The organism is Pseudomonas sp. 44 R 15 (genome assembly GCF_900004965.1).
Classification (GTDB): Bacteria; Pseudomonadota; Gammaproteobacteria; order Pseudomonadales; family Pseudomonadaceae; genus Aquipseudomonas; species Aquipseudomonas orientalis_A.
Window position 1 is genome coordinate 1 of the sequence record NZ_CVTU01000016.1, and the last position, 55,511, is coordinate 55,511.

59 protein-coding genes, 4 tRNA genes and 1 rRNA gene (1 of these 64 running past the window's edge) are annotated in these 55,511 nt (G+C 57.8%); 57 read left to right on the forward strand and 7 right to left on the reverse strand.

Going from position 1 to position 55,511, the window contains the following annotated elements:
* The 50 genes from rrf to bfr form a co-directional block, all read left to right on the forward strand.
* Positions 1-87 (forward strand): 5S ribosomal RNA (rrf, locus tag BFP93_RS00830); the annotation flags it as partial.
* 158 nt (positions 88-245) lie between these two features.
* Positions 246-1,205 (forward strand): bifunctional biotin--[acetyl-CoA-carboxylase] ligase/biotin operon repressor BirA, encoded by a 960-nt coding sequence (gene birA / locus BFP93_RS00835; protein WP_065891600.1) that lies wholly within the window; start codon positions 246-248, stop codon positions 1,203-1,205.
* On the forward strand, positions 1,195-1,944 hold the full coding sequence (locus BFP93_RS00840; RefSeq protein WP_065891601.1) for a pantothenate kinase: 750 nt from the start codon (positions 1,195-1,197) through the stop codon (positions 1,942-1,944). Before birA ends, BFP93_RS00840 begins: the two co-directional genes overlap by 11 nt.
* Positions 1,945-1,951: 7 nt before the next feature.
* Positions 1,952-2,398, forward strand: coding sequence for a hypothetical protein (locus BFP93_RS00845; protein ID WP_065891602.1), 447 nt, complete (start codon positions 1,952-1,954; stop codon positions 2,396-2,398).
* 141 nt (positions 2,399-2,539) lie between these two features.
* Positions 2,540-2,624: transfer RNA gene (locus BFP93_RS00850), tRNA-Tyr, on the forward strand.
* Positions 2,625-2,647: 23 nt separating this feature from the next.
* Positions 2,648-2,721 (forward strand) — tRNA-Gly (locus tag BFP93_RS00855).
* A gap of 26 nt (positions 2,722-2,747) precedes the next feature.
* A tRNA-Thr gene (locus BFP93_RS00860) sits at positions 2,748-2,823 on the forward strand.
* A 162-nt stretch (positions 2,824-2,985) separates the two neighbouring features.
* Positions 2,986-3,061, forward strand: a tRNA-Trp gene (locus BFP93_RS00865).
* A gap of 45 nt (positions 3,062-3,106) precedes the next feature.
* Entirely contained in the window at positions 3,107-3,475 is a 369-nt protein-coding gene (gene secE, locus BFP93_RS00870) for a preprotein translocase subunit SecE (RefSeq protein ID WP_065891603.1), read from the forward strand.
* 9 nt (positions 3,476-3,484) lie between these two features.
* Positions 3,485-4,018, forward strand: coding sequence for a transcription termination/antitermination protein NusG (gene nusG / locus BFP93_RS00875; RefSeq protein ID WP_003176436.1), 534 nt, complete (start codon positions 3,485-3,487; stop codon positions 4,016-4,018).
* Between the two features lie 116 nt (positions 4,019-4,134).
* Positions 4,135-4,566 (forward strand): 50S ribosomal protein L11, encoded by a 432-nt coding sequence (gene rplK, locus BFP93_RS00880; protein WP_003210097.1) that lies wholly within the window; start codon positions 4,135-4,137, stop codon positions 4,564-4,566.
* Positions 4,566-5,261 (forward strand): 50S ribosomal protein L1, encoded by a 696-nt coding sequence (gene rplA, locus BFP93_RS00885; protein ID WP_003176434.1) that lies wholly within the window; start codon positions 4,566-4,568, stop codon positions 5,259-5,261. Before rplK ends, rplA begins: the two co-directional genes overlap by 1 nt.
* A gap of 199 nt (positions 5,262-5,460) precedes the next feature.
* Positions 5,461-5,961, forward strand: a complete 501-nt coding sequence (rplJ, locus tag BFP93_RS00890; protein ID WP_056861893.1) for a 50S ribosomal protein L10 — start codon at positions 5,461-5,463, stop codon at positions 5,959-5,961.
* A gap of 78 nt (positions 5,962-6,039) precedes the next feature.
* Complete coding sequence (rplL, locus tag BFP93_RS00895; RefSeq protein WP_003176432.1) at positions 6,040-6,405, forward strand: 50S ribosomal protein L7/L12; 366 nt, start codon at positions 6,040-6,042, stop codon at positions 6,403-6,405.
* Between the two features lie 219 nt (positions 6,406-6,624).
* Positions 6,625-10,698, forward strand: a complete 4,074-nt coding sequence (rpoB, locus tag BFP93_RS00900) for a DNA-directed RNA polymerase subunit beta (protein ID WP_057724824.1) — start codon at positions 6,625-6,627, stop codon at positions 10,696-10,698.
* A 64-nt stretch (positions 10,699-10,762) separates the two neighbouring features.
* Positions 10,763-14,962: a DNA-directed RNA polymerase subunit beta' gene (rpoC, locus tag BFP93_RS00905; RefSeq protein WP_065888415.1), complete on the forward strand. Its 4,200-nt coding sequence runs from the start codon at positions 10,763-10,765 to the stop codon at positions 14,960-14,962.
* A gap of 216 nt (positions 14,963-15,178) precedes the next feature.
* Positions 15,179-15,550, forward strand: a complete 372-nt coding sequence (gene rpsL, locus BFP93_RS00910; RefSeq protein ID WP_002555494.1) for a 30S ribosomal protein S12 — start codon at positions 15,179-15,181, stop codon at positions 15,548-15,550.
* A 118-nt stretch (positions 15,551-15,668) separates the two neighbouring features.
* Entirely contained in the window at positions 15,669-16,139 is a 471-nt protein-coding gene (rpsG, locus tag BFP93_RS00915) for a 30S ribosomal protein S7 (protein ID WP_002555493.1), read from the forward strand.
* A 30-nt stretch (positions 16,140-16,169) separates the two neighbouring features.
* Entirely contained in the window at positions 16,170-18,275 is a 2,106-nt protein-coding gene (gene fusA, locus BFP93_RS00920) for an elongation factor G (protein ID WP_015886136.1), read from the forward strand.
* A 30-nt stretch (positions 18,276-18,305) separates the two neighbouring features.
* Positions 18,306-19,499: an elongation factor Tu gene (gene tuf, locus BFP93_RS00925; RefSeq protein ID WP_003176426.1), complete on the forward strand. Its 1,194-nt coding sequence runs from the start codon at positions 18,306-18,308 to the stop codon at positions 19,497-19,499.
* Between the two features lie 159 nt (positions 19,500-19,658).
* Positions 19,659-19,970 carry a 30S ribosomal protein S10 gene (gene rpsJ / locus BFP93_RS00930; RefSeq protein ID WP_003186070.1) on the forward strand — a complete coding sequence of 104 codons (312 nt, stop codon included), beginning with the start codon at positions 19,659-19,661 and terminating at the stop codon, positions 19,968-19,970.
* Between the two features lie 81 nt (positions 19,971-20,051).
* A complete protein-coding gene (gene rplC, locus BFP93_RS00935; RefSeq protein WP_003194649.1) occupies positions 20,052-20,687 on the forward strand; it encodes a 50S ribosomal protein L3 in 636 nt (211 codons plus the stop codon).
* Positions 20,688-20,699: 12 nt separating this feature from the next.
* On the forward strand, positions 20,700-21,302 hold the full coding sequence (gene rplD, locus BFP93_RS00940) for a 50S ribosomal protein L4 (RefSeq protein WP_057014518.1): 603 nt from the start codon (positions 20,700-20,702) through the stop codon (positions 21,300-21,302).
* Positions 21,299-21,598: a 50S ribosomal protein L23 gene (rplW, locus tag BFP93_RS00945; RefSeq protein WP_002555488.1), complete on the forward strand. Its 300-nt coding sequence runs from the start codon at positions 21,299-21,301 to the stop codon at positions 21,596-21,598. Before rplD ends, rplW begins: the two co-directional genes overlap by 4 nt.
* A gap of 14 nt (positions 21,599-21,612) precedes the next feature.
* Positions 21,613-22,437 (forward strand): 50S ribosomal protein L2, encoded by an 825-nt coding sequence (gene rplB, locus BFP93_RS00950; RefSeq protein WP_003176423.1) that lies wholly within the window; start codon positions 21,613-21,615, stop codon positions 22,435-22,437.
* A gap of 16 nt (positions 22,438-22,453) precedes the next feature.
* The gene (rpsS, locus tag BFP93_RS00955; protein ID WP_002555486.1) at positions 22,454-22,729 is read left to right on the forward strand and encodes a 30S ribosomal protein S19; all 276 of its coding nucleotides are present in this window, start codon (positions 22,454-22,456) and stop codon (positions 22,727-22,729) included.
* 11 nt (positions 22,730-22,740) lie between these two features.
* The gene (gene rplV / locus BFP93_RS00960) at positions 22,741-23,073 is read left to right on the forward strand and encodes a 50S ribosomal protein L22 (RefSeq protein ID WP_003103908.1); all 333 of its coding nucleotides are present in this window, start codon (positions 22,741-22,743) and stop codon (positions 23,071-23,073) included.
* Between the two features lie 13 nt (positions 23,074-23,086).
* On the forward strand, positions 23,087-23,773 hold the full coding sequence (rpsC, locus tag BFP93_RS00965; RefSeq protein ID WP_003176422.1) for a 30S ribosomal protein S3: 687 nt from the start codon (positions 23,087-23,089) through the stop codon (positions 23,771-23,773).
* Positions 23,774-23,785: 12 nt separating this feature from the next.
* The gene (rplP, locus tag BFP93_RS00970; RefSeq protein ID WP_003232424.1) at positions 23,786-24,199 is read left to right on the forward strand and encodes a 50S ribosomal protein L16; all 414 of its coding nucleotides are present in this window, start codon (positions 23,786-23,788) and stop codon (positions 24,197-24,199) included.
* Positions 24,199-24,390: a 50S ribosomal protein L29 gene (gene rpmC, locus BFP93_RS00975; protein ID WP_002555481.1), complete on the forward strand. Its 192-nt coding sequence runs from the start codon at positions 24,199-24,201 to the stop codon at positions 24,388-24,390. Before rplP ends, rpmC begins: the two co-directional genes overlap by 1 nt.
* 2 nt (positions 24,391-24,392) lie before the next feature.
* Positions 24,393-24,659, forward strand: a complete 267-nt coding sequence (rpsQ, locus tag BFP93_RS00980) for a 30S ribosomal protein S17 (RefSeq protein ID WP_003176419.1) — start codon at positions 24,393-24,395, stop codon at positions 24,657-24,659.
* A gap of 23 nt (positions 24,660-24,682) precedes the next feature.
* Positions 24,683-25,051 carry a 50S ribosomal protein L14 gene (gene rplN, locus BFP93_RS00985; protein WP_002555479.1) on the forward strand — a complete coding sequence of 123 codons (369 nt, stop codon included), beginning with the start codon at positions 24,683-24,685 and terminating at the stop codon, positions 25,049-25,051.
* An 11-nt stretch (positions 25,052-25,062) separates the two neighbouring features.
* Positions 25,063-25,377: a 50S ribosomal protein L24 gene (gene rplX / locus BFP93_RS00990; protein WP_003176416.1), complete on the forward strand. Its 315-nt coding sequence runs from the start codon at positions 25,063-25,065 to the stop codon at positions 25,375-25,377.
* A gap of 20 nt (positions 25,378-25,397) precedes the next feature.
* Positions 25,398-25,937, forward strand: coding sequence for a 50S ribosomal protein L5 (gene rplE / locus BFP93_RS00995; protein ID WP_003176415.1), 540 nt, complete (start codon positions 25,398-25,400; stop codon positions 25,935-25,937).
* A gap of 13 nt (positions 25,938-25,950) precedes the next feature.
* Complete coding sequence (gene rpsN, locus BFP93_RS01000) at positions 25,951-26,256, forward strand: 30S ribosomal protein S14 (protein WP_003176414.1); 306 nt, start codon at positions 25,951-25,953, stop codon at positions 26,254-26,256.
* Positions 26,257-26,465: 209 nt separating this feature from the next.
* Complete coding sequence (gene rpsH, locus BFP93_RS01005; RefSeq protein ID WP_003176413.1) at positions 26,466-26,858, forward strand: 30S ribosomal protein S8; 393 nt, start codon at positions 26,466-26,468, stop codon at positions 26,856-26,858.
* A 12-nt stretch (positions 26,859-26,870) separates the two neighbouring features.
* Entirely contained in the window at positions 26,871-27,404 is a 534-nt protein-coding gene (rplF, locus tag BFP93_RS01010; RefSeq protein WP_003176412.1) for a 50S ribosomal protein L6, read from the forward strand.
* A 10-nt stretch (positions 27,405-27,414) separates the two neighbouring features.
* A complete protein-coding gene (gene rplR, locus BFP93_RS01015) occupies positions 27,415-27,765 on the forward strand; it encodes a 50S ribosomal protein L18 (RefSeq protein ID WP_017135964.1) in 351 nt (116 codons plus the stop codon).
* Between the two features lie 3 nt (positions 27,766-27,768).
* Positions 27,769-28,269: a 30S ribosomal protein S5 gene (rpsE, locus tag BFP93_RS01020; RefSeq protein WP_003176409.1), complete on the forward strand. Its 501-nt coding sequence runs from the start codon at positions 27,769-27,771 to the stop codon at positions 28,267-28,269.
* Positions 28,270-28,271: 2 nt separating this feature from the next.
* Positions 28,272-28,448: a 50S ribosomal protein L30 gene (rpmD, locus tag BFP93_RS01025; protein ID WP_003176408.1), complete on the forward strand. Its 177-nt coding sequence runs from the start codon at positions 28,272-28,274 to the stop codon at positions 28,446-28,448.
* A 3-nt stretch (positions 28,449-28,451) separates the two neighbouring features.
* On the forward strand, positions 28,452-28,889 hold the full coding sequence (rplO, locus tag BFP93_RS01030) for a 50S ribosomal protein L15 (RefSeq protein WP_003176407.1): 438 nt from the start codon (positions 28,452-28,454) through the stop codon (positions 28,887-28,889).
* Positions 28,890-30,218 carry a preprotein translocase subunit SecY gene (secY, locus tag BFP93_RS01035; RefSeq protein ID WP_003194637.1) on the forward strand — a complete coding sequence of 443 codons (1,329 nt, stop codon included), beginning with the start codon at positions 28,890-28,892 and terminating at the stop codon, positions 30,216-30,218. It abuts the gene before it with no gap.
* Between the two features lie 28 nt (positions 30,219-30,246).
* On the forward strand, positions 30,247-30,363 hold the full coding sequence (gene rpmJ / locus BFP93_RS26930) for a 50S ribosomal protein L36 (RefSeq protein WP_002555468.1): 117 nt from the start codon (positions 30,247-30,249) through the stop codon (positions 30,361-30,363).
* Between the two features lie 129 nt (positions 30,364-30,492).
* Entirely contained in the window at positions 30,493-30,849 is a 357-nt protein-coding gene (gene rpsM / locus BFP93_RS01040; protein ID WP_003210063.1) for a 30S ribosomal protein S13, read from the forward strand.
* A 30-nt stretch (positions 30,850-30,879) separates the two neighbouring features.
* Positions 30,880-31,269, forward strand: a complete 390-nt coding sequence (gene rpsK, locus BFP93_RS01045) for a 30S ribosomal protein S11 (protein WP_002555466.1) — start codon at positions 30,880-30,882, stop codon at positions 31,267-31,269.
* An 18-nt stretch (positions 31,270-31,287) separates the two neighbouring features.
* A complete protein-coding gene (gene rpsD, locus BFP93_RS01050; protein WP_003210056.1) occupies positions 31,288-31,908 on the forward strand; it encodes a 30S ribosomal protein S4 in 621 nt (206 codons plus the stop codon).
* A 22-nt stretch (positions 31,909-31,930) separates the two neighbouring features.
* Entirely contained in the window at positions 31,931-32,932 is a 1,002-nt protein-coding gene (rpoA, locus tag BFP93_RS01055) for a DNA-directed RNA polymerase subunit alpha (RefSeq protein ID WP_003176403.1), read from the forward strand.
* A gap of 41 nt (positions 32,933-32,973) precedes the next feature.
* Positions 32,974-33,360, forward strand: a complete 387-nt coding sequence (gene rplQ / locus BFP93_RS01060) for a 50S ribosomal protein L17 (protein WP_007918448.1) — start codon at positions 32,974-32,976, stop codon at positions 33,358-33,360.
* Between the two features lie 235 nt (positions 33,361-33,595).
* Positions 33,596-35,044, forward strand: coding sequence for a catalase (locus tag BFP93_RS01065; protein ID WP_065888413.1), 1,449 nt, complete (start codon positions 33,596-33,598; stop codon positions 35,042-35,044).
* A 155-nt stretch (positions 35,045-35,199) separates the two neighbouring features.
* Complete coding sequence (gene bfr / locus BFP93_RS01070) at positions 35,200-35,664, forward strand: bacterioferritin (RefSeq protein ID WP_003176400.1); 465 nt, start codon at positions 35,200-35,202, stop codon at positions 35,662-35,664.
* A 65-nt stretch (positions 35,665-35,729) separates the two neighbouring features.
* On the opposite strand, the gene uvrA is transcribed toward bfr, so the two are convergent.
* The gene (uvrA, locus tag BFP93_RS01075; RefSeq protein WP_065891604.1) at positions 35,730-38,564 is read right to left on the reverse strand and encodes an excinuclease ABC subunit UvrA; all 2,835 of its coding nucleotides are present in this window, start codon (positions 38,562-38,564) and stop codon (positions 35,730-35,732) included.
* Between the two features lie 178 nt (positions 38,565-38,742).
* Here uvrA and BFP93_RS01080 point away from each other — a divergent pair, with 178 nt between their 5' ends.
* The 3 genes from BFP93_RS01080 (at position 38,743) to tam (ending at position 41,517) form a co-directional block, all read left to right on the forward strand.
* On the forward strand, positions 38,743-40,137 hold the full coding sequence (locus BFP93_RS01080) for an MFS transporter (RefSeq protein WP_065891605.1): 1,395 nt from the start codon (positions 38,743-38,745) through the stop codon (positions 40,135-40,137).
* A 9-nt stretch (positions 40,138-40,146) separates the two neighbouring features.
* Complete coding sequence (locus BFP93_RS01085) at positions 40,147-40,662, forward strand: single-stranded DNA-binding protein (protein WP_003232445.1); 516 nt, start codon at positions 40,147-40,149, stop codon at positions 40,660-40,662.
* 93 nt (positions 40,663-40,755) lie between these two features.
* On the forward strand, positions 40,756-41,517 hold the full coding sequence (tam, locus tag BFP93_RS01090) for a trans-aconitate 2-methyltransferase (protein WP_065891606.1): 762 nt from the start codon (positions 40,756-40,758) through the stop codon (positions 41,515-41,517).
* 16 nt (positions 41,518-41,533) lie between these two features.
* On the opposite strand, the gene BFP93_RS01095 is transcribed toward tam, so the two are convergent.
* A complete protein-coding gene (locus tag BFP93_RS01095; protein WP_065891607.1) occupies positions 41,534-42,097 on the reverse strand; it encodes a cysteine hydrolase family protein in 564 nt (187 codons plus the stop codon).
* 249 nt (positions 42,098-42,346) lie between these two features.
* Here BFP93_RS01095 and BFP93_RS01100 point away from each other — a divergent pair, with 249 nt between their 5' ends.
* Together BFP93_RS01100 and BFP93_RS01105 are read left to right on the forward strand one after the other, a co-directional pair.
* Complete coding sequence (locus BFP93_RS01100) at positions 42,347-43,456, forward strand: DUF3182 family protein (protein ID WP_065891608.1); 1,110 nt, start codon at positions 42,347-42,349, stop codon at positions 43,454-43,456.
* Positions 43,446-44,201 carry an alpha/beta hydrolase family protein gene (locus tag BFP93_RS01105; protein WP_065891609.1) on the forward strand — a complete coding sequence of 252 codons (756 nt, stop codon included), beginning with the start codon at positions 43,446-43,448 and terminating at the stop codon, positions 44,199-44,201. The genes BFP93_RS01100 and BFP93_RS01105 overlap by 11 nt, the downstream gene beginning before the upstream one ends.
* Before the next feature lie 4 nt (positions 44,202-44,205).
* Here BFP93_RS01105 and BFP93_RS01110 read toward each other — a convergent pair whose 3' ends face one another.
* Genes BFP93_RS01110 through BFP93_RS01125 form a run of 4 tightly spaced genes read right to left on the reverse strand, consistent with a single transcriptional unit; the run spans position 44,206 to position 48,110 of the window.
* Complete coding sequence (locus BFP93_RS01110) at positions 44,206-45,162, reverse strand: lysylphosphatidylglycerol synthase domain-containing protein (protein WP_065888406.1); 957 nt, start codon at positions 45,160-45,162, stop codon at positions 44,206-44,208.
* The gene (gene clsB / locus BFP93_RS01115) at positions 45,152-46,414 is read right to left on the reverse strand and encodes a cardiolipin synthase ClsB (RefSeq protein ID WP_065891610.1); all 1,263 of its coding nucleotides are present in this window, start codon (positions 46,412-46,414) and stop codon (positions 45,152-45,154) included. Before clsB ends, BFP93_RS01110 begins: the two co-directional genes overlap by 11 nt.
* On the reverse strand, positions 46,411-47,187 hold the full coding sequence (locus BFP93_RS01120) for an endonuclease/exonuclease/phosphatase family protein (RefSeq protein ID WP_065891611.1): 777 nt from the start codon (positions 47,185-47,187) through the stop codon (positions 46,411-46,413). The genes clsB and BFP93_RS01120 overlap by 4 nt, the downstream gene beginning before the upstream one ends.
* A complete protein-coding gene (locus BFP93_RS01125) occupies positions 47,184-48,110 on the reverse strand; it encodes a DUF72 domain-containing protein (protein ID WP_065891612.1) in 927 nt (308 codons plus the stop codon). The genes BFP93_RS01120 and BFP93_RS01125 overlap by 4 nt, the downstream gene beginning before the upstream one ends.
* A 187-nt stretch (positions 48,111-48,297) precedes the next feature.
* Between BFP93_RS01125 and BFP93_RS01130 the strand changes: the two genes are divergently transcribed.
* Positions 48,298-50,379, forward strand: coding sequence for a mechanosensitive ion channel family protein (locus BFP93_RS01130; protein ID WP_065891613.1), 2,082 nt, complete (start codon positions 48,298-48,300; stop codon positions 50,377-50,379).
* 111 nt (positions 50,380-50,490) lie between these two features.
* On the opposite strand, the gene BFP93_RS01135 is transcribed toward BFP93_RS01130, so the two are convergent.
* Positions 50,491-54,738, reverse strand: coding sequence for a DEAD/DEAH box helicase (locus BFP93_RS01135; protein WP_065891614.1), 4,248 nt, complete (start codon positions 54,736-54,738; stop codon positions 50,491-50,493).
* 167 nt (positions 54,739-54,905) lie between these two features.
* Here BFP93_RS01135 and BFP93_RS01140 point away from each other — a divergent pair, with 167 nt between their 5' ends.
* Positions 54,906-55,511, forward strand: the 5' portion of a protein-coding gene (locus BFP93_RS01140; protein WP_083203146.1) for a sugar nucleotide-binding protein. It continues 279 nt past the right edge of the window; only the first 606 of its 885 coding nucleotides appear in the window; the start codon lies at positions 54,906-54,908; its stop codon lies beyond the right edge, outside the window.

Sequence of the window (55,511 nt, forward strand, 5' to 3'; positions counted from 1 at the left end):
TGATCCCATCCCGAACTCAGCAGTGAAACGATGCATCGCCGATGGTAGTGTGGGGTTTCCCCATGTGAGAGTAGGTCATCGTCAAGATTAAATTTCAGAACCCCAATTGCGAAAGCAGTTGGGGTTTTGTTTTGGGCGGTCGAAAATGATAAGAGCGCTCACCGCGGCCTGGGGAAGTGCGGCCTTTCTATGCAATGCCTCTTCGCATGGCTATCATGCGTGCCTCATTGTGAGGCGATACCTGCATGCTTACGCTGTTAGAACTTCTGAAAGATGGCCGATTCCATTCCGGAGAGGCGCTGGGTGCCGCCCTGGGCGTTAGTCGCAGTGCCGTGTGGAAGCAGCTTCAGCTTCTTGAGGCCGAATTGAATCTACCTATTCATAAGGTGCGTGGTAAGGGGTACCAGTTAGCGTCGCCATTGGTGTTTCTGAATGCTGAAGGGATTACGCGAAGTGCAGCGTCGTTGTCCTGGCCCATCCATATCTACGACTCGATTGATTCCACCAACGCAGAGGCGTTGCGCATGGTTGATGTCGCGCGGGCTGTGCCTTTCCTGGTATTAGCTGAGCAGCAAATGGCTGGGCGCGGTAGGCGCGGCCGAAAGTGGGTCAGCCCGTTCGCCCAAAACATCTATTACAGCCTGGTACTGCGTATTGAGGATGGCCTCCGGCAACTGGAAGGGCTAAGTCTTGTTGTTGGCTTGGCGGTCATTCAGGCTCTGCGAGAGTCGGGTGTTCAGGATGCCGTCTTGAAATGGCCCAATGACGTATTGGTCGGGCGCAAGAAAATCGCGGGGATATTGCTGGAGTTGGTTGGGGATCCGGCGGATATCTGTCACGTGGTAATCGGTATCGGGATCAACGTGAATATGCAGAGGGCTGCCGAGGTTGATCAGCAATGGACATCGGTGCAGCTCGAGACTGGATCTGCTGCTGACCGTAATGCTCTGGTGGCCCAGGTCAGCCTGCAACTGCAGCGCTACCTCGATCGACACAGGGTATCTGGCTTTGCGGCCCTCCAGGAGGAATGGGAGCAAAATCATGCGTGGCAAGGGCGCGCGGTATCACTTATCGCGGGTGTGAATCGTGTTGATGGAGTAGTGCTCGGTGTTGATCGTCAAGGAGCGTTGCGCCTGGACGTAGACGGTGTCGAAAAAACATACAGCGGTGGTGAGTTAAGCCTGAGGTTGCGTGATGATTCTTGAGCTCGACTGTGGGAATAGCTTTATCAAATGGCGAGTGCTGAATCTCGACAGGGTGAGCGCCTTTGCGGAGGGCGTGGTCGGTTCGAATGTGGCATTGATTGAGAGTTTGAATGCGGTGCCGGACATGGCACTGACGCGTTGTCGACTGGTGAGTGTTCGCGCCCTGGAGGAAACGGACAAGCTGGTCGAGACGTTGATTGACGCTTTTGGCATTACGGTCTCGTGTGCGACGTCCGCGGTGGAAATGGCGGGCGTTCGCAATGGCTATGAGGACTTTGAGCGGCTTGGCCTGGACCGTTGGCTGGCGATCCTTGGAGGGTACAAGCTAGCGTCCGGCCCCTGCCTGGTGTTGGATTTTGGCACGGCGGCGACTGCAGATTTCATTGATGCCGATGGCAAGCATTTGGGAGGCTTCATTTGTCCTGGCCTGCCGCTTATGCGCAACCAGTTGCGTACCCATACGCGCAAGATACGCTACGACGATGCGTCCGCTGAGCGCGCTCTGGAGCGCCTGTCGCCCGGGCGTACAACGGTCGAGGCGGTCGAGCGTGGCTGTACGCTGATGCTGAGAGGGTTTGTGCTCACCCAGATCGAGCTCGCCAGGAGTTATTGGGGAGATAGCTTCACGGTATTCCTGACTGGCGGAGATGCTGACCTGGTCTTTGACGCTGTGCCGCAGGCACGGCTTGTGCCGGATCTGGTATTTATTGGCCTGGCAATGGCGTGCCCTTTGCCCTGAGGTGCTTATGCGTTGGTTGTTTCTGCTTCTACTGATTCTTAATGTCTTCTATTACATATGGCATCAGCAAGAGGCGCCGTTGCGCGCCAAGGATGTCACTCCTCTGAGTCTTTATCGTGGCTCCCAGCAGGATATAAAACTGCTGAGTGAATCTTCCGATTCGGTGGCTCGCAGGGATCGTGCGAAATCGTCCGACACGCAAAATACCTGCTTGTACATTGGCGGGTTTGCCGATCAGCGCCAGGCGCAATCCTTGGAACAGCGCCTCACGAGCCTGGATATAAAGGTCAAGGTCCAATTGCTGAACATGCCTGAAGCAACCGGTTATTGGCTCCGAGTGTCCCCTGAAAGCAGGCGCCTGGCGGATGATCTGCCCTTTGAAAACCTTGCTAAGGAATTCAATGAGTTAAAACATAAAATAATGCTGTGCGAAGGCATTGCAACTCTCCAATAGTTTGCATAGAATGGCGCCCGCTTCGCAGTGAAGACCTTTAAGGCTTTTGATGCGAAGCAACGTCAACGCAGCTAACCTCATAATTTAAATGAGAAAATGCTTGACAGAAGGTCGGCGTGATGTAAAATGCCGGCTCGCTTAGGAGGGGTTCCCGAGCGGCCAAAGGGATCAGACTGTAAATCTGACGTCTACGACTTCGAAGGTTCGAATCCTTCCCCCTCCACCATTTTAGCGTGAGCTGCAAGCTCCGCGGGTATAGTTTAGTGGTAGAACCTCAGCCTTCCAAGCTGATGATGCGGGTTCGATTCCCGCTACCCGCTCCAAGTTTGCAGGTTGTGCAAGGTGTTTTGCTCTTGTAGCTCAGTTGGTAGAGCACACCCTTGGTAAGGGTGAGGTCAGCGGTTCAAATCCGCTCAAGAGCTCCATATAACAAGGCAGATATGAAAATATCTGCCTTTGTTTTAACAGCTGCCTCGGCTTGTATCGTGCTGTTTCTGGCGTTGGATGTCAGTGATTTCAAGTCTGTTGGGGTTGGTTGTTGTAAAGTCTTTTTCAGGCCTGCATAATGGTCGGCCTGATTTTGTTTTAGGTCAGTAGCTCAATTGGCAGAGCGACGGTCTCCAAAACCGTAGGTTGGGGGTTCGATTCCCTCCTGACCTGCCAGATTCACGTGGTGTGTCTGGCTTTCTTTTCACAGGATCTTCATAGATGACTCCTAAGGCTGAAGCTCAAAGCTCTCGTTTCGATCTGGTCAAGTGGCTCGCAGTAGTCGCCTTGGTGGTCGTAGGCGTTGTTGGCAATCAGTACTATTCTGCTTCGCCGATCCTGTACCGCGTTCTCGCTTTGCTCGCCCTTGCTGCTGTAGCCACCTTTGTAGGCCTGCAGACTGCCAAGGGCAAGTCCTTCGCGGTCCTGGTAAAGGAAGCTCGCACTGAAATTCGTAAAGTCGTTTGGCCGACTCGCCAAGAAACCACACAGACCACATTGATTGTCGTGGCTGTTGTTCTGGTTATGGCGTTGCTGTTGTGGGGGCTCGATTCCCTGCTCGGCTGGCTTGTTTCCTTGATTGTTGGCTAAGGGTGTCCCGTGGCTAAGCGTTGGTACGTTGTGCATGCTTACTCGGGTTACGAGAAGCATGTTATGCGCTCTTTGCTGGAGCGCGTAAAGCTGGCAGGCATGGAAGATGGCTTCGGCGAAATTCTGGTTCCCACTGAAGAAGTGGTTGAAATGCGGAATGGCCAGAAGCGCAAGAGTGAACGTAAGTTCTTTCCTGGCTACGTGCTGGTGCAGATGGACATGAACGAAGGTACTTGGCACTTGGTCAAGGACACTCCTCGCGTCATGGGCTTCATTGGCGGTACTGCCGACAAGCCTGCACCGATCACCGATAAAGAGGCGGAAGCAATTCTGCGTCGTGTTGCTGACGGTAGCGACAAGCCTAAGCCGAAGACATTGTTCGAGCCAGGCGAGGTTGTTCGTGTCACAGATGGTCCGTTTGCTGATTTCAACGGCACTGTCGAAGAAGTTAACTACGAAAAGAGCCGGATCCAAGTGGCGGTGCTCATTTTCGGTCGCTCTACTCCGGTAGAGTTGGAGTTCAGCCAGGTCGAGAAGGTCTAGCTGAGCAAGCATCCCAACCCCACAGCCTAGGCTGTGGGGTTTTGTCGTCACTGGGATAAACGCGCAAGTAACCGGGGAGCCTTTCGAGGCGCTTGAACCCGTAATTGGAGTGCCTCATGGCCAAGAAGATTACCGCTTACATCAAGCTGCAAGTGAAGGCCGCTCAGGCCAACCCTAGCCCACCCGTCGGTCCAGCTCTGGGTCAGCACGGCGTGAACATCATGGAATTCTGCAAGGCCTTCAACGCCCGTACTCAGGGTATTGAACCAGGTCTGCCGACTCCAGTGATCATCACTGTATACAGCGACCGTAGCTTCACTTTCGAAACCAAGTCGACTCCGGCTTCGGTTCTTCTGAAGAAAGCTGCTGGTCTGACTAGCGGTTCCGCTCGTCCGAACACCGTTAAGGTTGGCACCGTAACTCGTGCTCAGCTGGAAGAAATCGCGAAAACCAAAAACGCGGATCTGACTGCAGCTGATATGGATGCAGCCGTGCGTACCATCGCCGGTTCTGCTCGTAGCATGGGCCTTAACGTGGAGGGTGTGTAATGGCTAAGCTGACCAAGCGCCAAAAGGCTATCGCCGGCAAAATCGAAGCGGGCAAGTCCTACAACTTTGTAGACGCTGCTGCCCTGCTGACCGAGCTGTCGACTGTCAAGTTCAGCGAGTCCGTTGACGTTGCTGTGAACCTGGGTGTTGACCCACGTAAATCCGACCAGGTCGTTCGTAGCGCTACTGTGCTGCCACACGGTACTGGCAAGACTGTACGTGTTGCTGTCTTCACCCAAGGCCCGGCCGCCGAAGCTGCTCTGGCCGCTGGCGCCGATCGCGTTGGCATGGACGACCTGGCTGCCGAAATGAAAGGCGGCGACCTGAACTATGACGTTGTTATTGCTTCCCCGGATGCAATGCGCGTTGTAGGTCAGTTGGGTCAGATCCTGGGTCCACGCGGCCTGATGCCTAACCCTAAAGTCGGCACCGTAACGCCAGACGTAGCTACCGCGGTTAAAAACGCCAAGGCTGGTCAGGTTCGTTATCGCACCGACAAAAACGGCATCATTCACACCTCCGTTGGCAAAGTCGGCTTTGATGCCGTCAAGCTGAAGGAAAACGTTGAAGCCCTGATCGCTGATCTGAAGCGTATCAAGCCTGCTTCCTCGAAAGGTATCTACGTCAAGCGCGTTACCCTGAGCACCACTATGGGCCCAGGTCTGGTCATCGACCAAGGCTCGCTGGACGTATAAGACACAGGTTGGCGCGAGCGATTGCGTCAATTGAAAGATTGGGGTCCCTGCCTGGCGGGGGCTATCCAAGACCGTAGGCGACGCAAGTCTTAAACCAACAAGCCTACGCAGATGGTGCTCCCGGTTCCTTACCGAATCAGACACCAAAACGACATCAGGCCTAGGCCGGATGAAACGGTAACAAGCAGGAGTTAAACCCGTGGCAATTAATCTCGAAGACAAGAAGGCCATCGTCGCTGAAGTCAACGAGGCTGCCAAAGCTGCTCTGTCCGCTGTCGTGGCTGATGCCCGTGGTGTGACAGTAAGCGCTATGACCGGACTCCGTAAAGAGGCTCGTGAAGCTGGCGTGTACGTACGTGTTGTACGTAACACCCTGCTCAAGCGCGCTGTTGCTGACACTGAATACAGTGTTCTCAACGACGTGTTCACTGGCCCGACTCTGATCGCGTTCTCCAAGGACCATCCAGGCGCTGCTGCCCGTTTGTTCAAGGAATTCGCCAAGAGTCAGGATAAGTTCGAGATCAAGGCAGCTGCGTTCGAGGGCAAGTTCCTCGCAGCTAACCAAATCGACGTACTGGCAACACTGCCGACCCGTAACGAAGCTATTTCGCAGCTGATGAGCGTGATTCAAGGCGCTACCAGCAAGCTGGCTCGTACTCTGGCTGCAGTTCGCGAGCAAAAAGAAGCTGCCGCAGCCTAAGGCTGAGCAAATTCTTTCGCGTATTTTTGTTTATTTCGATGGCCGCGTAGGCCGTCCCCCAATTCAGGAAATACAGCAATGTCTATCTCCCAAGACGATATCCTCAACGCCGTAGCTGAAATGTCGGTTCTGCAGGTTGTTGAGCTGATCAAAGCTTTCGAAGAAAAATTCGGCGTTTCCGCTGCCGCTGCTTCCGCTGGCCCAGCTGTTGCTGCTGTCGCTGCTGAAGAGCAAACCGAATTCAACGTCATGCTGCTGGAAGCTGGCGAGAAGAAAGTAAACGTGATCAAGGCAGTACGTGAACTGACCGGTCTGGGCCTGAAAGAAGCCAAGGCTGTAGTTGACGGCGCTCCTGCCCAGGTTCTGGAAGCTGTGTCGAAAGACGCTGCTGACAAAGCCAAAGCTACTCTGGAAGAAGCAGGCGCTAAAGTCGAGCTGAAGTAAGCATCGACCTTGCGTCTCCAGCCCAAGCTTTAAGCTGAAGGCTGATGGCTGGTGGCTCTTGCCACCGGCCTTTTTCCGTTCTTGGCTGTCGACTCGGTCGCCGCCATTAACGCGCTGTAGCCACCCGATGCGGTGGTGCAAACCATGGGGTTTGCAAGATTTTCTGGCTGCTCCCGTCGGGAGGGCCAAACAAGCAGGTGACCAAGCTGGGGAACGCTGATGGCTTACTCATATACTGAGAAAAAACGTATCCGCAAGGACTTTAGCAAGTTGCCGGACGTCATGGATGTCCCGTACCTTCTGGCTATCCAGCTGGATTCGTATCGTGAATTCTTGCAGGCGGGAGCGACCAAAGATCAGTTCCGCGACGTGGGCCTGCATGCGGCCTTCAAATCCGTTTTCCCGATCATCAGCTACTCCGGCAATGCTGCGCTGGAGTACGTCGGTTATCGCCTGGGCGAACCGGCATTTGATGTCAAAGAATGCGTGTTGCGCGGTGTTACGTACGCCGTACCTTTGCGGGTAAAAGTCCGTCTGATCATCTTCGACAAAGAGTCGTCGAACAAAGCGATCAAGGACATCAAAGAGCAAGAAGTCTACATGGGTGAAATCCCCCTGATGACTGAGAACGGTACCTTCGTTATCAACGGTACCGAGCGCGTAATCGTTTCCCAGCTGCACCGTTCCCCGGGCGTGTTCTTTGACCACGACCGCGGCAAGACGCACAGCTCCGGTAAGCTCCTGTACTCCGCGCGGATCATTCCGTACCGCGGTTCGTGGTTGGACTTCGAGTTCGACCCGAAAGACTGCGTGTTCGTGCGTATCGACCGTCGTCGTAAGCTGCCGGCCTCGGTACTGCTGCGCGCGCTCGGCTATACCACTGAGCAAGTGCTGGACGCCTTCTACACCACCAACGTATTCAGCCTGAAGGATGAAACCCTCAAGCTGGAGCTGATCGCTTCGCGTCTGCGTGGTGAAATTGCCGTCCTGGACATCCAGGATGAAAAGGGCAAGGTCATTGTTGAAGCCGGCCGCCGTATCACCGCGCGCCACATCAACCAGATCGAAAAAGCCGGTCTCAAAGAGCTGGAAGTGCCGCTGGACTACGTCCTGGGTCGCACTACCGCCAAGGTCATCGTTCACCCGGCGACAGGCGAAATCCTGGCTGAGTGCAACACCGAGCTGAACACCGAGATCCTGGCCAAAATCGCCAAGGCTCAAGTCGTTCGTATCGAGACCCTGTACACCAACGACATCGACTGCGGTCCGTTCATCTCCGACACCCTGAAGATCGACTCCACCAGCAACCAATTGGAAGCGCTGGTCGAGATCTATCGCATGATGCGTCCTGGTGAGCCACCTACCAAAGATGCTGCCGAAACCCTGTTCAACAACCTGTTCTTCAGCCCTGAGCGTTATGACCTGTCTGCGGTCGGCCGGATGAAGTTCAACCGTCGTATCGGTCGTACCGAGATCGAAGGTTCGGGCGTGCTGTGCAAGGAAGACATCGTCGCGGTACTGAAGACCCTGGTCGACATCCGTAACGGTAAAGGTATCGTCGATGACATCGACCACCTGGGTAACCGTCGTGTTCGCTGCGTAGGCGAAATGGCCGAGAACCAGTTCCGCGTTGGCCTGGTACGTGTTGAGCGTGCGGTCAAAGAGCGTCTGTCGATGGCTGAAAGCGAAGGCCTGATGCCGCAAGACCTGATCAACGCCAAGCCAGTGGCTGCGGCGGTGAAAGAGTTCTTCGGTTCCAGCCAGCTCTCGCAGTTCATGGACCAGAACAACCCGCTCTCCGAGATCACCCACAAGCGCCGTGTTTCGGCACTGGGCCCGGGCGGTCTGACCCGTGAGCGCGCAGGCTTCGAAGTCCGTGACGTACACCCGACGCACTACGGTCGTGTCTGCCCGATCGAAACGCCGGAAGGTCCGAACATCGGTCTGATCAACTCCCTGGCCGCTTATGCGCGCACCAACCAGTACGGCTTCCTCGAGAGCCCGTACCGTGTGGTGAAAGAAGGCTTGGTCACCGACGAGATCGTGTTCCTGTCCGCCATCGAAGAAGCTGATCACGTGATCGCTCAGGCTTCGGCCACGATGAACGACAAAAAAGTCCTGATCGACGAGCTGGTAGCTGTTCGTCACTTGAACGAGTTCACCGTCAAGGCGCCGGAAGACGTCACCTTGATGGACGTATCGCCCAAGCAGGTAGTGTCGGTTGCAGCGTCGCTGATCCCGTTCCTGGAACACGATGACGCCAACCGTGCGTTGATGGGTTCCAACATGCAGCGTCAAGCTGTACCGACTCTGCGCGCCGACAAGCCGCTGGTAGGTACCGGCATGGAGCGTAACGTAGCCCGTGACTCCGGCGTTTGCGTCGTGGCTCGTCGTGGTGGCGTGATCGACTCCGTTGATGCCAGCCGTATCGTGGTTCGTGTTGCCGATGACGAAGTTGAAACCGGTGAAGCCGGTGTCGACATCTACAACCTGACCAAATACACCCGTTCGAACCAGAACACCTGCATCAACCAGCGTCCGCTGGTGCGTAAGGGTGACCGCGTTCAGCGTAGCGATATCATGGCCGATGGCCCGTCCACCGATATGGGTGAGCTGGCACTGGGTCAGAACATGCGCATCGCGTTCATGGCCTGGAACGGTTACAACTTCGAAGACTCCATCTGCCTGTCGGAACGCGTTGTTCAAGAAGATCGCTTTACCACGATCCACATCCAGGAACTGACCTGTGTGGCACGTGACACCAAGCTTGGGCCAGAGGAAATCACTGCAGACATCCCTAACGTGGGTGAAGCTGCACTGAACAAGCTGGACGAAGCCGGTATCGTTTACGTAGGTGCTGAAGTTGGCGCAGGCGACATCCTGGTCGGTAAGGTCACTCCGAAAGGCGAGACCCAACTGACTCCGGAGGAGAAGCTGCTGCGTGCCATCTTCGGTGAAAAAGCCAGCGACGTTAAAGACACCTCCCTGCGCGTACCTACCGGTACCAAGGGTACTGTCATCGACGTACAGGTCTTCACCCGCGACGGCGTTGAGCGTGATGCTCGTGCACTGTCCATCGAGAAGACCCAACTCGACGAGATCCGCAAGGATCTGAACGAAGAGTTCCGTATCGTTGAAGGCGCGACCTTCGAACGTCTGCGTTCCGCTCTGGTAGGCCACAAGGCTGAAGGCGGCGCAGGCCTGAAGAAAGGTCAGGACATCACCGACGAAATCCTCGACGGTCTTGAGCACGGCCAGTGGTTCAAGCTGCGCATGGCTGAAGATGCTCTGAACGAGCAGCTCGAGAAGGCTCAGGCCTACATCGTTGATCGCCGCCGTCTGCTGGACGACAAGTTCGAAGACAAGAAGCGCAAACTGCAGCAGGGCGATGACCTGGCTCCGGGCGTGCTGAAAATCGTCAAGGTTTACCTGGCAATCCGTCGCCGCATCCAGCCGGGCGACAAGATGGCCGGTCGTCACGGTAACAAAGGTGTGGTCTCCGTGATCATGCCGGTTGAAGACATGCCGCACGATGCCAATGGCACCCCGGTCGACGTCGTCCTCAACCCGTTGGGCGTACCTTCGCGTATGAACGTTGGTCAGATCCTCGAAACCCACCTGGGCCTCGCGGCCAAAGGTCTGGGCGAGAAGATCAACCGTATGATCGAAGAGCAGCGCAAGGTCGCTGACCTGCGTAAGTTCCTGCACGAGATCTACAACGAGATCGGCGGTCGCAACGAAGAGCTGGACACCTTCACCGACCAGGAAATCCTGGATCTGGCGAAGAACCTGCGCGGCGGCGTTCCAATGGCTACCCCGGTGTTCGACGGTGCCAAGGAAAGCGAAATCAAGGCCATGCTGAAACTGGCAGACCTGCCGGAAAGCGGCCAGATGCAGCTGTTCGATGGCCGTACCGGCAACAAGTTCGAGCGCCCGGTTACTGTTGGCTACATGTACATGCTGAAGCTGAACCACTTGGTAGACGACAAGATGCACGCTCGTTCTACCGGTTCGTACAGCCTGGTTACCCAGCAGCCGCTGGGTGGTAAGGCTCAGTTCGGTGGTCAGCGTTTCGGGGAGATGGAGGTCTGGGCACTGGAAGCATACGGTGCTGCATACACTCTGCAAGAAATGCTCACAGTGAAGTCGGACGATGTGAACGGTCGTACCAAGATGTACAAAAACATCGTGGACGGCGATCACCGTATGGAGCCGGGCATGCCCGAGTCTTTCAACGTGTTGATCAAAGAAATTCGTTCCCTCGGCATCGATATCGATCTGGAAACCGAATAACACGTGACGCGAATCGAGAGCGAGGCCGTTTGGCCCGCTCTCTGCTCCGCCAGGAGGAAAGGCCTTGAAAGACCTACTGAATTTGCTGAAAAACCAGGGTCAAGTCGAAGAGTTCGACGCCATCCGTATTGGGTTGGCATCGCCTGAGATGATCCGTTCGTGGTCGTTCGGTGAAGTTAAAAAGCCGGAAACCATCAACTACCGTACGTTCAAACCTGAGCGTGACGGCCTGTTCTGCGCCAAGATCTTTGGCCCGGTAAAGGATTACGAGTGCCTGTGCGGTAAGTACAAGCGCTTGAAGCACCGTGGCGTGATCTGCGAGAAGTGCGGCGTTGAAGTTGCACTGGCCAAGGTTCGTCGTGAGCGCATGGCGCACATCGAACTGGCTTCGCCGGTTGCCCACATCTGGTTCCTGAAATCGCTGCCGTCCCGTATCGGCTTGCTGATGGACATGACCCTGCGTGATATCGAACGCGTTCTCTACTTCGAGAGCTACGTCGTTATCGATCCAGGCATGACCACCCTTGAAAAAGGTCAGCTGCTGAACGATGAGCAGTACTTCGAAGCGCTGGAAGAGTTCGGTGACGATTTCGATGCCCGCATGGGTGCCGAAGCTGTCCGTGAACTGCTGCACGCTATCGACCTGGAGCACGAGATTGGCCGTCTGCGCGAAGAAATTCCGCAAACCAACTCCGAAACCAAGATCAAGAAGCTGTCCAAGCGTCTGAAGTTGATGGAAGCCTTCCAGGGTTCCGGCAACCTGCCAGAGTGGATGGTGCTGACCGTTCTGCCGGTTCTGCCGCCAGACCTGCGTCCGCTGGTACCGTTGGACGGTGGTCGTTTCGCGACGTCCGACCTCAACGACCTGTACCGCCGCGTGATCAACCGTAACAACCGCTTGAAGCGCCTGCTTGATCTGTCCGCTCCGGACATCATCGTGCGCAACGAAAAGCGTATGTTGCAGGAAGCCGTCGACGCCTTGCTCGACAACGGTCGTCGTGGCCGTGCTATCACCGGTTCCAACAAGCGTCCTCTGAAATCCCTGGCTGACATGATCAAGGGTAAGCAGGGTCGTTTCCGTCAGAACTTGCTCGGTAAGCGTGTTGACTACTCCGGTCGTTCGGTAATTACCGTAGGCCCGACCCTGCGTCTGCACCAGTGCGGTCTGCCCAAGAAGATGGCACTCGAGCTGTTCAAGCCGTTCATCTTCGGCAAGCTGGAAATGCGCGGTCTGGCGACCACCATCAAAGCGGCCAAGAAAATGGTCGAGCGCGAACTGCCAGAGGTTTGGGACGTTCTCGCTGAAGTGATTCGCGAACACCCGGTTCTCCTCAACCGTGCACCGACCCTCCACCGTCTGGGTATCCAGGCGTTTGAACCGGTACTGATCGAAGGTAAGGCTATCCAGCTGCACCCTCTGGTCTGTGCTGCGTACAACGCCGACTTCGACGGCGACCAAATGGCCGTGCACGTACCGCTGACACTGGAAGCCCAGTTGGAAGCGCGCGCGTTGATGATGTCGACCAACAACATTCTGTCGCCAGCCAACGGTGAGCCAATCATCGTTCCGTCGCAGGACGTTGTATTGGGTCTGTACTACATGACCCGTGAAGCGATCAACGCCAAGGGCGAAGGTCGCGTATTCGCTGACCTGCAGGAAGTTGACCGTGTGTTCCGTGCCGGCGAAGCCGCACTGCACGCCAAGGTTAAAGTGCGGATCCACGAAACCGTCAACGACCGTGATGGCGGCAGCGTGAGCAATGTCCGTATTGTCGACACTACTGTCGGCCGTGCGCTGTTGTATCAAGTTGTGCCAAAAGGTCTGTCGTACGACGTCGTCAACCTGCCGATGAAGAAAAAGGCGATCTCCAAGCTGATCAACCAGTGCTACCGCGTGGTTGGTTTGAAAGAGACCGTTATCTTCGCTGACCAGTTGATGTACACAGGTTTCGCTTACTCGACTATCTCCGGCGTTTCCATCGGCGTTAACGACTTCGTTATCCCGGATGAAAAAGCTCGCATCATCAGTGCCGCCACTGACGAAGTGAAAGAGATCGAGAGCCAGTACGCCTCCGGCCTGGTAACCCAGGGCGAGAAGTACAACAAAGTGATCGACCTTTGGTCCAAGGCCAACGACGAAGTGTCCAAGGCGATGATGGCCAACCTCTCGAAAGAGAAAGTCATCGACCGTCATGGCGTCGAAGTCGATCAAGAGTCTTTCAACTCGATGTACATGATGGCCGACTCGGGCGCACGGGGTTCTGCTGCGCAGATCCGTCAGCTCGCCGGTATGCGTGGCCTGATGGCCAAGCCGGATGGCTCCATCATCGAAACGCCGATTACCGCGAACTTCCGTGAAGGTTTGAGCGTACTTCAGTACTTCATCTCCACTCACGGTGCTCGTAAAGGTCTGGCGGATACCGCGTTGAAAACCGCTAACTCCGGTTACCTGACGCGCCGTCTGGTAGACGTTGCACAAGATCTGGTTGTAACCGAGATCGATTGCGGCACCGAGCACGGCCTGCTGATGACTCCGCACATTGAAGGCGGTGACGTTGTAGAGCCACTGGGTGAGCGCGTATTGGGTCGTGTGATTGCCCGTGACGTGTTCAAGCCAGGTACCGAGGAAGTTATCGTTCCTGCCGGCACCCTGGTAGACGAGAAGTGGGTCGAGTTCATCGAACTCAACAGCATCGACGAAGTGATCGTTCGCTCGCCGATCAGCTGCGAAACCCGCTACGGCATCTGCGCCAAGTGCTACGGCCGTGACTTGGCTCGTGGTCACCAGGTGAACATCGGTGAAGCGGTCGGCGTTATCGCTGCCCAGTCCATCGGTGAGCCGGGTACCCAGCTGACCATGCGTACGTTCCACATCGGTGGTGCGGCAAGCCGGACCTCCGCAGCCGACAGTGTTCAGGTGAAGAATGGCGGTACCGTCCGCCTGCATAACCTCAAGCACGTTGAGCGAGTGGATGGCCACCTGGTCGCTGTGTCCCGTTCCGGTGAGCTGGCAATCGCTGATGACTACGGTCGTGAGCGTGAGCGTTACAAGCTGCCGTACGGTGCTGTGATTTCGGTCAAGGAAGGTGACAAGGTCGACGCTGGCGCAATCGTGGCCAAGTGGGACCCGCACACCCACCCAATCGTTACCGAAATGAAAGGTACCGTGACCTACGTGGGCATGGAAGAAGGCATCACGATCAAGCGTCAGACTGACGAATTGACCGGTATGACCAACATTGAAGTACTCGACGCCAAAGACCGTCCAGCTGCCGGCAAAGACATCCGTCCTGCCGTGAAGATGGTCGACGACAACGGCAAGGATCTGTTGCTGCCAGGCACTGACGTAATCGCTCAGTACTTCCTGCCAGCCAACGCCCTGGTCGGTGTAGCGGATGGTGCGAAGATCGCGATCGGTGATGTTATCGCGCGTATCCCGCAAGAAACGTCGAAAACTCGCGACATCACCGGTGGTCTGCCGCGTGTTGCCGACTTGTTCGAAGCGCGTCGCCCGAAAGAAGCGTCGATTCTGGCTGAAGTCAGCGGCACCATCGCGTTCGGTAAAGAGACCAAGGGCAAGCGCCGTCTGGTCATTACCCCGAACGACGGTAGCGATCCGTACGAAGAGCTGATTCCGAAGTGGCGTCACCTGAACGTCTTCGAAGGCGAACAGGTAAACCGCGGCGAAGTTATCTCCGACGGCCCGAGCGATCCACACGACATCCTGCGTCTGCTGGGTGTGAGTGCGCTGGCCAAGTACATCGTTAACGAGATCCAGGACGTTTACCGCCTGCAAGGCGTGAAGATCAACGACAAGCATATCGAGACCATCCTGCGTCAGATGTTGCGTAAAGTTGAAATCGCTGAATCCGGCGATTCCAGTTTCATCAAGGGCGACCAGATGGAACTGACTCACGTACTGGTGGAAAACGAGCGCCTGGCGAACGACGAGAAATTCGTTTCCAAGTTCACTCGCGTGCTGCTGGGTATCACTAAGGCGTCGTTGTCCACTGAGTCGTTCATCTCGGCGGCCTCCTTCCAGGAGACCACTCGTGTACTGACCGAAGCAGCGGTAACCGGCAAGCGCGATTACCTGCGCGGCCTGAAAGAAAACGTAGTCGTGGGTCGTTTGATCCCGGCCGGTACCGGTTTGGCTTACCACAGCGAGCGCAAGCGCCGCCGTGATGCTGACAAGCCGTTGCGCGTGAGCGCCAGTGAAGTGGAAGCTGCACTGACCGAAGCGCTGAACTCAAGCGGTAACTGAGTTCTGCGATAGATGAGGCCGGGCCCTGACACCCCCATTCGTCGGATCGAGGCATATATGCCCCGATTCGACGAGAGGGGAGGTCGGGGCCTTGCCTTGACTGGGGACAAGATCCTCTTTAGACTCTTGTACCCCTAAATTTGGCGGGAATTCGTTCCTGCCATTTTGCTTTTCTTGCAAGACAATAGCGTCGCAAGACAACAGTGGAGCTAGTAGATGGCAACTATCAACCAGCTGGTACGTCAGCCGCGTAAGCGTATCGTCGAGAAATCCGACGTGCCTGCGCTGCAGAACTGCCCGCAACGTCGTGGCGTATGCACCCGTGTGTATACCACCACGCCGAAAAAACCTAACTCGGCACTGCGTAAAGTATGCCGTGTGCGCCTGACCAACGGTTTCGAGGTTTCCTCGTACATCGGCGGTGAAGGCCACAACCTGCAAGAGCACAGCGTGGTACTGATCCGCGGCGGTCGTGTAAAAGACTTGCCAGGTGTTCGTTACCACACCGTACGCGGCTCCTTGGATACTTCCGGCGTTAAAGGTCGTAACCAGGGTCGTTCGAAGTACGGTACCAAGAAGCCTAAGTAGTAGCGGCTTTTTGTAAAACTGAATCATCTTATTTTCTGAGTCGATAAGAGTAAGGTCGGAGGCGTCCCGAAAGGGCACCGATTCCGAGCGAACCTGAAGACCGTTTGAGGGCTTATCCATGCCAAGAAGACGCGTAGCAGCCAAGCGCGAAGTGCTTGACGATCCAAAATACGGAAGCCAAATTCTGGCCAAGTTCATGAACCACGTGATGGAAAGCGGCAAGAAAGCCGTTGCCGAGCGTATCGTTTATGGCGCGCTGGAAAAGGTTAAAGAACGCAAGAACAGCGACCCCCTGGAAATCTTCGAGAAAGCTCTCGACGCCATCGCTCCGCTGGTCGAAGTGAAGTCGCGCCGTGTAGGCGGTGCTACTTACCAGGTTCCGGTTGAAGTTCGTCCGTCCCGTCGTAACGCCCTGGCAATGCGCTGGTTGGTAGACTTCGCCCGTAAGCGCGGCGAGAAGTCTATGGCTCTGCGTTTGGCCGGCGAACTGTTGGACGCTGCTGAAGGTAAAGGTGCTGCTGTTAAGAAGCGTGAAGACGTGCACCGTATGGCTGAAGCCAACAAAGCTTTCTCGCACTACCGCTTCTAATTTTAGCTTCACTAATTTTGCGAGGGCTTTATGGCTCGTACTACTCCGATTAGCCGCTACCGTAACATCGGTATCGTCGCTCACGTGGATGCTGGTAAAACCACCACCACCGAGCGCGTACTGTTTTACACCGGCAAAAGTCACAAGATGGGCGAGGTGCATGATGGCGCCGCGACCACAGACTGGATGGTTCAGGAGCAGGAGCGTGGTATTACCATTACTTCTGCTGCCATTACCGCCTTCTGGAAGGGTTCCGAGAAGCAGTACAAAGATGAGCACCGCTTCAACGTAATCGATACCCCGGGCCACGTAGACTTCACCATTGAAGTTGAGCGTTCCCTGCGCGTACTCGACGGCGCTGTCGTTGTGTTCTGCGGTACCTCGGGTGTTGAGCCACAGTCGGAAACCGTATGGCGTCAAGCCAACAAATACGGCGTTCCACGTCTTGTTTACGTAAACAAGATGGACCGTGCCGGTGCGAACTTCCTGCGCGTGATCGGTCAGATCAAGCAGCGCTTGGGTCACACCCCGGTGCCAATCCAGTTGGCTATCGGTTCCGAAGATAATTTCCAGGGTCAGATCGATCTGTTGACCATGGAAGCTGTCTACTGGAACGATGCCGACAAAGGTATGGTTCCTGTTCGCAAGCCTATCCCTGCTGAACTGCAGGAACTGGCTGACGAATGGCGCAACAACATGGTTGAAGCTGCGGCCGAAGCCAACGAAGAGCTGATGAACAAGTACCTCGAAGGTGAAGAACTCACCAACGTGGAAATCAAGGCCGCTCTGCGTCAGCGTACTATCGCTGGCGAAATCGTCCTGGCTGTTTGCGGTTCCTCGTTCAAGAACAAGGGCGTTCCCCTGGTTCTCGATGCTGTGATCGACTACCTGCCGGCACCGGTTGATATTCCTGCCATCAAGGGTACTGACCCGGATGACGAGACTATCGAGCTGGAGCGTCATGCAGACGACGCAGAACCGTTCTCCGCTCTGGCATTTAAAATTGCCACCGACCCATTCGTGGGTACCTTGACCTTCGTCCGCGTTTACTCGGGCGTGTTGAACTCCGGCGACGGCGTGATCAACTCGGTTAAAGGCAAGAAAGAGCGCGTGGGTCGTATGGTGCAAATGCACGCAAACGCCCGTGAAGAGATCAAGGAAGTACGCGCTGGTGACATCGCGGCCTTGATCGGCATGAAGGACGTCACCACCGGTGAAACCTTGTGCAACGCTGACAAGCCAATCATCCTGGTTCGCATGGACTTCCCGGAGCCGGTTATTTCGGTTGCCGTTGAGCCAAAGACCAAGGATGACCAGGAAAAAATGGGTATCGCTCTGGGCAAGCTTGCTCAGGAAGATCCATCTTTCCGCGTCAAGACTGATGAAGAGACTGGTCAAACGATCATCTCCGGCATGGGCGAGCTGCACCTGGACATCCTGGTTGACCGGATGCGCCGTGAGTTCAACGTCGAAGCCAACATCGGTAAGCCTCAGGTTTCCTATCGTGAGCGCATCACGAAGAACTGTGAAATCGAAGGCAAATTCGTTCGTCAGTCCGGCGGTCGTGGTCAGTTCGGTCACTGCTGGATCCGTTTTGCTCCTGCTGACGAAGGTCAGGAAGGTCTGCAATTCGTGAACGAAGTAGTAGGTGGTGTTGTTCCTAAGGAATACATCCCTGCTATCCAGAAGGGTATCGAAGAGCAGATGAAGAACGGTGTTGTTGCCGGCTATCCGCTGATCGGCCTGAAAGCAACCGTTTTTGACGGTTCTTACCACGACGTCGACTCCAACGAGATGGCGTTTAAGGTGGCTGCCTCCATGGCAACCAAGCAACTGGCCCAGAAGGGCGGTGGTGAGTTGCTTGAGCCAATCATGGCGGTAGAAGTTGTTACACCTGAAGACTATATGGGTGATGTCATGGGCGACCTTAACCGTCGTCGCGGCATGATCTTGGGTATGGAAGACACGGTTTCCGGCAAAGTGATTCGCGCCGAGGTTCCGTTGGGTGAGATGTTCGGTTATGCGACCGACGTTCGCTCCATGTCCCAGGGTCGCGCAAGCTACTCTATGGAATTCAAAAAATACAACACAGCTCCGGCGCACATCGCTGAAACTGTATCCAAAAAACAAGGCTGATTCAGTCCTTTAGGCAAGGAGTTAATTGTCGTGGCTAAAGAAAAATTTGATCGTTCCCTACCGCACGTCAACGTTGGCACCATCGGTCACGTTGACCACGGTAAAACCACTCTGACTGCTGCTCTGACTCGCGTTTGCTCCGAAGTATTCGGTTCCGCAATCGTTGATTTCGATAAAATCGACAGCGCACCAGAAGAGAAAGCTCGTGGTATCACCATCAACACCGCGCACGTTGAATACAACTCGCTGATCCGTCACTACGCTCACGTTGACTGCCCAGGTCACGCTGACTATGTGAAGAACATGATCACCGGTGCTGCCCAGATGGACGGCGCAATCCTGGTTTGCTCGGCCGCTGATGGTCCGATGCCACAAACCCGTGAGCACATCCTGCTGTCCCGTCAGGTTGGCGTTCCGTACATCGTGGTTTACCTGAACAAGGCTGACCTGGTAGACGACGCTGAGCTGCTGGAACTGGTTGAGATGGAAGTGCGCGACCTGCTGAGCACTTACGACTTCCCAGGTGACGACACTCCGATCATCATCGGTTCTGCTCGTATGGCTCTGGAAGGCAAAGACGATAACGAAATGGGCACCACGTCCGTTCGTAAACTGGTTGAGACTCTGGACAGCTACATCCCAGATCCAGTCCGTGTTATCGACAAGCCGTTCCTGATGCCAATCGAAGACGTATTCTCGATCTCCGGTCGCGGTACTGTTGTAACTGGTCGTATCGAGCGCGGTATCGTCAAGGTTCAAGATCCACTGGAAATCGTTGGTCTGCGTGACACTACCGTCACCACCTGCACCGGTGTTGAAATGTTCCGTAAGCTGCTCGACGAAGGTCGTGCTGGCGAGAACTGCGGCGTTCTGCTGCGTGGTACCAAGCGTGACGACGTTGAGCGTGGCCAGGTTCTGGTCAAGCCAGGTTCGGTTAAGCCGCACACCAAGTTCGAAGCTGAAGTGTACGTGCTGAGCAAAGAAGAAGGCGGCCGTCACACTCCGTTCTTCAAAGGCTACCGTCCACAGTTCTACTTCCGTACTACCGACGTAACTGGTAACTGCGAACTGCCGGAAGGCGTAGAAATGGTAATGCCAGGCGACAACATCAAAATGGTTGTCACCCTGATCAAAACCATCGCTATGGAAGACGGTCTGCGTTTCGCAATCCGTGAAGGCGGCCGTACCGTTGGTGCTGGCGTTGTAGCTAAAATCATCGAGTAATTATCTCTTCTGAGATAGCTCTGATGTTTTGAAAAGGCCCCCGCTCAGCGGGGGCCTTTTTTATTGGGTTGACACCTATCAGGGCCGTCTATAGAATTGCGCCTCCTTTTAACGGGCGTATTGCGCTCGCTGGGAATAGCAGCCGGAGTCTGAAATCCAATGCAAAATCAGCAAATCCGTATCAGGTTGAAGGCTTTTGACCATCGCCTGATCGACCAATCCACCCAGGAAATCGTGGAAACCGCGAAACGTACTGGTGCTCAAGTGCGTGGTCCAATTCCACTGCCTACCCGTAAAGAGCGGTTCACCGTTCTGGTCTCCCCGCACGTCAACAAAGACGCGCGTGACCAGTACGAGATCCGCACTCATAAGCGCGTACTGGACATCGTCCAGCCAACGGATAAAACCGTTGATGCACTTATGAAGCTTGATCTGGCGGCCGGTGTGGAAGTACAGATCAGCCTCGGCTAAGACTTGGGTCTTAGTCGTGTAACGCTCTGAAATGGGCGGCCATAGCGGGTGAAAGCCCCGTACACTCATGAGGTTTACAACATGACTATTGGTGTAGTCGGTCGTAAATGCGGTATGACCCGTATTTTCACCGAAGAAGGTGTCTCCATTCCGGTCACGGTCATTGAGATCGAACCGAATCGCGTCACCCAGTTCAAAACTGAAGAAACCGATGGCTATCGTGCAGTGCAAGTCACTGTCGGCGAGCGTCGTGCTTCGCGCGTGACTGCTGCTCAAGCAGGTCACTTCGCTAAAGCAAACGTTGCAGCTGGTCGCACCGTCATGGAGTTCCGTCTTGAAGACGGCGACTACCAGGCTGGCGATCTGATCAACGCTGAAATCTTCGCCGCTGGTCAACTGGTTGATGTAACCGGTCAGTCCAAGGGTAAAGGCTTCCAGGGTACGATCAAGCGTTGGAATTTCCGTGGTCAAGACAACACTCACGGTAACTCCGTTTCCCACCGCGTCCCGGGCTCTATTGGCCAGTGCCAGACTCCTGGTCGTGTATTCAAGGGCAAAAAAATGTCCGGTCATATGGGCGCTGAGCGCGTGACCGTGCAGTCCCTCGAAGTAGTGCGCGTCGACGCTGAACGCAATCTGTTGTTGGTCAAGGGTGCTGTTCCTGGCGCTACTGGCGGCAACCTGGTTGTACGTCCAGCGGCCAAGGCTCGCGGTTAAGGGGAAGCTGACATGCAATTAAATGTAAATGACGCTCAAGCGATCGAAGTTTCCGAACTGACATTTGGCGGCGAATTCAACGAGACGCTCGTTCACCAAGCAGTCGTGGCCTACATGGCCGGCGGCCGTCAAGGTAGCAAGCAGCAAAAGACCCGTTCCGACGTACGTGGTGGCGGTAAGCGCCCTTGGCGTCAGAAAGGCACTGGCCGTGCTCGTGCCGGTACTATCCGTAGCCCAATCTGGCGTGGCGGCGGTACCACTTTCGCAGCTCGTCCACAGGATCACTCGCAGAAGCTCAACAAGAAGATGTACCGCGCAGCACTGCGCTCCATCCTTGCTGAACTCGTGCGTACCGATCGTCTGGTCGTGGTTCAGGACTTCGCTGTTGAAAGTCCAAAAACCAAAGAACTGCTGGGCAAACTGACCAACATGAGCCTGACCGACGTTTTGATCGTGTCCGAAGCTGTTGATCAGAACCTGTACCTGGCTGCTCGCAACCTGCCACACGTTGATGTACGTGACGTGCAAGGTTCCGATCCAGTTAGTCTGATCGCATACGACAAGGTGTTGATCACCGTGTCGGCCGTGAAGAAATTCGAGGAGCTGCTGGGATGAACCAGGAACGCGTATTTAAAGTTCTGCTTGGCCCGCACGTTTCCGAAAAGGCTACGGTTCTGGCTGACAAGAAAGGCCAGTTCGTTTTCAAGGTTGCAACTGACGCAACCAAGCTGGAAATCAAGAAGGCCGTCGAAAGCCTGTTCAGCGTGAAAGTAGAGCGTGTTACTACCCTGAATGTTCTGGGTAAGAGCAAGCGCACTGCTCGCGGTCTGGGCAAGCGTAATGACTGGAAGAAGGCGGTTATCTCCCTTCAGCCAGGCCAAGATCTCGATTTCAGCAGCAGTGCTGAGTAAGGAAGGGGTGCATCATGGCAATCGTTAAATGCAAACCGACTTCCCCTGGCCGCCGTTTTGTGGTCAAGGTGGTCAACCAGGAGCTGCATAAAGGCGCTCCTCACGCACCGCTGCTCGAGAAAAAATCGAAGACTGGTGGTCGTAACAACAATGGTCGCATTACCACTCGTCACATCGGTGGTGGCCATAAGCAGCATTATCGTCTGGTCGATTTCCGTCGCAACGACAAAGATGGCATCTCCGCCACTGTCGAGCGTATTGAATACGATCCAAACCGTACTGCTCACATCGCTCTGCTGCTGTACGCAGATGGCGAGCGTCGCTACATCATCGCCCCTAAAGGCGTGAGTGCTGGCGACCAGCTGATCGCAGGTGCCTTGGCACCGATCAAGCCGGGCAACGCTCTGCAACTGCGCAACATTCCAGTTGGTAGCACCGTACACGGCATCGAATTGAAGCCAGGTAAAGGCGCGCAAATCGCTCGTTCCGCTGGTGCTTCGGCTCAGCTGATCGCTCGTGAAGGTGTCTACGTGACCCTGCGTCTGCGTTCTGGTGAGATGCGTAAAGTGCTGGCTGAATGCCGTGCGACCCTGGGCGAAGTCTCGAACTCCGAGCACAGCCTGCGTTCGCTGGGTAAAGCTGGTGCCAAACGCTGGCGTGGCGTTCGCCCAACCGTTCGTGGTGTTGCCATGAACCCGGTTGACCACCCACACGGTGGTGGTGAAGGTCGTACCTCTGGTGGTCGTCATCCGGTATCGCCATGGGGCTTCCCGACTAAGGGCGCGAAGACTCGTGGTAATAAGCGTACCGACAAAATGATCGTCCGTCGTCGCAAGTAAATAGAGGGATACGACAGTGCCACGTTCTCTGAAAAAAGGTCCTTTTATTGATCTTCACCTACTGAAGAAGATCGAAGTGGCGGCGGAAAAGAACGATCGCAAACCAGTTAAAACCTGGTCGCGTCGTTCGATGATCCTGCCACAAATGGTCGGTTTGACCATCGCAGTACACAACGGTCGTCAACACGTCCCAGTTCTCGTTAACGAAGACATGGTCGGCCACAAACTGGGCGAGTTTGCCGGTACCCGCACTTATCGTGGGCACGTGGCAGACAAGAAAGCCAAGCGTTAAGGGGTTAGGAAATGGAAGTAGCCGCTAAGTTGTCGGGCGCTCGAATCTCCGCCCAGAAAGCCCGCTTGGTCGCCGACCAGATCCGCGGGAAGAAGGTGGGCGAAGCGCTCAACCTGTTGGCTTTCAGCAGTAAGAAAGCCGCCGAGATCATGAAGAAAGTGCTGGAGTCGGCCGTAGCCAACGCCGAGCATAACGAAGGCGCAGACGTTGATGACCTTAAAGTCAGCACCGTTTTCGTCAACGAAGGGCGTTCGCTGAAGCGAATCATGCCACGTGCCAAAGGCCGTGCTGATCGCATCGTCAAGCGGTCTTGCCATATCACTGTCAAGGTTGCTGACAAGTAACGGAGTCGAAGAGATGGGTCAGAAAGTACATCCCATTGGCATTCGCCTGGGAATCGTCAAGGAACACACCTCCGTCTGGTACGCAGACGGCCGGACTTATGCGGACTATTTGTTCGCTGATCTGAAGGTGCGTGAGTATCTCCAAGACAAACTAAAAAGCGCGTCCGTAAGCCGTATCGATATCCATCGCCCGGCGCAAACCGCACGTATCACCATCCACACCGCTCGTCCAGGTATCGTTATCGGGAAGAAAGGTGAAGATGTTGAGAAACTGCGTCAGGACCTGACCAAGCAAATGGGTGTGCCTGTGCACATCAATATCGAAGAGATCCGCAAGCCGGAGCTCGACGGTATGCTGGTTGCGCAGAGCGTAGCTCAGCAGCTGGAGCGTCGTGTAATGTTCCGTCGCGCTATGAAGCGCGCTGTACAGAACGCTATGCGCATTGGTGCCAAAGGCATCAAAATCCAAGTGAGCGGTCGTCTCGGCGGTGCTGAAATCGCACGTACTGAATGGTATCGCGAAGGTCGTGTGCCACTGCACACCCTGCGTGCCGACATCGACTATGCCAACTACGAAGCTCACACCACTTACGGTGTGATCGGTGTAAAGGTTTGGATCTTCAAAGGCGAAGTAATTGGTGGTCGCCAAGAAGAACTGAAACCACAAGCACCAGCGCCTCGTAAAAAAGCTGCTAAGTAAGGGGTACGCCAAATGTTGCAACCTAAGCGTACGAAGTTCCGCAAGCAGATGACAGGCCACAACCGTGGTCTGGCTCAGCGCGGTAGCAAAGTCAGCTTCGGCGAGTTCGCGCTGAAGTCTGTAGCTCGTGGTCGTCTCACCGCTCGTCAGATCGAGTCAGCGCGTCGTGCTCTGACCCGTCACGTAAAACGTGGCGGCAAGATCTGGATCCGTGTATTCCCGGACAAGCCGATCTCCAAAAAACCTCTCGAGGTTCGTATGGGTAAAGGTAAGGGTAACGTGGAATACTGGGTAGCCCAGATTCAGCCAGGCAAAGTCCTGTATGAAATCGAGGGTGTAACTGAAGAGCTGGCGCGTGAGGCTTTTGCCCTGGCTGCTGCAAAGCTGCCGCTCGCCACCGCCTTTGTTAAACGGACGGTGATGTGATGAAAGCGAATGAACTTCGTGAAAAATCCGCACAGCAGCTGAACGAGCAACTGCTCGGCCTGCTGCGCGACCAGTTCAATCTGCGTATGCAGAAAGCAACTGGCCAGTTGGGGCAGTCTCATCTGCTCTCGCAAGTTAAGCGTGACATCGCTCGCGTGAAGACTGTGCTCAACCAGCAGGCAGGTAAGTGATCATGGCTGAAGCCGAAAAGACTGTCCGTACGCTGACTGGCCGTGTTGTCAGCGACAAGATGGACAAAACCATCACCGTTTTGATCGAGCGTCGCGTTAAGCACCCGATTTACGGTAAATATGTTAAGCGTTCGACTAAGCTGCACGCGCACGACGAAACCAATCAGTGCCACATCGGCGACAAAGTCACTATTCGTGAAACTCGTCCGCTGGCCAAGACCAAGTCTTGGGCACTGGTTGATGTTCTCGAACGCGCTGTGGAAGTCTAAGGACTAGGGGTCGGAGAAATTATATGATTCAGACTCAATCCATGCTCGATGTGGCCGATAACAGCGGCGCTCGCCGCGTTATGTGCATCAAGGTGCTGGGTGGCTCCCATCGTCGTTACGCTGGTATCGGTGACATCATCAAGGTTACCGTCAAGGAAGCAATTCCTCGCGGTAAAGTGAAAAAAGGCCAAGTGATGACTGCTGTTGTAGTCCGCACTCGTCACGGCGTACGCCGTGCTGATGGCTCCATTATCCGCTTTGATGGCAACGCTGCTGTTCTTCTGAACAACAAGCAAGAGCCTATCGGCACCCGTATCTTTGGGCCAGTGACCCGTGAACTTCGTACTGAGAAGTTCATGAAGATCGTCTCGCTCGCCCCAGAAGTGCTGTAAGGAGATCCGACATGCAAAAGATTCGTCGTGACGACGAGATCATCGTGATCGCCGGCAAAGACAAAGGTAAGCGCGGTAAGGTGCTTAAGGTTCTCGCTAATAACCGTCTGGTTATCGGTGGTCTGAACCTGGTCAAGCGTCATACCAAGCCTAACCCGATGTCGGGCGTGCAAGGCGGTATCGTCGAAAAAGAAGCTCCATTGGACGCTTCTAACGTCGCCATTTTCAACGGCGAAACCAACAAGGCTGACCGCGTTGGTTTCAAAGTAGAAGATGGCAAGAAAATTCGTGTCTTCAAGTCGACCCAAAAAGCGGTTGATGCTTGAACACTGCTAGGTAGAAGACCATGGCACGACTAAAAGAGATTTACTGGAAAGAAATCGCACCGAAACTTAAGGAAGAACTTAAGCTTTCGAACGTGATGGAAGTTCCACGCGTTACCAAAATCACCCTGAACATGGGTTTGGGCGAAGCGGTCGGTGACAAAAAAGTCATCGAGCACGCTGTTGCTGACCTGGAAAAGATCACCGGTCAAAAAGTCGTTGTGACTTACGCTCGGAAATCCATCGCAGGCTTTAAAGTCCGCGAAGGCTGGCCGATCGGCGTCAAAGTGACTCTGCGCCGTGAGCGTATGTACGAATTCCTGGATCGTCTGCTGTCGATCTCCCTGCCTCGGGTCCGCGACTTCCGCGGCCTGAATGCCAAGTCCTTCGATGGTCGTGGTAACTACAGCATGGGCGTGAAAGAGCAGATCATTTTCCCGGAAATCGACTACGACAAGATCGATGCTCTCCGCGGTCTGGACATCACCCTGACCACCACTGCCAAGAACGATGATGAAGGTCGCGCCCTGTTGCGTGCTTTCAAATTCCCGTTCCGCAACTGATTGGAGTAGGACCATGGCCAAGATGAGCATGAAAAACCGCGAGCTGAAACGTCAGCTCACGGTTGCCAAGTACGCCAAGAAGCGTGCAGCACTGAAAGCAATCATCGTTGATCTGAACGCAAGTCCAGAAGCGCGTTGGGAAGCTACAGTTGCTCTGCAGAAGCAGCCACGTGACGCAAGCGCTTCGCGCATGCGTAACCGCTGCCGCCTGACCGGTCGTCCACACGGCGTTTACCGCAAGTTCGGCCTCGGCCGTAACAAACTGCGTGAAGCGGCAATGCGTGGTGACGTACCAGGTCTGGTTAAAGCCAGCTGGTAAGTACTTTCAACGTCAAGGTGGTCGGTTTCGCAAGATACTGACCGCCGGTGGCCTTGAATCTGGAACAAGCCCCTTTTGGGGCTTGTTTCATTTCCGGACTGTGTCTAAAATACGCGGCTCGCCTGAGCCCGTGTTTTTTACGCTCGGAAGATTCTCGGCGACATATGTAGCCGCAAGGCTAATTTTTTTGTATTAGGAGCGTCTAGCCCATGAGTATGCAGGACCCGTTAGCGGACATGCTAACTCGTATCCGTAATGCCCAGATGGCTGAAAAGTCCGTCGTAAGCATGCCATCTTCCAAGTTGAAGGTAGCTGTTGCCAAAGTCCTGAAAGACGAAGGCTACATTGCGGGTTATCAGATCAGCAGCGAAATCAAGCCACTGCTGTCCATCGAGCTGAAGTACTTCGAAGGCCGTTCGGTCATCGAGGAAGTGAAGCGCGTTAGCCGTCCAGGCCTGCGTCAGTACAAGTCCGCTGAAGATCTGCCGAAAGTTCGTGGCGGTCTGGGCGTGTCTATCGTCTCCACCAACAAAGGTGTGATGACGGATCGTGCTGCGCGCGCTGCCGGTGTCGGCGGCGAAGTTCTTTGCACTGTGTTCTAAGGGGGGATAAGCATGTCTCGCGTCGCTAAGAACCCCGTTAAGCTGCCAGCCGGTGTCGAAGTCAAATTCGCAGGCCAACAGCTTTCGGTGAAGGGTGCCAAGGGCACTCTTGAACTGAACATCCATTCGTCCGTTGAGATCGTTGAAGAAGCTGGTGAGCTGCGTTTCGCTGCTCGCAATGGCGATCAACAAACTCGCGCAATGGCCGGTACCACGCGTGCGTTGGTAAACAACATGGTCCAAGGCGTAAGCCAAGGCTTCGAGCGTAAGCTCCAGCTGGTCGGTGTTGGTTACAAAGCGCAAGCAAAAGGCACGGTTTTGAACCTGGCCCTTGGCTTCTCGCACCCAGTGGATTACGAACTGCCGGAAGGCATCACCGCTGAGACCCCTAGCCAAACCGATATCCTGATCAAGGGCATCGATAAGCAGCTGGTAGGTCAGGTGGCCGCTGAGATCCGCGACTTCCGTCCACCAGAGCCGTACAAAGGCAAAGGTGTGCGCTACGCGGACGAAGTCGTCCGTCGTAAAGAAGCCAAGAAGAAGTAGGGCATAGCAAATGACCGACAAAAAAGTTACTCGACTGCGTCGCGCTCGCAAAGCACGCCTGAAAATGCACGAACTCGAAGTCGTGCGTCTCTGCGTGTATCGCTCGTCGCAGCACATCTACGCCCAGGTCATCTCGGCCGACGGCAACAAAGTCCTGGCAAGCGCCTCGACTTTGGATAAAGAACTGCGTGATGGTGCCACCGGCAACATCGACGCGGCCACAAAGGTTGGCCAGCTGGTCGCTACACGTGCTAAGGCCGTGGGCGTCTCGCAAGTGGCTTTCGACCGCTCTGGCTTCAAGTACCACGGCCGCGTTAAAGCGCTGGCTGATGCTGCTCGTGAAGCTGGGCTGGAGTTCTAAGTTATGTCAAATAACGACCAAAAGCGCGACGAAGGCTACATTGAGAAGCTGGTTCAAGTTAACCGCGTAGCCAAAACCGTTAAAGGCGGCCGTATCTTCACTTTCACCGCGTTGACCGTGGTGGGTGATGGTAAAGGGCGTGTTGGCTTCGGCCGTGGCAAGTCACGTGAAGTGCCTGCTGCGATCCAGAAGGCAATGGAAGCTGCTCGTCGCAACATGATCCAGGTTGATCTGAACGGCACTACCCTGCAGTACGCAATGAAGTCTGCCCATGGCGCTTCGAAGGTGTACATGCAGCCTGCTTCTGAAGGTACCGGTATCATCGCTGGCGGCGCTATGCGTGCTGTCCTCGAGGTTGCTGGCGTTCAGAACGTTCTGGCCAAGTGCTACGGCTCGACTAACCCGGTAAACGTGGTTCACGCCACTTTCAAGGGTTTGAAAGCTATGCAATCTCCTGAGTCCATCGCTGCCAAGCGTGGCCTGACTGTGAAGGAGATCTTCTGATCATGGCTACCGTTAAAGTAACGCTGATCAAAAGCATGACCGGCCGCATTCCTAACCACAAACTGTGCGTTAAGGGTTTGGGTCTGCGTCGCATCGGTCACACTGTAGAAGTCCAGGATACTCCCGAGAATCGCGGGATGATCAACAAGGCTTACTACATGCTGCGTGTAGAGGGTTAATCGATGAAACTCAATGATCTGAGTCCAGCGCCGGGTTCCCGTCGCGAAAAGCATCGTCCGGGCCGTGGTATCGGTAGCGGTTTGGGTAAGACTGGTGGCCGTGGCCACAAAGGTCAGACCTCCCGCTCCGGTGGCACCATCGCTCCAGGCTTTGAAGGCGGTCAACAGCCGCTGCATCGTCGCCTGCCTAAGTTCGGTTTCGTATCCCTGAAAGCCATGGACCGCGCAGAAGTGCGTCTGTCCGAGCTGGCTAAAGTGGAAGGCGACATCGTTACTGTGCAGACCCTGAAAGATGCCAACGTGATCAACGTCAACGTACAGCGTGTGAAAATCATGCTGTCCGGTGAAGTGACTCGCGCTGTCACTATCGGCAAGGGAATCGGCGCCACCAAAGGTGCGCGTTCGGCTATCGAAGCAGCTGGCGGCAAGTTCGAGGAATAAATGGCTAAGCAAGGTGCTCTCTCAGCGCTCGGCAAAGGCGGTATGTCTGAACTTTGGGCTCGTCTGCGTTTTCTGTTCCTGGCGATTATCGTCTACCGAATAGGCGCACACATCCCGGTTCCAGGTATCAACCCGGACCGACTCGCAGACCTGTTTCGACAGAATGAGGGGACCATTCTTAGCTTGTTCAACATGTTTTCCGGCGGCGCGCTGGAACGGATGAGCATCTTTGCACTGGGGATCATGCCGTACATTTCGGCATCGATCATCATGCAACTGATGACCGCCGTCAGCCCGCAGCTGGAGCAGTTGAAGAAGGAAGGTGAAGCTGGCCGTCGCAAGATTAGCCAGTACACCCGCTACGGCACTGTCGTCCTCGCTCTGGTTCAAGCTATCGGCATGTCCGTTGGCCTGGCAGGGCAGGGCGTTGCGTTCACTGGTGACTTTGGCTTCCATTTCGTCGCGGTATCCACGTTTGTGGCTGGTGCGATGTTCATGATGTGGCTGGGTGAGCAGATTACTGAGCGTGGTGTTGGTAACGGTATCTCGATGTTGATTTTCGCAGGTATCGTCGCCGGTCTTCCGAGAGCAATTGGGCAGTCTTTCGAGTCTGCGCGTCAGGGGGATATCAATATCTTCGCCCTGGTTGCTATCGGTTTGCTGGCAGTAGCGATTATCGGTTTTGTGGTGTTCATTGAGCGTGGTCAGCGTCGTATTGCTGTTCACTACGCCAAGCGTCAGCAGGGCCGTAAGGTGTTTGCTGCGCAGACCAGCCACTTGCCGCTGAAGGTGAATATGGCCGGCGTTATTCCGGCAATTTTCGCGAGCAGCATCTTGCTGTTTCCGGCTTCGTTGGGTACCTGGTTTGGTCAGTCTGAAAATATGGGCTGGCTGCAGGACCTCTCTCAGTCGATCGCTCCTGGTCAGCCGTTGAATATTCTGCTGTTTAGTGCAGGGATTATTTTCTTCTGCTTCTTCTATACGGCGTTGATGTTCAATCCGAAAGACGTAGCGGAAAACCTGAAGAAGTCCGGTGCCTTTATTCCGGGTATTCGTCCGGGTGAGCAGTCTGCGCGCTACATTGATGGCGTTCTGACTCGTTTGACCCTGTTCGGTGCTCTATATATGACGGCCGTCTGTTTGCTTCCCCAGTTCCTGGTGGTTGCGGCAAACGTTCCGTTCTACCTTGGCGGGACCTCGTTGCTGATCGTGGTCGTGGTTGTGATGGACTTCATGTCCCAAGTACAATCGCACCTCGTTTCGCACCAGTACGAATCCCTGATGAAGAAAGCCAACCTGAAGGGCTACGGCAGCGGCATGTTGCGCTGAGTACCCCATAAGGTTCGAGGAGTTGGTGATGAAAGTTCGTGCATCGGTGAAAAAGCTGTGCCGTAACTGCAAGATTATTCGCCGCGAAGGTGTTGTTCGAGTAATTTGCAGCGCGGAACCGCGTCACAAACAGCGCCAAGGCTGAGTGTGATCCGCTTGAAGCCCGGCAGCTAGTGCGCTGCCGGGTTGATTATTTGTTATTACAGCGATATTATCTCGCGCCCTATTTCTTGGCTTCCGGGGCGTAGGTAGCTGTCAATTGGAGTCCCACTGAATGGCCCGTATTGCAGGCGTTAACATTCCAGATAACAAGCACACTGTTATCTCGCTGACCTACATCTATGGTGTTGGTCGCACTACTGCGCAGAAAATTTGCGCAGACACTGGGGTAAACCCAGCCGCAAAGATCAAGGATCTGAGCGACGAGCAGATTGAGCTGTTGCGTGGCGAAGTGGCGAAGTTCACCACTGAAGGTGACCTGCGTCGCGAAATCAACATGAAAATCAAGCGTTTGATGGACCTCGGTTGCTACCGTGGTCTGCGTCATCGTCGTGGTCTTCCAGTGCGCGGTCAGCGTACCAAGACTAACGCGCGTACCCGTAAAGGTCCGCGTAAGCCGATCCGCAAGTAATCGCCCACGCGAATCGACAGGAAAATTATCATGGCAAAACCTGCTGCTCGTCCTCGTAAAAAAGTTAAAAAGACAGTGGTTGATGGCATCGCCCACATCCATGCTTCTTTTAACAACACAATCGTGACCATCACCGACCGTCAAGGTAACGCGCTTTCTTGGGCTACCTCCGGTGGTTCGGGTTTCCGCGGTTCCCGCAAGTCCACCCCGTTTGCTGCTCAAGTAGCTGCTGAACGAGCTGGCCAAGCTGCGCTGGAATACGGCCTGAAAAACCTCGACGTTAACGTCAAAGGTCCAGGTCCAGGTCGTGAGTCTGCTGTCCGTGCTTTGAACGGCTGTGGCTATAAGATCGCCAGCATCACCGACGTGACGCCAATCCCGCACAACGGGTGCCGTCCGCCGAAGAAGCGCCGCGTGTAATCCAGGAGATTGTAAAGAATGGCTCGTTACATTGGTCCAAAATGCAAACTCGCTCGTCGTGAAGGCACCGATCTCTTCTTGAAGAGCGGCGTGCGCGCGATCGAATCGAAGTGCAACATTGAAGCAGCACCTGGTATCCACGGCCAACGCCGCGGTCGCCAGTCCGATTACGGCACCCAACTGCGTGAAAAGCAGAAGGTCCGTCGTATCTACGGCGTTCTCGAGCGTCAGTTCAGCGGCTACTACAAAGAAGCTGCTGGCAAGAAAGGTGCAACCGGTGAAAACCTGCTGCAACTGCTCGAATGCCGTCTGGACAACGTTGTATACCGTATGGGCTTTGGTTCGACTCGCGCCGAATCCCGTCAGCTGGTATCGCACAAATCCGTCAGCGTAAACGGCCAAACCGTTAACGTACCGTCTTACCAGGTTCGTGCTGGTGACGTGGTCGCGATTCGCGAGAAAGCAAAAAACCAACTTCGCATTGTCCAAGCTCTCGATCTGTGTGCCCAACGTGGCCGCGTAGAATGGGTAGAAGTAGACACTGAGAAGAAGTCGGGCGTTTTCAAGAACGTTCCTGCTCGCAGTGATCTGTCCGCCGACATCAACGAAAGCCTGATTGTCGAGCTCTACTCCAAGTAAGGGCTAGAAAATAGGTGCATCCATGCAGATTTCGGTAAATGAGTTCCTGACACCCCGCCACATTGATGTGCAGGTTGTCAGTCCAACCCGCGCTAAAATTACTCTCGAGCCTCTCGAGCGTGGTTTTGGCCACACCCTGGGCAACGCGCTGCGCCGCATCCTGTTGTCCTCAATGCCCGGCTGTGCAGTAGTCGAGGCCGAGATTGACGGTGTGCTCCACGAGTACAGCGCCATCGAAGGTGTACAGGAAGACGTAATTGAAATCCTGTTGAACCTTAAAGGTCTGGCTATCAAGCTGCACGGCCGTGACGAAGTTACGCTGACCTTGTCGAAGAAGGGTTCGGGGGTGGTTACCGCTGCCGATATTCAGCTGGATCATGATGTCGAGATCGTTAATCCCGATCACGTAATCGCTAACCTGGCGTCTAACGGCGCCCTGAACATGAAGCTCACCGTAGCTCGTGGTCGTGGTTATGAACCGGCCGACTCGCGTCAGAGCGATGAAGACGAAAGCCGCAGCATTGGTCGCTTGCAGCTTGACTCTTCGTTCAGCCCGGTTCGCCGTATCGCATACGTGGTGGAAAACGCCCGTGTCGAGCAGCGTACTAACCTGGACAAGCTGGTTATTGATCTGGAAACCAACGGTACTCTGGATCCTGAAGAGGCTATCCGCCGCGCTGCAACCATTCTGCAACAGCAGTTGGCTGCGTTCGTCGACCTCAAGGGTGACAGCGAACCAGTGGTAATCGAGCAGGAAGACGAGATCGATCCGATCCTGCTTCGCCCGGTTGACGATCTGGAACTGACTGTACGTTCGGCTAACTGCCTTAAGGCGGAAAACATCTACTACATCGGCGACCTGATTCAGCGTACCGAAGTAGAGCTGTTGAAGACTCCGAACCTTGGCAAGAAATCCTTGACTGAAATCAAGGACGTTCTGGCCTCCCGCGGTCTGTCCCTCGGCATGCGCCTCGACAACTGGCCGCCTGCAAGTCTTAAGAAGGACGACAAGGCGACTGCCTGATCGTCGTAATCACCGAACGTGAGTTTGGTAAGGAATGAACCATGCGTCATCGTAAAAGTGGTCGTCACCTGAGCCGTACCAGCTCGCACCGCAAGGCCATGTTCCAAAACATGGCGGTGTCGCTGTTCGAGCACGAGCTGATCAAAACTACACTGCCGAAAGCTAAAGAACTGCGTCGCGTTGCTGAGCCGCTGATCACTTTGGCCAAGACAGACAGCCTGGCTAACCGCCGTTTGGCTTTCGACCGTACTCGTTCGAAAGCTATCGTTGGTAAGCTCTTCAACGACCTGGGCAAGCGTTATGCTACCCGTGAGGGTGGCTACCTGCGCATCCTCAAGTGCGGCTTCCGCACTGGCGACAACGCGCCTATGGCGTACGTCGAGTTGGTTGATCGTGCTACTGCCGGCGAAGCTGTAAGCGCCGAGTAACACGACAGTCTGCAACGAAGAACCGGGCCTGGCGCCCGGTTTTTTGTGCGCGTAATAAAAGCGCATTAGGTCCAGGTTTCCCGGGGACGCTGGGCGAGATGGACGTTGGCTCGGTTGGTAGTAATTTTCTATTGAAGCCTACAATTTAATAAATTTGTAGGTGTCATGTTGTTGATTGATACTCCCTCCAAGCCGATTAGCCGGCAGTTCCAAGCCAGACCTGAGGAAATTGCGCATGAGCCAGAATAAAGTCCTTACCACCGCCAGCGGTGCACCCGTTGCGGATAATCAGAATTCCCGTTCTGCCGGCCCCCGTGGCCCGCTGCTGCTCGACGACTTCCACCTGATCGAGAAGCTCGCTCACTTCAACCGTGAAAATATTCCGGAGCGCCGTGTACACGCCAAAGGTTCGGGCGCCTACGGTACGTTCACCGTCACCCGAGACATCACTCAATACACCAGCGCCAAGCTGTTCGAGTCAGTGGGTAAGCAAACCCCAACGTTCCTGCGGTTCTCCACTGTAGGTGGTGAGCGCGGTTCGGCTGACACTGAGCGCGACCCACGCGGCTTCGCCTTGAAGTTCTATACCGAGGAAGGCAACTGGGACATCGTTGGCAACAATACGCCTGTGTTCTTCATCCGTGACCCGCTGAAATTCCCGGATTTCATCCACACCCAAAAGCGTCTGCCGCAGAGCAACCTGAAAAGCGCACAGATGATGTGGGACTTCTGGTCGCACTCCCCAGAGGCGCTGCACCAGGTCACCATCCTGTTCTCGGACCGTGGCATCCCTGATGGCTACCGCCACATGCACGGCTTCGGCAGTCACACCTACAGCCTGATCAACGCCAACGGCGAGCGTCACTGGGTGAAATGGCACTACAAGACCAAGCAAGGCATCAAGAACCTGGCGCCGGCTGAAGCTGCGCGCCTGGCGGGTACCGATCCTGACTATGCCCAGCGCGATCTGTTTGGCGCCATTGAACGTGGTGATTTCCCAAAATGGCGCGTTTGCATCCAGATCATGACCGAGGCTCAAGCGAACGCTCACTACGAAAACCCGTTTGACGTCACCAAGACCTGGTCGCAAAAAGAATTCCCTCTGATCGAGGTGGGCGAACTGGAACTCAACCGCAACCCGCAGAACTACTTCGCCGAAGTGGAACAGGCCGCGTTCGGCCCAAGCAATATGGTTCCAGGCGTTGGCCTGTCGCCGGACCGTATGCTGCAAGGTCGCGTCTTTGCCTACGCAGATGCTCACCGGTACCGTGTTGGCACCAATCACCAGCAACTGCCGGTGAATGCTCCACGTAACCCGGTCAACAGCTACCAGCGTGACGGTTCGATGGCCTTTGGCAGTAATGGTGGCGCTGCGCCTAACTACGAGCCAAACAGCTACGCCGATGCGCCAAAGCAGGCGCCACAGTATGCGGAGCCTGCACTGGCCTTGAGCGGCGCGGCTGATCGTTACGATCACCGCGAAGACACTGATTACTACAGCCACGCCGGTGCACTGTTCCGCTTGATGAATGACGAGCAGAAAGCGCTGCTGACCAGCAACATCGCCGGTGCGATGGGCGGTGTTTCCAGTGATGTGGTCCAGCGTCAGTTGCAGCATTTTTACAAAGCGGATCCCGCTTATGGAGAAGCAATCGCAAATGCACTGGGTGTATCGCTTAACTGACTCTAAACGATAAGCAGAACCGCCCTCATTTGGGCGGTTTTTGCGTTATTTCAGCTACTTTTCTCCGGAAATCTTCGCTTTTCTGCCGTTGATCCCGTGACCTTCAGGTCAGCATGGTTCAAACTACAGACTTTCAAGCAGGGAGATGTAGGGCGATGCAAGGTCACCCCGACGTAATCGATTACCTCAACACGTTGCTGACGGGCGAACTGGCAGCTCGTGACCAATATTTCATCCATTCGCGTATGTACGAAGACTGGGGCTTTACCGAGCTCTATGAACGTATTAACCATGAGATGGAAGAAGAGGCGCAGCACGCTGACGCACTGATGCGTCGTATCCTCATGCTCGAAGGCACGCCGCGCATGCGTCCCGACGACCTGGATGTGGGCACCACAGTGCCGGATATGCTCGCTGCCGACCTTCGTCTCGAATACAAGGTCCGTGCCGCGCTCTGCAAGGGCATTGAGCTGTGCGAGCAGCACAACGACTATGTCACTCGCGAGATCCTGCGCGTGCAGTTGAATGACACCGAAGAAGATCATACCTACTGGCTGGAAAAGCAGTTGGGTCTGATCAAGCTGATTGGCCTGGAAAACTACCTGCAATCGCAGTTCTGATTCCGGCTACGAAAAAGCCCCTGCCACCGATGAGGTGACAGGGGCTTTTTATCGGGCCCGGTAAATCAGGCCCGGTCGCGCTCCAGCAACGGCTTCAGATAGTAGCCAGTATGGGATTGCGACATCTCGGCGACTTGCTCCGGTGTACCCACAGCAATGATCTGCCCGCCCTTGGAACCGCCTTCCGGCCCCAGGTCCACCAGCCAGTCGGCGGTCTTGATCACATCCAGGTTGTGTTCAATCACCACCACCGTATTACCGTGATCACGCAACCGATGCAGCACGTCCAGCAGTTGCTGAATATCGGCAAAGTGCAGGCCAGTGGTTGGCTCATCAAGGATATACAAGGTTTTGCCTGTATCCCGTTTGGACAACTCACGCGACAACTTCACCCGCTGCGCTTCACCACCCGACAGCGTGGTCGCCGACTGCCCCAGCTTGATATAAGACAGGCCGACATCCATCAATGTCTGGAGCTTGCGCGCCAACGCCGGAACCGCGTCGAAGAACACCCGCGCTTCCTCGATGGTCATCTCCAGGGTTTCGTGAATGTTCTTGCCCTTGTATTTGATTTCCAGGGTTTCACGGTTATAGCGCTTGCTCTTGCACACATCGCACGGCACATAGATATCCGGCAGGAAGTGCATCTCGACCTTGATCAAGCCATCGCCCTGGCAGGCTTCACAGCGACCGCCCTTGACGTTGAACGAGAACCGGCCCGGCCCGTAGCCGCGTGAGCGGGATTCCGGAACACCGGCGAACAACTCGCGAATCGGCGTGAACAGCCCGGTGTAAGTTGCCGGGTTGGACCGCGGCGTACGGCCAATCGGGCTCTGGTCGATGTCGACCACCTTGTCCAGATGCTCCAGGCCCTTGATGCTGTCGTGGGCCGCCGCTTCCAGGGTGGTAGCGCCGTTCAGGGCGGTGGCACTGAGTGGGAACAACGTGTTGTTGATCAGCGTCGACTTGCCCGAGCCGGAAACCCCGGTCACACAGGTCAGCAGGCCCAGGGGGATTTCCAGATCCACATTGCGCAAGTTGTTGCCACGAGCACCCTTGAGGTGCAACGCCATCTTCTTGTTGCGCGGCGTGCGCTTGGCCGGCACCGCAATTTTCACGCGGCCCGACAGGTACTTGCCGGTCAGTGAATCCGGATGCGCCATGACTTCGGCAGGCGTGCCCTCGGCGACAATATGTCCGCCATGCACACCCGCGCCAGGGCCGATATCGACCACGTAATCCGCCAGGCGAATCGCGTCCTCGTCGTGCTCGACCACAATCACCGTGTTGCCGATATCCCGCAGGTGTTTCAACGTACCCAGCAAGCGATCGTTGTCGCGTTGATGCAAGCCGATCGACGGCTCATCGAGGATGTACAACACGCCCACCAGTCCCGCGCCGATCTGGCTGGCCAGGCGAATCCGCTGGGCCTCGCCGCCCGACAGGGTATCGGCGCTGCGGTCCAGCGACAGATAGTCCAGGCCAACGTTGACCAGGAACTGCAGACGCTCGCGGATTTCCTTGAGGATCTTGTCGGCAATCTCCCCACGGCGGCCGGTCAGCTTGAGCACACCGAAGTACTCACAGGCATCGCCAATTGGCAGGTTGGTCACCGCCGGCAACGTCTTCTCGCCAACCCACACATGCCGCGCTTCGCGGCGCAGGCGCGTGCCACGGCAATCAGGGCAAGGTTGGGTGCTGAGGAATTTCGCCAACTCTTCGCGCACGCTGGCCGATTCGGTCTCGCGGTAACGGCGCTCAAGGTTCGGCACGATGCCTTCGAACGGGTGGGAGCGCTTGACGATGTCACCACGGTCGTTCAGATACTTGAAGTCGACGTTCTGCGAGCCGCTGCCGTTGAGGATGACCTTCTGCTGGTCCGCCGGCAGTTGGTTGAACGGCACTTCGAGGCTGAACTTGTAGTGCGACGCCAACGACCCCAACATCTGGAAGTAGTAGACGTTGCGCCTGTCCCAGCCACGAATCGCCCCCTCCGCCAACGTCAGGTCGCCGTTGACCAGGCGCTTGATGTCGAAGAACTGCTTGACGCCCAGGCCGTCACAGGTCGGGCAGGCGCCGGCCGGGTTGTTGAAGGAAAACAGCTTGGGTTCCAGTTCGCTGATGGCATGGCCGCAGATCGGGCAGGCAAAGCGCGCGGAGAAGATGATATCTTCGCCCGGCTCGTCGTCCATGGGCGCGACCAGGGCAATACCGTCGGCCAGCTTCAACGCGGTCTCGAAGGATTCCGCCAGGCGCTGCTGCAGATCGGCACGCACCTTGAAACGGTCGACCACCACATCGATGGAGTGCTTCTTCTGCTTGTCGAGCTTGGGCGCTTCATCCAGCTCATAAAGCTTGCCGTTGATGCGGGCGCGCACGAAACCTTGCGCCCGCAGCTCTTCAAAGACCGACAGGTGTTCGCCCTTGCGCTCGCGGATGACGGGCGCCAGCAGCATCAGCTTGGCGCCTTCCGGCTGGGCCAGCACCAGGTCAACCATCTGGCTGACGGTCTGGGCTTCCAGGGGAATATCGTGGTCCGGGCAGCGTGGAATACCCACGCGTGCATACAGCAGACGCAGGTAATCGTAGATTTCGGTAATGGTGCCCACGGTGGAGCGTGGGTTATGGGACGTCGATTTCTGCTCGATGGAAATGGCCGGCGACAAACCTTCGATGGTGTCGACGTCGGGCTTTTCCATCATGGACAGGAACTGGCGGGCATAGGCCGACAGCGATTCCACATAGCGACGCTGGCCTTCGGCATACAGCGTGTCGAACGCCAGGGACGATTTGCCCGAACCGGACAGGCCGGTGATGACGATCAGTTTGTCCCGGGGCAGGGTCAGGTCGATGTTCTTCAGGTTGTGGGTTCTAGCCCCACGAATCAGGATCTTGTCCAAGATGGCCTCGCACGGCGGGCGTAAATAATGCCGGAGTATACGGCTAAAGACTGGATGAATATACACTGTCAAAAGGCCGCTTGCAGCCTTACATGAAAGCTGCGCGGCAAAGCGCCGCATATACCCTCTCAATCGATGGGACTGGTAGAATCGCCGCCGGTTCACACGAGGTTTTTCCATGCACGATCCCCACAGCGAACGCATGAGTAGCGGCGAGACCCGAGCGGCAAGCGGTCTGGCCCTGGTGTTCGCCTTCCGTATGCTGGGCATGTTTATGGTGTTGCCGGTGCTGGCGACCTATGGAATGGATCTCGCAGGCGCGACCCCCGCATTGATCGGCCTGGCGATTGGCGCCTATGGCCTGACCCAGGCCATCTTCCAGATACCGTTCGGTATCATTTCCGACCGTATAGGCCGTCGCCCGGTGATTTACCTGGGGCTGATCGTGTTCGCCCTCGGCAGTGTGCTCGCGGCGCAGTCCGATTCGATCTGGGGCGTGATCGCCGGACGTATCCTGCAAGGCGCCGGGGCGATTTCCGCTGCGGTGATGGCGTTGCTGTCGGACCTGACCCGCGAACAGCATCGCACCAAGGCCATGGCCATGATCGGCATGACCATTGGTTTGTCGTTTGCCGTGGCGATGGTGGTCGGCCCGCTGCTGACTCGCGCTTTCGGCCTGCACGGGTTGTTCCTGGCCACCGGCGGCATGGCGTTGGTCGGTATCGTGATCGTGGCCTTCATGGTGCCGCGCTCGACCGGCACGCTGCAGCACCGTGAGTCCGGCGTCGCGCGCAAGGCGCTGTTGCCGACGCTCAAGCACCCGGACCTGCTGCGTCTGGATTTAGGTATCTTCGTGTTGCACGCAATGCTGATGTGCAGCTTCGTCGCCTTGCCCCTGGCGCTGGTGCAGAAAGCCGGTTTGCCCAAGGAGCAGCACTGGTGGGTCTACCTGACCGCCCTGTTGGTTTCGTTCTTCGCCATGATCCCGTTCATCATCTACGGCGAGAAGAAACGCAAAATGAAACGAGTTCTGCTCGGCGCCGTCGCGACATTGATGCTCACTGAACTATTCTTCTGGCAGTTCGGCGACAGCCTGCGGGCGCTGGTGATCGGCACGGTGGTGTTCTTCACCGCGTTCAACCTGCTGGAAGCGTCATTGCCGTCGCTGATCAGCAAGGTTTCACCGGCCGGCGGCAAGGGCACGGCGATGGGCGTGTATTCCACCAGCCAGTTCCTCGGTTCGGCGCTGGGCGGGATCATGGGTGGCTGGATGTTCCAGCATGGCGGTTTGTCGGTTGTGTTCCTCGGATGCGCCGGGCTGGCTGCACTTTGGCTGGTCTTTGCTGTTACCATGCGCGAACCTCCGTATGTGACGAGCCTACGCCTGCCGTTATCGCCTGAAGCGATGCGCGAAGCCGGCTTGGCCGAGCGCCTGAAGGCCGTCGTTGGAGTAACGGACGCAGTAGTGGTCGCAGAAGAAACTGCGATTTACATCAAATTGGACACCGAATTATTGGATCGCGCGACGCTCGAGCACCTGGTCAACCCAGTGCCGACAGCGCGCCCAGCCTAGGAGAACGTTATGGCCCGTGGGGTTAACAAAGTCATATTGGTCGGTACATGCGGCCAGGATCCCGAAGTTCGCTACCTGCCTAACGGTAACGCCGTGACGAACCTGAGTCTGGCGACCAGCGAACAGTGGACCGACAAGCAGACAGGCCAGAAGGTCGAGAAAACCGAATGGCACCGCGTGTCGATGTTCGGCAAAGTGGCCGAGATCGCCGGTGAGTACCTGCGCAAAGGTTCGCAGGTCTACATCGAAGGCAAACTGCAAACCCGCGAGTGGGAAAAAGACGGCATCAAGCGTTACACCACTGAAATCGTGGTCGACATGCAAGGCACCATGCAATTGCTGGGCGGCCGTCCACAGGGCGACCAACAGGGCCAGGGCGGCATGTCCAACTCGGCACCGCGTCCACAGCAATCGCGTCCGCAGCCAAGCCAGCAGCCTCAGCGCGAGTCGCGCCCGGCGCCACAACAGGCCGCTCCGCAGCCGGCTCCGGATTTCGACAGCTTTGATGACGATATCCCGTTCTGAGGCCTAAACCTCCAGACACAACAAAACCCCCGATACCCCTGGCGTCGGGGGTTTTTTATGGGCGATGCTTAACCACCAAGAGAGGAGAACCCGATGACCTGGTCCGCCAAGCAGTACACGATGTTCGAGCAGCAGCGCACGCGCCCCGTCCGCGACCTGGTGGCCGCGATTCCCAATACCGATGTGGGCACGGCCGTTGATCTGGGCTGTGGTCCCGGCAATTCCACCCAGGTGTTGGCCGAACGCTTTCCACACGCCCACATTACCGGCATGGACAGCTCCGATGACATGCTGCGCGACGCGCGCAAGCGCCTGCCGGCCTTGAGCTTCGAACTGGCGGATATCGGCGCCTGGAGCCCGGCGCAGCCCTTCGACGTGATTCTCGCCAATGCGTCCCTGCAATGGCTGCCTGACCACGCCTCGCTCTATCCGCACCTGGTCAACCAACTGACCCCCGGCGGCACGCTGGCGGTGCAGACGCCGGACAACCTCGACGAGCCTGCCCACCGGCTCGCCCGTGAGGTCGCAGCGCAGGGGCCATGGGCCGCGAAGATCGGCGCGGTCAAGCATAACGAGCGGCATTCGGCGAGCTATTACTTCGAACTGCTGAACCGGCATTGCAGCACCGTCGATGTCTGGCGTACCACCTACCACCATCCGTTGGCAGACCACGGGGCAGTGGTGGAGTGGTTCAAGGGTTCAACGCTGCGGCCTTTCCTGGCGCCACTGAACGATGACGAAAAAGCCGCTTTCCTGCAGGCGTACCAGGCACGGATTACCCAGGCTTATCCAGCCCTGGCGGATGGCACGGTACTGCTGCCATTCCCACGCCTGTTTATCATCGCCACGCGCTGAACGCGCCAAGCGGCGGTCAAGCCACCGCCGCTTGGGCTTTCAAATAGTCTTGCGTCGACACCACACTCGCATAGCCGAAGGCCAGCGCGGCCATGTAGGCGCCATGCACCTGCGCGGCGGGAATCACCTGCCCATTGAAATTCTGGTCACAGGTAGCGCAGGCGTCATGAATGACCGTGACCTTGTAGCCCAAGTCTGCCGCCGCCCGCACTACAGCGTCGATGCACATATGGCTCATGCTGCCGACCACCACCACGTCGGTAATGCTGCGCCGTTCCAGCAACTCGCGCAGGTTGGTCTGGCGAAAGGCATTCACAAAGTGCTTGAGCACCACCGGCTCGTTACCCTGGTTCAGCACGTTGGCATGCAACTGCGCGCCTTCGGAGCCCGGCGTGAAGAACGGCGCGTCATCGTCCGCGAACTCGTGACGCACGTGGATCACCGCATCGCCGGTCTGACGAAAGGCCTTCAGCACCTGCGCGGCGTTGTCCGCAGCGGCCTCCACACCGTCAAGCGGCCACTTGCCCTGGGGGAAGTAGTCGTTCTGGATATCGATCAGGATGAGTGCTTGCTTGGCCATGTGGGTTGCCTCGTGATGGGTTGATAGGTCCAGTATCTTAGCTGGCGCCGCCGTCGGATATCGGCTGCCGTACACGTGAATCGTGCAGAACGCCGCGTGCCCGAGGCCGCATCGTGCAGAATGGCGCGGGCTAACTGATATTGCGTGCCCGCCAACTGATTGATTTTCAAGCGCTCCTGCTCAACGCGAGCTTGGCCTGATCCCTGCTACGCTTCTTTTACACACATGGCCGGATGCCAAGGGGGATGCATGACCCCGATTTCACGTAAAAAGCTGGCGCTCTCTCATTCAACGCGCAGCGGCGCACCCCAGCATGAAGTGGAGACCAATCGCGCCCTGGCGCGCTGGCTCGCGCAGATACTGGGGCTAAAATTCGGCGGCAGCTACGACCCGCTCAAGCACGCCGGCCACGATCTGTACCTGCTTCCCACACAAACGCTGGTCGGGGCCGCCCAGGCACAAGCGCTCGATATCAAAGGCCCGCAAGACCTGTGGGGCGGTTATGTCGATCATGCGTTCATCTGTACCAAAGCCATCACTCATGGCCTGCTGAGCCCGCAAGCCCAGGCGCCCGAGGGCTGGTCGCCGCTGTTTTGTGAGCGCGTGCGCGACGTAGTCCTCGATGGCTTGAGTGTCTTCGCGCTGGAAGATGCACGGCCAGCCGCGACCCGTTTGCTCTACAGCGGGCCGATTCGCTTGAAGCCCGTAAACGCCTGCGCGGGGCGCGGGCAAGAGGTGATCCGCAGCCTCGACGAATTCGATGCCCTGCTGGCGCGTCCCGAAGCCGCCGCAATGTTTAATGATGGGGTGGTGCTGGAACAAGACCTGCAGGACGTAGTCACTCACAGTGTGGGCCAAAGCTTTATCGGCGATCACGTCATCAGTTACTGCGGCGAGCAATACCTGACCCGGGACGGGCAGGGCGAAGAGGTCTACGGCGGCTCCAAGCTGCTGGTGGTGCCCGGCGGTTACGACGACTTGCTCGCTCTGGCTCTGCCGGACGATGTACGCGAAGCCGTCAGGCAAGCGCAGGTTTTCGACAAGGCTGCCGATGAAGCCTACCCCGGCTTCTACGCCTCGCGCCGCAACTACGACATCGCCCAGGGGCTGGACAGCGACGGCCAACGCCGCAGTGGCGTGCTCGAACAGTCCTGGCGCATGGGCGGGGCCAGCAGCGCGGAAGTCGCGGCGCTGCAAAGCTTCGTCAACCACCCCGGCTTGCGCGCGATCCGCGTGGCCTCGGTGGAAACCTATGTGGACCGGACGTTACCGGCAGACGCCATCGAGGTGTACCGCGGCCTGGCTGAAAACAGCGACTTTCTCCTCAAATATGTGACGGTTAACGCTTATGACGGCTAGAAGCGAGAGCATCGCAATCGACATTGACGACGAACAGATGAGCGGGACCTTCCTCAGCCCCAAATCCAAAGTGCCGGGCGTGTTGTTCGTGCACGGCTGGGGCGGCAGCCAGGAGCGCGACCTGGAGCGCGCCAAAGGCATCGCGGGGCTCGGTTGCGTGTGTTTGACTTTCGACCTGCGCGGCCATGCAGGCACGGGTATCCCGCTTTCGCGCGTAACCCGTGAAGACAACCTGCGCGACCTGTTGGCCGCCTACGACCGCCTGCTGTCTCACCCGGCCATCGATACCTCGGCGGTGGCGGTGGTGGGCACCAGCTATGGGGGCTACCTGGCGGCGATCCTCACCTCATTGCGCCCGGTGCGCTGGCTGGCGTTGCGGGTGCCTGCGCTGTACCGCGATCAGGAATGGCTCAAGCCCAAGCGTGACCTGGATAAAGCCGACCTGATGGATTACCGCAGTACGCTGGTGCAGGCCGAAACCAACCGGGCCCTGCATGCCTGCGCAAAATTCAGCGGTGATGTGCTGATCGTCGAATCGGAGACCGACGACCACGTGCCCCACGCCACCATCATGAGTTACCGCGCGGCCTGCCAGAACACCCATTCCCTGACCCACCGCATCATCGATGGCGCCGACCATTCATTGAGCGACCCGGTGTCGCAACAGGCCTACACCTCGATCCTGGTGGACTGGATCACCGAGATGGTGGTGGGTGAACGTTTGAGCATCATCCAGTCTCGCTAACGCGCTAAGCGGGTGTTTTCTTCACCCGCAACGCCTTGGCCTTCGCTTCCACCCCCAAATACATCACCAGCGCGATCAACAACGGGCAGATGAAGTAGATCGCCCGATAGGCAATCAACCCGGCCAGCAGACTGCCGCGCGACGCCTCATGCTGCAGCAGCCCGATAAATACCGCTTCCAGCACCCCAAGGCCCGCTGGAATATGCGTGAGCACCCCGGCAATCGCGCTGATCAGCAGCACCCCCAGCACCAGCGGATAATCCAGTTTCGCCGGCAACAGCGTGAAAATCACCGCCGCCATCAGCGACCAGTTCAATGCGCCCAACATCAATTGCAAGCACGCCATGCGCAGCGACGGCAGGTTGATTTCCATGCCGCGAATCGTCCACGCACGTTTTTTCGAAAACTGGCAGGCCACCAGGTAACCGAGGCTTGCCAGCACCAACAGCGCACCGATGCCTTGCAATGCCGTGGTGCTGACCTTCCAGCCCGGCGGCATGGTGACCAGGCCGCTGCTGAAGATCACGCCCGAGATCGCCATATAGCCGAACCAGTTGGTGGCCAGGCTCAGCCCCAGGATCTTGGCGATATTGCCGGTGCTCACCCCCAATCGCGAATACAGCCGATAACGCATGGCGATGCCGCCCACCCACGCGCTCAGGTTGAGGTTGAACGCGTAGCTGATGATGCCCACGGGCAGGATCTGCTTCCAGCGCAAGGGCTGGCGAATGTAGGTGCGGCCGATCAGGTCGAAGCAGGCATACACAATAAAGCTGCACACGGTCAGCGCGCCGGCGATCAGCAGGGTGCGCACCTTGAATTCGCTCAACGTCTGCAGCACTTCGCTCCAGTCGATGCGTCGGGCAAGCAAGGTGAACAGCACGATAAGCAGCACAAAGAACGCAAGGGTCAGGGGCTTCTTCCAGCGCTGGAACCGCGAGCCGTTTTTTTCAGACGTCATGGGCCGGACTCTCAATGGGTTTCAAACGCGGCTTGTGTGCCGGCAGCCAGCCGGTGAGGGCGGGGAAGTGACGCATCACATGAAAGACCAGGAAGCCCACGGTCAGGCGCCATAACCACAGGCGCGGTTTGCGTTTTGCCGGCATGGTCTGGCAATGGTCCCTGGCGAGCGCTTCCAGGCTTTCGTACAACTGCTGATTGAACGCCCGGTCGCGAATCAGCACATTGGCTTCAAGGTTCAATGCCAGGCTCAACGGGTCCAGGTTGCTTGAGCCTACGGTGCTCCAGTCATCGTCTATCAACGCCACCTTGCCGTGCAGGGGGCGCTGGCAGTACTCGTGAATGACCACGCCGTCCTTGAGCAGATAGTCATACAGCATGCGCGCCGCCAGCTTGGCGAGCAGCACATCCGGTTGGCCCTGCATGATCAATTGCACGTGCACGCCACGGCGCGCGGCGTTGCGGATTTCACGCAGCAGACGGTAACCGGGGAAGAAATACGCGTTGGCAATCACGGCGCGCGTACGCGCTTTGCTCAAGGCGTGAATATAGGCTTCTTCGATATCATCGCGATGCTGCACGTTGTCGCGATAAATCAGGCGTACCAGACCGTTTTCGTCAGACGTTGCCCATGGCGTAGGACGTTGCTCGCGCCGCCGCCATCCACGCCGCGTGCGCACCTGGCGACCGCTTTGCGCCAGGGCGAAGTGGTGCAGGTCGGCCACCGCCGGGCCAACGATTTGCACCGCATAGTCCTGCTTGGCTTCAGGGCCGAAGTCACCCAGATGGTCGGCGGAAAAGTTGATACCACCGATGAACGCCACGCTGGCATCCACCACCACGATTTTGCGGTGCAGGCGACGGAACCAGTTGGTGCGGATACCCAGCGTCTTCGAGGCCGGATCGAACATCTGCACCACCACCCCGGCCTCGGCCAGCTCGCGCAAAAATGCCGTGCTCAGTTCGCCGCAACCAAAGCCATCCAGGCTGGCCACCACCTTCACTCCGCGCTGCGCGGCGTCGATCAGGATGGCTTTGAGCTCAAAGCCGACCTTGTCCTCGAAGAGGATAAACGTCTCAAGCAGAATCTCGCGCTGCGCCACGCGCATGGCCTCGAACACCTTGGGAAAGTAGGCCTCGCCATTTTCCAGCAACTCGATGCGGTTGCCGCTCTGCCAGCCGTAATCGAGGTCGCGCGCCTTGGCATCATCCGGCGGCTGATCGGTGGCGATATGTTCTACAGCAACGTTCATAGCTCAATCTCCACCGACAGCGGCACATGGTCAGACAAATGGGACCAGGGGCGCGTGGTCAGCACCCGGGGGTTATGCACTTTCAGATTGCGCACGTAGATGCGGTCCAGCGGCAACAAGGGCAGGCGCGCGGGAAAGGTGCGCGCCGGTTTGCCTAAGGTCTGCACGAAGACTTCCTCAAGGCCGCTTTGGCTCAGGTCGGCACGCTGGCGCCAGTCGTTGAAATCGCCGGCGACCACCACCGGCGCATCGGCCGGAATCTCGCTGATACGTTGCTCCAGCAAGCGCAATTGCTGCTGGCGATGCACCTCACGCAGGCCCAGGTGGATGCAGATTGCATGCACTTCCTGCCCGCTGCCCGGCAGGCGCAGGACGCAATGCAGCAGGCCGCGGTTTTCGTGGCCGCTCTGGGAGATGTCGAGGTTGTCGTGGCGGATGATCTGGAATTTCGACAACAACGCGTTGCCGTGGTCGCCATGGGGGTAGACCGCGTTGCGCCCGTAGGCGAACTGCGGCCAGATGCTGTCGGCGAGGAACTCGTACTGCGGCATCTTCGGCCAGTCGCTGTAGCGCTGCGGATGCTGCTCGTGGGTGCCATGGATTTCCTGCAGGAACACCATGTCGGCGCCCACGCTGCGCACGGCTTCGCGCAATTCGGGCAGGATGAAACGCCGATTCAAGGCGGTGAAACCCTTGTGGATATTGACCGTCAGCACGGTAAAGCGAGTAATGGGGGCAGTGGGTGTGATGGGAATCAACTCCGGCTGTGTCATGGCAGCACTCCAGGTTCCGGCAGTTGCCCCGGCGCTGTCGCCAGGTGCTCATCCAGACCCAAACGCTGCAACAATTGACGGGCATCGAAAGGCGCACGCACCTTGATGTCGTTATCGAAAAAGCAGAACACGTCGCGCTGTTTGCGCGCGCGTGGCTTGTGTTGCGGGTCGATCAACTGCGCATCCGCGGGCTGTTTGCCGTGCCGCCAACGCTCGATGCGCTCGCCCCAGCGCGCGAGGGCGTCGTCGGTGTAGCCACTGGCGTACAACTGCTTGTCGCCATGCAGGCGCAGGTACAGGAAGTTGGCAGTGACGTCTTCGGCATATGGCCACTTGCCAGCCGTGTCCGCCACCACTAGGGCGACGCCGTACTTGTCCAGCAACTGCACAAACTCAGGCACCGCAAAGCTCTTGTGGCGAATTTCCACCGCATGGCGCAACGGCTGCTTGCCGTAGGCCTTCATGCTCGCCTTGCCATTGAGACGTGGCTCATGCTGATGGGCGAGGGCGGCGGCCTGCAAGGTGGTGGTGGGCAATTCGGCCAGAAAGGCTTCGAACAGGGGCGGGTCGAACTTGAAGCTGGGCGGGAACTGCCAGAGGATCGGCCCAAGCTTGTCCTTGAGCTCCAATACCCCGGAGGCGAAGAAATTCGCCATGGGCTTGTGTACATCGCGCAGGCGCAGGATGTGGGTGATATAGCGCGGGGCCTTGACGCTGAACATGAACCCTTCGGGCGTGTCGGCATACCACTCGGCGTAGCGCTTGGGGGTTTGCAGCGCGTAGAACGAACCGTTGATTTCGATCGCATTGACGGCGCGTGAGGCAAACTGCAACTCGCGTTTCTGGGTCAAGCCTTCGGGGTAGAAATCGCCCCGCCAGGGCGTGTAGCGCCAGCCGGAAATGCCGATGTGAATCGCCGCCATGCTTACTCCCGTTGATCCAGGGTCGATTGCCCCGCATTTTGGGATGACTACGATCTTTGGCCGAAAGTTTCCACATTCCTACAGGCGGTAGAGGGGCAGGAGGTGGGGCAGGGCCGGGCGAATCAGGGGAACGATCACGGCTCAAACCCGTCAGTTCCTTACAGACCCCCAGAAGGAGCCCGGTGTTTTGCTGAATTTAAAGACTGCATTACTGCTCGTCGCGCTGCTGCTATGCGGCAACGGCGCACTGCAAGCCGCGGCCACCGCGCCGGAACCCGAAGCCCCGGCCAAGCCGGAATTGCTGGTGGAGGGCGGCCTGCTCGGGGCCATCAGCTCCAGCATTGATGATGTGCAACAGAAGCTGGACCTCAATCAGAATTTCATCGACGAGTGGCGCCTGCGTGCCGACCGGGCCGCGAATGAAGTCGGGCGTCTGGTCGACCAGACGGCGGCGCGCTCGCCATGGAGCGTGGCCGGAGATTTCCTGCTGCTGTCGGCCGTGTGGATCGGTGCCTTTGCAGTGCTGACGCTGGTGGGCCGCCTTATCGTGCGGCGCTTGGGCCTGCGGGGTTTTTTCCAGCGCCGGGCGCGCCTGCTGGCGGTGCTGGGGTATGTGGTGCCCTACACCCTCCCGGCCATTATCTGCCTGCCGTTGACGTTGTATGTCAGCCACTTTTTAGCCACCTCCGTGGGCCGGGCGCTGGCGCTGTGTTTTGCCTACGCCACCAGCAGCGGCATCTTCTCCACCTCGATGCTGCTGTGCGTCATCGTCATGTTCAACCTCGGCCACAAGCGCCCGGCGGTGCGGTTGATCCGCGACTATTGCCCCAAACCGCTGTTCCTGATCGGCTTCCTCGCCGCCCTCAGCGACGCGTTGACCAGCCCGCAGATCGCCCGTCAGCTCGGCGGCAATATCACCAGCAGTATCGCGGTGTTTACCGGCCTGTTCGCGACGGTGATCTTTGGCGTGCTGGTGGTGCGTCTGCGCCGTCCGGTGGCGCACCTGATCCGTAATCGGCCGCTGGCCCAGCGTCTCAAGCATCCGGCGTTGCAGCAGTCGTTGCGGGTATTTTCCGGGCTCTGGTACTGGCCGATTCTGCTGATGGTGCTGGTCTCGGCAATCAACCTGATCGGTGCCGGCGACGACAATCAAAAGGCCCTGCGCTGTGCCTTGTTCACCACCATCCTGCTGATCGGCACGGTGTTTCTCAGCACCGTGCTGCAACACCTGTTCAAGTCTCGCAGCCAAGTGGCGATCCAGCGCAGCAGCGCCTACAAGGAGCGCTTCCTCAGCCTGTTGCACGCGATATTGCGCATCGTCATGGCGGTGGCTTTTATCGAAATCCTCGGGCGTATCTGGGGCGTGTCGTTGTTCGAGTTTGCCCAGCGCAACTCGGTGGGCCGGGCGATCAGCGATTCCCTCAGCAGCATCGGCTTGATCCTGCTGATGACCTGGCTGTTCTGGGTGGTGCTCGATACGGCGATCCAGGAAGCGCTCAAACCCCCGGTGAACAAGCGCTCCAGCCGCCAGCCCAGTACCCGTGTTAAAACCATCCTGCCGCTGTTGCGCAACGCGGTGAAAATCATCCTGGTGGTGATTTGTGCGATCACCACCATGGCCAACCTGGGCATCAACGTCGCGCCGCTGCTGGCGGGTGCGGGTGTGGTCGGCCTGGCCATCGGTTTCGGCTCGCAGCAACTGGTGCAGGACGTGATCACCGGCCTCTTCATCATCATCGAAGACACCCTGTCGATCGGCGACTGGGTGGTACTCGACTCCGGCCACGCCGGCACGGTCGAGGGCCTGACTATTCGCACCCTGCGCCTGCGCGACGGCAAGGGCTTTGTGCATTCGGTGCCGTTCGGGCAGATCAAGGCGGTTACCAACCAGTCGCGTCAGTTTGCGTATGCGTTTTTCTCAGTGCAGTTCACCTACGACACCGATGTGGACAAAGCCGTGGAACTGATCCGCGAGGCCGGCCAGTCGATCCGCGACGACGTGTTCCTCAAGTACAACCTGCAAGGGCCACTGGAGGTGTTCGGTGTCGACAAGATGGACCTCAATGGCGTGGTACTGACGGCGCAGTTCCGTACCGTGTCGGGTGGGCAATATGCGGTGAGCCGCGCGTTTAACCAGCGCTTGAAGAAGCTTGTGGATAACTGCGACGAAGTGCATTTCGCGCAGACTTATCCACAGCAGGTTGTGTTGCCCAAGCGGGTGGGGCAGGAGCATGAGGTGGAGATGACCGAGCAGCCGCGTGCCGAGTGAATGATTGGGGTGCCTGAGCTGGCGCGATCGGGGGCAAGCCCCCTCCCACATTTGAACGGTGTTCGCAGATCCAGTGTGGGAGGGGGCTTGCCCCCGATGAGGCCCTCAAACTCACCGCCTGAGCAACTTCTCCTGAATCGCCTGCTGATCCACCTCCAGCAACACCTGCTGCTTACCCCCCACCATCACCCCCGCCGGCACGCCATCCTTGTACACAATCCGATTGCCACTCACCGCCGGCACTTTGCTTCCCGGCAGCAGTGTGCCGACAAGGTTCAGCGGGTCGGCCCCGCACACTGCGATCAAGCTGCCGTCATGGGGCCGGCGCCGTACTTCACGCAGCAACGGGATCGCCTCCGGCAGTGCGAACTGTTCCCCCGCCAGGCCACTGACAAACCGCCCGCCGCGAATCTCGCCCCGCGCTTCGAGGCGGTGGTAGGTGCGCAGCAATTCGCGCCAGCTCGGCAACCAGTCCGCTTCGCGCTCCAGCAGGCGCCAGAACACCACGCCATAGCGGCGCAGCAGGGTCATCGCGACATGCTCCAGCGTCTCGGCCGAATGCGCACCGGGCTCGGCTGGCGCGCGGCGTAACAATGCCCAGCGCCCGGCATCGTCCATGCCGCCGATAAAGGCGCCGCGTCCACGCCGGCTGCTGCGCGCCTGGCGTTTGCTGGCGGGCGTGGTCAGGGCGCGCAGCCCGGCAAAGCTGTCGGCATTCACCAATCCCGCGCCGACCAGCTCCTGCAGCGCGGTTTCCAACTCGCTGCGCAGCAGATGGGCTTCATGTACCAGTTCATCGAAAAACAACGCGCCTTGTTCGCGCAGGGCCAAATGGACTTTCTGCGCCCTGGGCGACAGCGTCGTGCTGTCGGTCTGTTCGGTCAGCCCGCTCCACAACGGCACCTGGCTGCGCGGTAACAGCACGATTGGCGTGCTGCGCAAGGCAATGGCGCCGGCTTTGTGGCTCAGGCGCGTCCACACCAGCTTGCCACTGCGGCACAGGTCGTCGAGCCAGGTCGAGGCGTAATCCTTGATACGCGCACTGAGCAGGTCACTGTCCCAGGCCGACGTGGCGGCGGCGTAGCCTTCGAACTGGGCGACTATCTGCGGCAACACCGCGCTGCCCTGGCCGCGCGTGCTGTCGGACAAGTGCTGCCAGTCGAACAGAAATCGCATGAAATCCTGCAGCGCCACCGGTTCGATTTCCCGGCGCAGGCGCTTGACCGTGTAGCGATGAATACGCGCCAGCAGGTGCCGTTCGCACCATTGCTCAGCGCTACAGCCTGGGCTGAAGTGCCCGCGCAGCACGTAGCCTTCCTGCTCCAGCCGCGCCAACCCCTGGGCCACGGTAGCGGGGAGCAGCGCCAGGGGCGCGGCAATCTCGGGCAGCGTCAATGGGCCGAAACCGCCCAGGCGCGCGCGCAGCACTTCCACCAAGGCCTCATCGGATGTCCAGGGTTCATCGAAACCCGGCAGCAGCGGCAGGTTGTGCGGGTAGATTGCCTGCAAACAGCTCAAGCGTTCCACGGCTACCCACAGGCCGTTGGGCAACGGATAAGCACGTCCGGCCTTGTGCAAAGCCCGCAGCCACTTGGCCCATTCTGGCGTGACCTCCTGCTCTGCAATACAGGCCAGGCTCATCAGCGCTTCGTGCATTTCATCCGGCCCCTGGGGCGCGGGCCAGGCCTCCTCGCGTACCCCGGCGATCGCCTCGGCATCCAGTGCGCCGAGATCGTCGGTACTCTGCGGGTCGCTCCAGCGGCGGTTGAGCACCGCCTGGGTGCGGCGTTCTTCCAGTGGCGCGTCATCGAGAAAGGTGTAGGGGCGCGCGCTGAGAATTTCGGCGGCCATCGGCGAGGGCGCGGGCAGGTCGCGGCTGACCATGCGCACGTCGCCTGCTTCCATGCGTCGCAACAGGGCCAGCCAGCCTTCGCTGTCCATGGCTTCGTGCAGGCAGTCATCGAGGGTTTGTTCCACCAGCGGGTGGTCGGGCACTTCGCGCTCGCCGGCGAGGTTTTCCAGGCAGGCAATCTGGTCGGGAAACACACTGGCGATCAGGTCTTCGCTTTTCATGCGCTGGATCTGCGGCGCCACCTTGCGCCCGCCGGTGTAGCGCGGCAATGCCAGGGCCACGCCGGCGTTCCAGCGCCAGCGCACGCCGAACAGCGGCGCATCCAGCACGGCCTGGATCAGCAGGTGTTCGGCGCTGTTGCTGTTGAGGTAGCGCCACACGTCATCCAGCGCAAAGCTGTGGCTGGTGGACAGCGACAGCACAATCGCATTTTCGCTGGCCGCCGCTTGCAGCTCGAAGTTGAAGGTGCGGCAAAAGCGCTTGCGCAGGGCCAGGCCCCAGGCGCGGTTGATACGGCTGCCAAAGGGCGTGTGGATGATCAACTGGGTGCCGCCGGACGCGTCGAAAAAACGCTCCATGATCAAGGTGTCCTGCGACGGCAAGGCGCTGAGGGCCAGGCGCGTGCGGGCCAGGTAATCCAGCAGTTGTTCGGCGCTGGCGCGGTCCAGGCCGAGGGTGTCGGTGAGCCACGCCTGCGCCGGTTGCAGGTCACCGGGGCTGGCGCCGAGCAGGTAGTCCAACTGCCCCTGCAGACGGGCCACCGCCGCCGACAACTCGTTGCTGCGCCCCGGCGCTTCGCCTATCCAGAACGGAATGGTCGGCGGCTGACCGTGGGCGTCCTCGACGCGCACCTTGCCGGCGTCCACCCGCAGGATGCGGTAGGACGTATTGCCGAGCTGGAAAATATCGCCGGCGATGCTTTCCACCGCAAAGTCTTCGTTGACGCTGCCGATGTTCAGGCTCTGGGGCTCGAGCAGCACGCTGTAGTCGGCGTTGTCGGGGATGGTGCCGCCGCTGGTCACGGCCGTGAGCCGGGCGCCACGGCGGCCGCGCAAGGTGTGAGTCACGGCGTCCCGATGCAGATAAGCGCTGCGCATGCCCTGGCGGCCGTTGTAGCCGTCGGCGAGCATGTGCAACAGCGCCTGGTAATGGCGCTCGTCCAGCGTGGCATAGGGCGCGGCGCGGCGGACAAGCGTCAGCAGGGCCGCTTCCGACCATTCGCGCGCGCTGACTTCGGCGATGATCTGCTGGGCCAGCACGTCCAGCGGCGCCACGGGGATGTGCAAGGTGTCGAGCTCGCCCCGGCGCACGCAGTCGAGGAGGGCGGCGCATTCGATCAAGTCGTCACGGGTGGTGGCAAACAGGCGGCCCTTGGGCGTACCGCCGACCTGGTGCCCGGAGCGGCCGACCCGTTGCAGAAATCCGTTGATCGAGCCAGGCGAGCCGATCTGGCAGACCAGGTCCACATCGCCGATATCAATGCCCAGCTCCAGCGACGCGGTGGCGATCAGCACTTGCAGCGCACCGGCCTTGAGGCGTTGCTCGGCGTCCAGGCGCATTTCCTTGGCCAGGCTGCCGTGGTGGGCGGCCACCGCCGTCTTGCCCAAACGCTCGCTCAGATGCCGCGCCAAGCGTTCGGCCAGGCGCCGGGTGTTCACGAATATCAGCGTGGTGCGGTGTTCGCGCGCCAGCTCGGCGAGGCGGTCGTAGACCAGCTCCCACACATCATTGGCCATCACCGCGGAGAGCGGCACTGGCGGCACTTCGATAGCCAGGTCGCGCGGGCGGGCGTGGCCGATGTCGACAATGGCGCACTCGCGGCCGCTACCGACCAAAAACCGCGACACCGCATCGATAGGCTTTTGCGTGGCCGACAGGCCGATGCGCGTCAGCGCCTCGGCGCACAAGGCTTGCAGGCGCTCCAGGCTTAACGCCAGGTGGCTGCCGCGCTTGCCGGCGGCAATCGCGTGGATCTCATCGACGATCACCGTGCGCGTGCTGGCGAGCATCTGCCTGCCCGAGTCCGAGCCCAGCAGCACATACAGCGATTCCGGGGTGGTGACCAGGATGTGCGGCGCACGCTTGCGCATCTGCGCGCGGTCTTTTTGCGGAGTGTCGCCGGTGCGCACTGCGGTGCGGATCACCAACGTCGGCAGGCCGGATTTTTCAAGATGCTCGGTGATGCCGGCCAGCGGGTTTTGCAGGTTGAGTTGAATGTCGTTGGACAGCGCCTTGAGCGGCGAAATGTAGACCACCAGGGTTTCATCGGGCAGTTGGCCGCCGTTGGCCAGACCCTGGTGGACCAGGTCGTCCAGCACCGCGAGAAAGGCGGTCAGGGTCTTGCCCGAACCGGTCGGCGCGGCGATCAGCGTCGAACGGCGCTGACGGATCAGCGGCCACGCCCGGGCCTGCGCGTCGGTCACCGAGGGGAAGGTGCTGCGAAACCAGGTACTGACGGCGGGGTGGAAGCCGTCCAGTGCCCTGTCTGTTGAGTCGGGAAGGTTCATGTAGTGATTGATACCCGTCGCTCCAACAAGTTGCAAACACCTACTTTGTCCGTGACGGTTGCGCTACAAACCCGCAAAATGCAACGATTCTGGAATAAACCTACGGCAAGGCTCACGCGCCTGCCGACAACAACCATCGTTCCAAACAGACCGGGCCTGCTCAATCTATGCGAATGCGCCTTATGTTACTGGGCGGCGGGAATGCCCTCGGGCAGGCGCTGATTCGCCTCGGTGCAGAGGAAGACATCGGTTTCCTCGCCCCCAAACCGCCCCAAGACGGCTGGGATGCCGCGAGCCTCACCCAATTGCTCGACGACACCCGTCCCGATGCATTGATCAACCTCGCCTACTATTTCGACTGGTTCCAGGCCGAAGCCGTCAGCGAAACCCGCCTGGCTTCCCAGGAATTCGCCATCGAACGCCTGGCCGAACTGTGCCAGCACCACAGCATTACCCTGGTGCAACCGTCCAGCTACCGCGTGTTCGATGGTTCCCGCGCCACCGCCTACAGCGAAAAAGACGAGCCGGTGCCCCTGGGCCTGCGCGGCCAGGCGTTGTGGCGTATCGAGCAAAGCGTACGCGCAACCTGCCCGCAGCATGTGCTGCTGCGGTTTGGCTGGTTGCTGGATGACAGCGTCGACGGCACCCTCGGCCGCTTCCTCGCCCGGGCCGAACAGCCGGATGAGTTGTTGATGGCCGACGACCGTCGCGGCAACCCGACGCCGGTGGACGATGCGGCGCGGGTGATCATTTCCGTGCTCAAGCAACTCGAT

What these genes read in the sequence shown, in the direction of transcription:
- birA (WP_065891600.1), top strand. Translation starts at nt 246, where the DNA reads ATGCTTACGCTGTTAGAACTTCTGAAAGATGGCCGATTCCATTCCGGA.
- BFP93_RS00840 (WP_065891601.1), top strand. Translation starts at nt 1,195, where the DNA reads ATGATTCTTGAGCTCGACTGTGGGAATAGCTTTATCAAATGGCGAGTG.
- BFP93_RS00845 (WP_065891602.1), top strand. Translation starts at nt 1,952, where the DNA reads ATGCGTTGGTTGTTTCTGCTTCTACTGATTCTTAATGTCTTCTATTAC.
- secE (WP_065891603.1), top strand. Translation starts at nt 3,107, where the DNA reads ATGACTCCTAAGGCTGAAGCTCAAAGCTCTCGTTTCGATCTGGTCAAG.
- rplK (WP_003210097.1), top strand. Translation starts at nt 4,135, where the DNA reads ATGGCCAAGAAGATTACCGCTTACATCAAGCTGCAAGTGAAGGCCGCT.
- rplA (WP_003176434.1), top strand. Translation starts at nt 4,566, where the DNA reads ATGGCTAAGCTGACCAAGCGCCAAAAGGCTATCGCCGGCAAAATCGAA.
- rplL (WP_003176432.1), top strand. Translation starts at nt 6,040, where the DNA reads ATGTCTATCTCCCAAGACGATATCCTCAACGCCGTAGCTGAAATGTCG.
- rpoB (WP_057724824.1), top strand. Translation starts at nt 6,625, where the DNA reads ATGGCTTACTCATATACTGAGAAAAAACGTATCCGCAAGGACTTTAGC.
- rpsL (WP_002555494.1), top strand. Translation starts at nt 15,179, where the DNA reads ATGGCAACTATCAACCAGCTGGTACGTCAGCCGCGTAAGCGTATCGTC.
- rpsG (WP_002555493.1), top strand. Translation starts at nt 15,669, where the DNA reads ATGCCAAGAAGACGCGTAGCAGCCAAGCGCGAAGTGCTTGACGATCCA.
- fusA (WP_015886136.1), top strand. Translation starts at nt 16,170, where the DNA reads ATGGCTCGTACTACTCCGATTAGCCGCTACCGTAACATCGGTATCGTC.
- rpsJ (WP_003186070.1), top strand. Translation starts at nt 19,659, where the DNA reads ATGCAAAATCAGCAAATCCGTATCAGGTTGAAGGCTTTTGACCATCGC.
- rplC (WP_003194649.1), top strand. Translation starts at nt 20,052, where the DNA reads ATGACTATTGGTGTAGTCGGTCGTAAATGCGGTATGACCCGTATTTTC.
- rplD (WP_057014518.1), top strand. Translation starts at nt 20,700, where the DNA reads ATGCAATTAAATGTAAATGACGCTCAAGCGATCGAAGTTTCCGAACTG.
- rplW (WP_002555488.1), top strand. Translation starts at nt 21,299, where the DNA reads ATGAACCAGGAACGCGTATTTAAAGTTCTGCTTGGCCCGCACGTTTCC.
- rplB (WP_003176423.1), top strand. Translation starts at nt 21,613, where the DNA reads ATGGCAATCGTTAAATGCAAACCGACTTCCCCTGGCCGCCGTTTTGTG.
- rplV (WP_003103908.1), top strand. Translation starts at nt 22,741, where the DNA reads ATGGAAGTAGCCGCTAAGTTGTCGGGCGCTCGAATCTCCGCCCAGAAA.
- rpsC (WP_003176422.1), top strand. Translation starts at nt 23,087, where the DNA reads ATGGGTCAGAAAGTACATCCCATTGGCATTCGCCTGGGAATCGTCAAG.
- rplP (WP_003232424.1), top strand. Translation starts at nt 23,786, where the DNA reads ATGTTGCAACCTAAGCGTACGAAGTTCCGCAAGCAGATGACAGGCCAC.
- rpmC (WP_002555481.1), top strand. Translation starts at nt 24,199, where the DNA reads ATGAAAGCGAATGAACTTCGTGAAAAATCCGCACAGCAGCTGAACGAG.
- rpsQ (WP_003176419.1), top strand. Translation starts at nt 24,393, where the DNA reads ATGGCTGAAGCCGAAAAGACTGTCCGTACGCTGACTGGCCGTGTTGTC.
- rplN (WP_002555479.1), top strand. Translation starts at nt 24,683, where the DNA reads ATGATTCAGACTCAATCCATGCTCGATGTGGCCGATAACAGCGGCGCT.
- rplX (WP_003176416.1), top strand. Translation starts at nt 25,063, where the DNA reads ATGCAAAAGATTCGTCGTGACGACGAGATCATCGTGATCGCCGGCAAA.
- rplE (WP_003176415.1), top strand. Translation starts at nt 25,398, where the DNA reads ATGGCACGACTAAAAGAGATTTACTGGAAAGAAATCGCACCGAAACTT.
- rpsN (WP_003176414.1), top strand. Translation starts at nt 25,951, where the DNA reads ATGGCCAAGATGAGCATGAAAAACCGCGAGCTGAAACGTCAGCTCACG.
- rpsH (WP_003176413.1), top strand. Translation starts at nt 26,466, where the DNA reads ATGAGTATGCAGGACCCGTTAGCGGACATGCTAACTCGTATCCGTAAT.
- rplF (WP_003176412.1), top strand. Translation starts at nt 26,871, where the DNA reads ATGTCTCGCGTCGCTAAGAACCCCGTTAAGCTGCCAGCCGGTGTCGAA.
- rplR (WP_017135964.1), top strand. Translation starts at nt 27,415, where the DNA reads ATGACCGACAAAAAAGTTACTCGACTGCGTCGCGCTCGCAAAGCACGC.
- rpsE (WP_003176409.1), top strand. Translation starts at nt 27,769, where the DNA reads ATGTCAAATAACGACCAAAAGCGCGACGAAGGCTACATTGAGAAGCTG.
- rpmD (WP_003176408.1), top strand. Translation starts at nt 28,272, where the DNA reads ATGGCTACCGTTAAAGTAACGCTGATCAAAAGCATGACCGGCCGCATT.
- rplO (WP_003176407.1), top strand. Translation starts at nt 28,452, where the DNA reads ATGAAACTCAATGATCTGAGTCCAGCGCCGGGTTCCCGTCGCGAAAAG.
- secY (WP_003194637.1), top strand. Translation starts at nt 28,890, where the DNA reads ATGGCTAAGCAAGGTGCTCTCTCAGCGCTCGGCAAAGGCGGTATGTCT.
- rpmJ (WP_002555468.1), top strand. Translation starts at nt 30,247, where the DNA reads ATGAAAGTTCGTGCATCGGTGAAAAAGCTGTGCCGTAACTGCAAGATT.
- rpsM (WP_003210063.1), top strand. Translation starts at nt 30,493, where the DNA reads ATGGCCCGTATTGCAGGCGTTAACATTCCAGATAACAAGCACACTGTT.
- rpsK (WP_002555466.1), top strand. Translation starts at nt 30,880, where the DNA reads ATGGCAAAACCTGCTGCTCGTCCTCGTAAAAAAGTTAAAAAGACAGTG.
- rpsD (WP_003210056.1), top strand. Translation starts at nt 31,288, where the DNA reads ATGGCTCGTTACATTGGTCCAAAATGCAAACTCGCTCGTCGTGAAGGC.
- rpoA (WP_003176403.1), top strand. Translation starts at nt 31,931, where the DNA reads ATGCAGATTTCGGTAAATGAGTTCCTGACACCCCGCCACATTGATGTG.
- rplQ (WP_007918448.1), top strand. Translation starts at nt 32,974, where the DNA reads ATGCGTCATCGTAAAAGTGGTCGTCACCTGAGCCGTACCAGCTCGCAC.
- BFP93_RS01065 (WP_065888413.1), top strand. Translation starts at nt 33,596, where the DNA reads ATGAGCCAGAATAAAGTCCTTACCACCGCCAGCGGTGCACCCGTTGCG.
- bfr (WP_003176400.1), top strand. Translation starts at nt 35,200, where the DNA reads ATGCAAGGTCACCCCGACGTAATCGATTACCTCAACACGTTGCTGACG.
- BFP93_RS01080 (WP_065891605.1), top strand. Translation starts at nt 38,743, where the DNA reads ATGCACGATCCCCACAGCGAACGCATGAGTAGCGGCGAGACCCGAGCG.
- BFP93_RS01085 (WP_003232445.1), top strand. Translation starts at nt 40,147, where the DNA reads ATGGCCCGTGGGGTTAACAAAGTCATATTGGTCGGTACATGCGGCCAG.
- tam (WP_065891606.1), top strand. Translation starts at nt 40,756, where the DNA reads ATGACCTGGTCCGCCAAGCAGTACACGATGTTCGAGCAGCAGCGCACG.
- BFP93_RS01095 (WP_065891607.1), bottom strand. Translation starts at nt 42,097, where the DNA reads ATGGCCAAGCAAGCACTCATCCTGATCGATATCCAGAACGACTACTTC.
- BFP93_RS01100 (WP_065891608.1), top strand. Translation starts at nt 42,347, where the DNA reads ATGACCCCGATTTCACGTAAAAAGCTGGCGCTCTCTCATTCAACGCGC.
- BFP93_RS01105 (WP_065891609.1), top strand. Translation starts at nt 43,446, where the DNA reads ATGACGGCTAGAAGCGAGAGCATCGCAATCGACATTGACGACGAACAG.
- BFP93_RS01110 (WP_065888406.1), bottom strand. Translation starts at nt 45,162, where the DNA reads ATGACGTCTGAAAAAAACGGCTCGCGGTTCCAGCGCTGGAAGAAGCCC.
- clsB (WP_065891610.1), bottom strand. Translation starts at nt 46,414, where the DNA reads ATGAACGTTGCTGTAGAACATATCGCCACCGATCAGCCGCCGGATGAT.
- BFP93_RS01120 (WP_065891611.1), bottom strand. Translation starts at nt 47,187, where the DNA reads ATGACACAGCCGGAGTTGATTCCCATCACACCCACTGCCCCCATTACT.
- BFP93_RS01125 (WP_065891612.1), bottom strand. Translation starts at nt 48,110, where the DNA reads ATGGCGGCGATTCACATCGGCATTTCCGGCTGGCGCTACACGCCCTGG.
- BFP93_RS01135 (WP_065891614.1), bottom strand. Translation starts at nt 54,738, where the DNA reads ATGAACCTTCCCGACTCAACAGACAGGGCACTGGACGGCTTCCACCCC.